Annotated in this window: 47 protein-coding genes, 24 tRNA genes, 2 rRNA genes and 1 riboswitch; of the genes, 15 read left to right on the top strand and 58 right to left on the bottom strand. The window is 39.4% G+C overall.

The genetic code is table 11. From position 1 onward, the window contains the following. Positions 1–472 precede the first annotated feature (472 nt). Positions 473–1309: a sulfurtransferase gene (locus tag ACQ5H4_RS21955; protein WP_430777018.1), complete on the top strand. Its 837-nt coding sequence runs from the start codon at positions 473–475 to the stop codon at positions 1307–1309. Positions 1310–1643: 334 nt separating this feature from the next. Here ACQ5H4_RS21955 and ACQ5H4_RS21950 read toward each other — a convergent pair whose 3' ends face one another. Then, on the bottom strand, positions 1644–1952 hold the full coding sequence (locus ACQ5H4_RS21950) for a spore coat protein (RefSeq protein ID WP_430777017.1): 309 nt from the start codon (positions 1950–1952) through the stop codon (positions 1644–1646). Continuing rightward, complete coding sequence (locus ACQ5H4_RS21945) at positions 1949–2155, bottom strand: hypothetical protein (RefSeq protein ID WP_430777016.1); 207 nt, start codon at positions 2153–2155, stop codon at positions 1949–1951. The genes ACQ5H4_RS21950 and ACQ5H4_RS21945 overlap by 4 nt, the downstream gene beginning before the upstream one ends. A 143-nt stretch (positions 2156–2298) precedes the next feature. Here ACQ5H4_RS21945 and ACQ5H4_RS21940 point away from each other — a divergent pair, with 143 nt between their 5' ends. From ACQ5H4_RS21940 to ACQ5H4_RS21930, 3 genes are read left to right on the top strand one after another with little or no spacing between them, the layout of a single operon-like run. Beyond that, entirely contained in the window at positions 2299–2508 is a 210-nt protein-coding gene (locus ACQ5H4_RS21940; RefSeq protein ID WP_430777015.1) for a spore coat protein, read from the top strand. Positions 2509–2523: 15 nt separating this feature from the next. Continuing rightward, entirely contained in the window at positions 2524–2883 is a 360-nt protein-coding gene (locus tag ACQ5H4_RS21935; protein ID WP_430777014.1) for a spore coat protein, read from the top strand. Between the two features lie 19 nt (positions 2884–2902). Further along, positions 2903–4039 (top strand): zinc-dependent alcohol dehydrogenase, encoded by a 1137-nt coding sequence (locus tag ACQ5H4_RS21930; protein ID WP_430777013.1) that lies wholly within the window; start codon positions 2903–2905, stop codon positions 4037–4039. A gap of 83 nt (positions 4040–4122) precedes the next feature. Here the strand turns inward: ACQ5H4_RS21930 and ACQ5H4_RS21925 are convergent, their stop codons facing one another. The 17 genes from ACQ5H4_RS21925 to ACQ5H4_RS21845 form a co-directional block, all read right to left on the bottom strand. Further along, complete coding sequence (locus ACQ5H4_RS21925) at positions 4123–4947, bottom strand: carbohydrate ABC transporter permease (RefSeq protein WP_430777012.1); 825 nt, start codon at positions 4945–4947, stop codon at positions 4123–4125. A 17-nt stretch (positions 4948–4964) separates the two neighbouring features. Continuing rightward, positions 4965–5864 (bottom strand): carbohydrate ABC transporter permease, encoded by a 900-nt coding sequence (locus tag ACQ5H4_RS21920; protein ID WP_430777011.1) that lies wholly within the window; start codon positions 5862–5864, stop codon positions 4965–4967. 152 nt (positions 5865–6016) lie between these two features. Then, entirely contained in the window at positions 6017–7282 is a 1266-nt protein-coding gene (locus ACQ5H4_RS21915; RefSeq protein ID WP_430777010.1) for an ABC transporter substrate-binding protein, read from the bottom strand. 76 nt (positions 7283–7358) lie between these two features. Beyond that, positions 7359–9458: an amylo-alpha-1,6-glucosidase gene (locus ACQ5H4_RS21910; protein WP_430777009.1), complete on the bottom strand. Its 2100-nt coding sequence runs from the start codon at positions 9456–9458 to the stop codon at positions 7359–7361. Between the two features lie 140 nt (positions 9459–9598). Further along, a complete protein-coding gene (locus ACQ5H4_RS21905) occupies positions 9599–10618 on the bottom strand; it encodes a LacI family DNA-binding transcriptional regulator (RefSeq protein ID WP_430777008.1) in 1020 nt (339 codons plus the stop codon). A gap of 173 nt (positions 10619–10791) precedes the next feature. Next, the gene (locus tag ACQ5H4_RS21900; protein ID WP_430777007.1) at positions 10792–14574 is read right to left on the bottom strand and encodes a GH32 C-terminal domain-containing protein; all 3783 of its coding nucleotides are present in this window, start codon (positions 14572–14574) and stop codon (positions 10792–10794) included. A 13-nt stretch (positions 14575–14587) separates the two neighbouring features. Then, positions 14588–15583 (bottom strand): carbohydrate kinase family protein, encoded by a 996-nt coding sequence (locus ACQ5H4_RS21895; RefSeq protein ID WP_430777006.1) that lies wholly within the window; start codon positions 15581–15583, stop codon positions 14588–14590. Between the two features lie 46 nt (positions 15584–15629). Continuing rightward, positions 15630–17111, bottom strand: coding sequence for a glycoside hydrolase family 32 protein (locus tag ACQ5H4_RS21890; RefSeq protein WP_430777005.1), 1482 nt, complete (start codon positions 17109–17111; stop codon positions 15630–15632). A gap of 272 nt (positions 17112–17383) precedes the next feature. Next, positions 17384–18988 (bottom strand): ABC transporter substrate-binding protein, encoded by a 1605-nt coding sequence (locus ACQ5H4_RS21885; protein ID WP_430777004.1) that lies wholly within the window; start codon positions 18986–18988, stop codon positions 17384–17386. Between the two features lie 62 nt (positions 18989–19050). Beyond that, entirely contained in the window at positions 19051–19932 is an 882-nt protein-coding gene (locus ACQ5H4_RS21880) for a carbohydrate ABC transporter permease (RefSeq protein WP_430777003.1), read from the bottom strand. A 19-nt stretch (positions 19933–19951) separates the two neighbouring features. After that, a complete protein-coding gene (locus ACQ5H4_RS21875; RefSeq protein WP_430777002.1) occupies positions 19952–20932 on the bottom strand; it encodes an ABC transporter permease in 981 nt (326 codons plus the stop codon). A gap of 173 nt (positions 20933–21105) precedes the next feature. After that, positions 21106–22431: an ABC transporter substrate-binding protein gene (locus tag ACQ5H4_RS21870; protein ID WP_430777001.1), complete on the bottom strand. Its 1326-nt coding sequence runs from the start codon at positions 22429–22431 to the stop codon at positions 21106–21108. Between the two features lie 4 nt (positions 22432–22435). Continuing rightward, positions 22436–24037 carry a response regulator transcription factor gene (locus tag ACQ5H4_RS21865; RefSeq protein ID WP_430777000.1) on the bottom strand — a complete coding sequence of 534 codons (1602 nt, stop codon included), beginning with the start codon at positions 24035–24037 and terminating at the stop codon, positions 22436–22438. Then, positions 24031–25809 carry a sensor histidine kinase gene (locus tag ACQ5H4_RS21860; RefSeq protein WP_430776999.1) on the bottom strand — a complete coding sequence of 593 codons (1779 nt, stop codon included), beginning with the start codon at positions 25807–25809 and terminating at the stop codon, positions 24031–24033. The genes ACQ5H4_RS21865 and ACQ5H4_RS21860 overlap by 7 nt, the downstream gene beginning before the upstream one ends. Before the next feature lie 458 nt (positions 25810–26267). Then, positions 26268–26729 (bottom strand): FixH family protein, encoded by a 462-nt coding sequence (locus ACQ5H4_RS21855; RefSeq protein WP_430776998.1) that lies wholly within the window; start codon positions 26727–26729, stop codon positions 26268–26270. 16 nt (positions 26730–26745) lie between these two features. Next, entirely contained in the window at positions 26746–28113 is a 1368-nt protein-coding gene (locus ACQ5H4_RS21850) for a PepSY-associated TM helix domain-containing protein (RefSeq protein ID WP_430776997.1), read from the bottom strand. A 129-nt stretch (positions 28114–28242) separates the two neighbouring features. Continuing rightward, positions 28243–29022 (bottom strand): Cof-type HAD-IIB family hydrolase, encoded by a 780-nt coding sequence (locus tag ACQ5H4_RS21845; RefSeq protein ID WP_430776996.1) that lies wholly within the window; start codon positions 29020–29022, stop codon positions 28243–28245. Positions 29023–29218: 196 nt separating this feature from the next. Between ACQ5H4_RS21845 and ACQ5H4_RS21840 the strand changes: the two genes are divergently transcribed. The 3 genes from ACQ5H4_RS21840 to ACQ5H4_RS21830 are packed head-to-tail and all read left to right on the top strand — an operon-like array spanning position 29219 to position 31982. After that, positions 29219–29989, top strand: coding sequence for a sensor histidine kinase (locus tag ACQ5H4_RS21840; RefSeq protein ID WP_430776995.1), 771 nt, complete (start codon positions 29219–29221; stop codon positions 29987–29989). Beyond that, on the top strand, positions 29986–30681 hold the full coding sequence (locus ACQ5H4_RS21835; protein WP_430776994.1) for a response regulator transcription factor: 696 nt from the start codon (positions 29986–29988) through the stop codon (positions 30679–30681). The genes ACQ5H4_RS21840 and ACQ5H4_RS21835 overlap by 4 nt, the downstream gene beginning before the upstream one ends. Beyond that, positions 30678–31982, top strand: a complete 1305-nt coding sequence (locus ACQ5H4_RS21830; protein ID WP_430776993.1) for an SLC5/6 family protein — start codon at positions 30678–30680, stop codon at positions 31980–31982. The genes ACQ5H4_RS21835 and ACQ5H4_RS21830 overlap by 4 nt, the downstream gene beginning before the upstream one ends. 57 nt (positions 31983–32039) lie before the next feature. Here ACQ5H4_RS21830 and ACQ5H4_RS21825 read toward each other — a convergent pair whose 3' ends face one another. The 3 genes from ACQ5H4_RS21825 to ACQ5H4_RS21815 form a co-directional block, all read right to left on the bottom strand. Next, positions 32040–33287: an amidohydrolase gene (locus ACQ5H4_RS21825; RefSeq protein WP_430776992.1), complete on the bottom strand. Its 1248-nt coding sequence runs from the start codon at positions 33285–33287 to the stop codon at positions 32040–32042. Between the two features lie 21 nt (positions 33288–33308). Next, on the bottom strand, positions 33309–34526 hold the full coding sequence (locus tag ACQ5H4_RS21820; protein ID WP_430776991.1) for an amidohydrolase: 1218 nt from the start codon (positions 34524–34526) through the stop codon (positions 33309–33311). 133 nt (positions 34527–34659) lie between these two features. Beyond that, positions 34660–36207, bottom strand: coding sequence for a glutathione ABC transporter substrate-binding protein (locus ACQ5H4_RS21815; RefSeq protein ID WP_430776990.1), 1548 nt, complete (start codon positions 36205–36207; stop codon positions 34660–34662). 196 nt (positions 36208–36403) lie between these two features. On the opposite strand from ACQ5H4_RS21815, the gene nikC reads away from it, so the two are divergent. The 7 genes from nikC to ACQ5H4_RS21780 all read left to right on the top strand — a co-directional run bounded on the left by nikC (position 36404) and on the right by ACQ5H4_RS21780 (position 43821). Further along, positions 36404–37306, top strand: a complete 903-nt coding sequence (gene nikC, locus ACQ5H4_RS21810; protein WP_430776989.1) for a nickel transporter permease — start codon at positions 36404–36406, stop codon at positions 37304–37306. Between the two features lie 43 nt (positions 37307–37349). Then, positions 37350–38270 (top strand): nickel ABC transporter permease, encoded by a 921-nt coding sequence (gene nikB, locus ACQ5H4_RS21805; RefSeq protein ID WP_430776988.1) that lies wholly within the window; start codon positions 37350–37352, stop codon positions 38268–38270. 31 nt (positions 38271–38301) lie between these two features. Continuing rightward, positions 38302–39315, top strand: a complete 1014-nt coding sequence (locus ACQ5H4_RS21800) for an ABC transporter ATP-binding protein (protein ID WP_430776987.1) — start codon at positions 38302–38304, stop codon at positions 39313–39315. A gap of 1 nt (position 39316) precedes the next feature. Next, on the top strand, positions 39317–40270 hold the full coding sequence (locus ACQ5H4_RS21795) for an ABC transporter ATP-binding protein (RefSeq protein WP_430776986.1): 954 nt from the start codon (positions 39317–39319) through the stop codon (positions 40268–40270). 17 nt (positions 40271–40287) lie between these two features. Further along, positions 40288–41739, top strand: coding sequence for a chlorohydrolase family protein (locus ACQ5H4_RS21790; RefSeq protein ID WP_430776985.1), 1452 nt, complete (start codon positions 40288–40290; stop codon positions 41737–41739). 178 nt (positions 41740–41917) lie between these two features. Further along, positions 41918–43057: a YibE/F family protein gene (locus ACQ5H4_RS21785; protein WP_430776984.1), complete on the top strand. Its 1140-nt coding sequence runs from the start codon at positions 41918–41920 to the stop codon at positions 43055–43057. Beyond that, positions 43054–43821, top strand: a complete 768-nt coding sequence (locus ACQ5H4_RS21780; RefSeq protein ID WP_430776983.1) for a YibE/F family protein — start codon at positions 43054–43056, stop codon at positions 43819–43821. Before ACQ5H4_RS21785 ends, ACQ5H4_RS21780 begins: the two co-directional genes overlap by 4 nt. A 113-nt stretch (positions 43822–43934) precedes the next feature. Here ACQ5H4_RS21780 and ganR read toward each other — a convergent pair whose 3' ends face one another. Further along, positions 43935–44927 carry a galactan degradation operon transcriptional regulator GanR gene (ganR, locus tag ACQ5H4_RS21775; RefSeq protein WP_430776982.1) on the bottom strand — a complete coding sequence of 331 codons (993 nt, stop codon included), beginning with the start codon at positions 44925–44927 and terminating at the stop codon, positions 43935–43937. A gap of 205 nt (positions 44928–45132) precedes the next feature. Between ganR and ACQ5H4_RS21770 the strand changes: the two genes are divergently transcribed. Beyond that, on the top strand, positions 45133–45780 hold the full coding sequence (locus ACQ5H4_RS21770) for a cupin domain-containing protein (protein ID WP_430776981.1): 648 nt from the start codon (positions 45133–45135) through the stop codon (positions 45778–45780). A gap of 98 nt (positions 45781–45878) precedes the next feature. Here ACQ5H4_RS21770 and ACQ5H4_RS21765 read toward each other — a convergent pair whose 3' ends face one another. The 35 genes from ACQ5H4_RS21765 to ACQ5H4_RS21595 form a co-directional block, all read right to left on the bottom strand. Beyond that, complete coding sequence (locus tag ACQ5H4_RS21765) at positions 45879–46880, bottom strand: ABC transporter permease (protein ID WP_430776980.1); 1002 nt, start codon at positions 46878–46880, stop codon at positions 45879–45881. A 1-nt stretch (position 46881) separates the two neighbouring features. Next, positions 46882–48384 (bottom strand): sugar ABC transporter ATP-binding protein, encoded by a 1503-nt coding sequence (locus tag ACQ5H4_RS21760; protein ID WP_430776979.1) that lies wholly within the window; start codon positions 48382–48384, stop codon positions 46882–46884. Between the two features lie 70 nt (positions 48385–48454). After that, the gene (locus tag ACQ5H4_RS21755; RefSeq protein WP_430776978.1) at positions 48455–49567 is read right to left on the bottom strand and encodes a sugar ABC transporter substrate-binding protein; all 1113 of its coding nucleotides are present in this window, start codon (positions 49565–49567) and stop codon (positions 48455–48457) included. Between the two features lie 122 nt (positions 49568–49689). After that, positions 49690–49797: riboswitch (SAM riboswitch) on the bottom strand. A 393-nt stretch (positions 49798–50190) separates the two neighbouring features. Continuing rightward, the gene (locus ACQ5H4_RS21750; protein WP_066052309.1) at positions 50191–50391 is read right to left on the bottom strand and encodes a cold-shock protein; all 201 of its coding nucleotides are present in this window, start codon (positions 50389–50391) and stop codon (positions 50191–50193) included. Positions 50392–50647: 256 nt separating this feature from the next. After that, positions 50648–51355, bottom strand: coding sequence for a DNA alkylation repair protein (locus tag ACQ5H4_RS21745; RefSeq protein WP_430776977.1), 708 nt, complete (start codon positions 51353–51355; stop codon positions 50648–50650). Between the two features lie 84 nt (positions 51356–51439). Then, positions 51440–52093, bottom strand: a complete 654-nt coding sequence (locus tag ACQ5H4_RS21740; protein ID WP_430776976.1) for a YdeI/OmpD-associated family protein — start codon at positions 52091–52093, stop codon at positions 51440–51442. Positions 52094–52122: 29 nt separating this feature from the next. Then, on the bottom strand, positions 52123–52521 hold the full coding sequence (locus tag ACQ5H4_RS21735) for a VOC family protein (protein WP_430776975.1): 399 nt from the start codon (positions 52519–52521) through the stop codon (positions 52123–52125). 108 nt (positions 52522–52629) lie between these two features. Next, the gene (locus tag ACQ5H4_RS21730; RefSeq protein ID WP_430777023.1) at positions 52630–53814 is read right to left on the bottom strand and encodes a SpoIID/LytB domain-containing protein; all 1185 of its coding nucleotides are present in this window, start codon (positions 53812–53814) and stop codon (positions 52630–52632) included. A 136-nt stretch (positions 53815–53950) separates the two neighbouring features. Further along, positions 53951–54340, bottom strand: coding sequence for a VOC family protein (locus ACQ5H4_RS21725; protein WP_430776974.1), 390 nt, complete (start codon positions 54338–54340; stop codon positions 53951–53953). A 198-nt stretch (positions 54341–54538) separates the two neighbouring features. Next, positions 54539–54612, bottom strand: a tRNA-Arg gene (locus ACQ5H4_RS21720). A 10-nt stretch (positions 54613–54622) separates the two neighbouring features. Continuing rightward, positions 54623–54713 (bottom strand) — tRNA-Ser (locus tag ACQ5H4_RS21715). 13 nt (positions 54714–54726) lie between these two features. After that, positions 54727–54801 (bottom strand) — tRNA-Asn (locus ACQ5H4_RS21710). A 34-nt stretch (positions 54802–54835) separates the two neighbouring features. Further along, positions 54836–54912, bottom strand: a tRNA-Ile gene (locus ACQ5H4_RS21705). A 6-nt stretch (positions 54913–54918) separates the two neighbouring features. Then, positions 54919–54992, bottom strand: a tRNA-Gly gene (locus ACQ5H4_RS21700). An 11-nt stretch (positions 54993–55003) separates the two neighbouring features. After that, a tRNA-Cys gene (locus ACQ5H4_RS21695) sits at positions 55004–55077 on the bottom strand. 4 nt (positions 55078–55081) lie between these two features. After that, positions 55082–55153, bottom strand: a tRNA-Gln gene (locus ACQ5H4_RS21690). Between the two features lie 141 nt (positions 55154–55294). Continuing rightward, positions 55295–55370: transfer RNA gene (locus ACQ5H4_RS21685), tRNA-His, on the bottom strand. A gap of 5 nt (positions 55371–55375) precedes the next feature. Then, positions 55376–55459: transfer RNA gene (locus ACQ5H4_RS21680), tRNA-Tyr, on the bottom strand. 30 nt (positions 55460–55489) lie between these two features. Then, positions 55490–55565, bottom strand: a tRNA-Phe gene (locus tag ACQ5H4_RS21675). A gap of 14 nt (positions 55566–55579) precedes the next feature. Then, positions 55580–55655 (bottom strand) — tRNA-Asp (locus ACQ5H4_RS21670). Between the two features lie 33 nt (positions 55656–55688). After that, a tRNA-Met gene (locus tag ACQ5H4_RS21665) sits at positions 55689–55762 on the bottom strand. 20 nt (positions 55763–55782) lie between these two features. Then, positions 55783–55875: transfer RNA gene (locus ACQ5H4_RS21660), tRNA-Ser, on the bottom strand. A gap of 7 nt (positions 55876–55882) precedes the next feature. Next, positions 55883–55959, bottom strand: a tRNA-Met gene (locus ACQ5H4_RS21655). A 51-nt stretch (positions 55960–56010) separates the two neighbouring features. After that, positions 56011–56086, bottom strand: a tRNA-Ala gene (locus ACQ5H4_RS21650). Positions 56087–56100: 14 nt separating this feature from the next. Beyond that, a tRNA-Pro gene (locus tag ACQ5H4_RS21645) sits at positions 56101–56177 on the bottom strand. Positions 56178–56190: 13 nt separating this feature from the next. Further along, a tRNA-Arg gene (locus tag ACQ5H4_RS21640) sits at positions 56191–56267 on the bottom strand. 90 nt (positions 56268–56357) lie between these two features. Then, positions 56358–56446, bottom strand: a tRNA-Leu gene (locus tag ACQ5H4_RS21635). 12 nt (positions 56447–56458) lie between these two features. Then, positions 56459–56533, bottom strand: a tRNA-Gly gene (locus tag ACQ5H4_RS21630). A gap of 34 nt (positions 56534–56567) precedes the next feature. Further along, a tRNA-Leu gene (locus ACQ5H4_RS21625) sits at positions 56568–56652 on the bottom strand. Positions 56653–56682: 30 nt separating this feature from the next. Beyond that, positions 56683–56758 (bottom strand) — tRNA-Lys (locus ACQ5H4_RS21620). 9 nt (positions 56759–56767) lie between these two features. Next, positions 56768–56843, bottom strand: a tRNA-Thr gene (locus ACQ5H4_RS21615). Positions 56844–57034: 191 nt separating this feature from the next. After that, positions 57035–57107 (bottom strand) — tRNA-Val (locus ACQ5H4_RS21610). A gap of 35 nt (positions 57108–57142) precedes the next feature. Next, a tRNA-Glu gene (locus ACQ5H4_RS21605) sits at positions 57143–57217 on the bottom strand. A 43-nt stretch (positions 57218–57260) separates the two neighbouring features. Beyond that, positions 57261–57376: ribosomal RNA gene (gene rrf, locus ACQ5H4_RS21600) — 5S ribosomal RNA — on the bottom strand. 192 nt (positions 57377–57568) lie between these two features. Next, a 23S ribosomal RNA gene (locus ACQ5H4_RS21595) occupies positions 57569–57671 on the bottom strand; the annotation flags it as partial.

Raw genomic sequence — 57671 nt, 5'->3', positions numbered from 1 at the left:
TCGGGTTGGTATACAGGTACAGTACCAGTAAGTTGAATATAGAGATTGTTTAACTGTGTAAGCTGGGCCTTTTTCCTTTCTAATGCATACAAAATATCATTCTGATGCATTTCATTTGGAGCTATATGAACTAACTGTCTATATAGCTCCATGGCTTCTGCTTCTCTTTTTATTCCACTAAGTAGGACATCAATTACTGGTTGAATATTCTCCTCATGATTCCTATTCATATAATTGGACGAATAAGTTGAAGGATTTACCCAGTAAGGATATGAATACGGATTGGAAACATAATACATGTTGGTCATTACCTCCAAAATTTTATAAACCATCATATGCCTCTGGGGGAAAAATGTACTTTTATTTACATAATTAAAATAGGACACATCCACTAATACATTGAAACAAAACAATTTATGTTATATTCAAGATATAGTTTTTTAGAGAAACTGTACATTGAGGAGGATTGTATATGAAATTTATCGTACATAAAGAATGGCTTCTTAGTAATCTGAATCAAAGAGATGTTAGGATTATCGATTGCCGCTTTGCACTTGCTAATCCTGAATTAGGAAAGCAAGAATACGATCACAGTCATATTCCAGGAGCAGTTTATTTTGATTTAGAAAAGGATCTTTCAGGACAAGTGGGTATTCATGGTGGTAGACACCCTATGCCTGACATAAACGAACTAAAAGAGAAACTTGAAACTGCAGGCATTGATCAAGAAACAACCATTGTCGCTTATGATAACGGTGAAGGAGCCTATGCTGCAAGGTTATGGTGGATGCTGTCATATCTAGGACATAAAAAAGTATATGTACTTGATGGAGGATATAAAAATTGGACAAAAGCCAATTACCCAACTAGTGCTGATGTACCTGATTTTGAAAAATCGACTTTCTTTGTTGACCTACAGCCTAATTTATTGGCTGACGTAATAGAGGTCCAAGAAGTTGTATCTGGAAAGCAACCAAACATCGTTTTGATTGACTCTCGTGAGAACAAAAGATACTTAGGAATAGAAGAGCCCATTGATAAGAAGAAAGGCCATATTCCAGGTGCTATTAATAAGCCTTGGATGGAAGGACTTCATGATGGGTACTACCATACTATTGAAGATCAAAAAGAGAGGTTTTCAGATATAGAATCTGAAAAGGAATTGATCGTTTATTGTGGGTCGGGAGTAACGGCTGTTCCCAATTTCCTAGCTTTAAAAGAAGCAGGCTTTGAACATGTGAAACTGTATCTAGGTAGCTTTAGCGACTGGATTTCTTATGAAGAAAATGAGATAAAAAAGATGTCTTAATTGAGGAATTAGCAAAAGAAATAAGCGGAGCTTTTCCGGTTAGATTCAGAATGGAGCTCGTTCTGGGGTAAAATAAGGGGAGGGTTTCCGCTTATTCAAAGCAAACTCTCCCATTTTCGAAGTTTTCGAGCCACTAGTCGGAATCTCTCCGTTTATTTAACCCTTTTTTAACAATAATTTCTAATTAAGCGGAATTTCTCCTTTTATTTATCAACTCGGGTTTGCTATGTCAACGTTAATAGTAGAAACAAATAAAGAAAAGGCGGATGCTAATTAGAAAGCACCCGAAAATGAACCCCTTTACTGCATAAATTTGGCTTTCCTTTATCCTATTTTAATCACTTTTCCGTTGAGCTAATTGAAGGGCTGTGTCTGATGCGGTAAAATCAACCGTTAATTGTTCGCTCAAGTTATGAGGATGATAAAACCCTCTTGAAACCATATAGTTTGTTATATTTTCGTGCGTTTGGATTGCAGCACGCAAATGTTCTCTTAAAACAGACCGTAATTCAGGAGTAGCAGCTTCGGTAATAGCCACCGTATAATTCCTTACCCCCGATTTGGCAGAAATCAAGAAATCTGTCGCTATCACCTGATCCGTTAATCCACCCATACCCACCATATTTTGAATCAAATGGTTCATTGCTGTTCCTCCCTATTGGTCAAAAATTGCTGTAACTCTTTAACCTGTTGCTGACCTGCTATCATATCATTTGTCAGAATTGCTTTTAAATCCTCATCTTGTGCTAACGCACTCATGGTCGTTGACTTCGTTAAACTGATGCTTTTAAAAGTAAGAAGCTCATGAACATCCATCGTCTCATGTAACCCTAAGTATTTAACCATTCTTTTCACTCCATTACATTCATATTTGCACCTTTATATTTTCAAACAGATACGTACTATTCATTCGTAATTTTTATCAGAAGGAGCATAAAAGGAAAAGTAGTATGGAGAAAATAAGGTTGATTCGTAATGGAGGTGTTATTATGAACAACGAAAGATTAGCCATTCATGAAACATTAGAAACTCACGAAATTATTAACTTTAAAACGGTTAGCTTATTAAGATCAAAATTAATGATGGGTATTTGTTTTAATAATGAGTTAAAGCAATTAATGGCCAAGAATGTGGAGCAATCCATTCAGGATATCAATGAATTAATTCCTTTCTATAAACAAAGTGACGTACTTCATTAAACTGGAGGTGAAAAGATGCAAGATTATTTAGACCCAAGAAACGCTGAGGGTATGCCGAATTTAGCCGACTCAACCTTTGCCATGGATTTTTTATTATCGGTTAAAAATGGTATTCGAAATTATGGATTCGCGATTACAGAAACCGCAAGTCCTGAATTAAGAAGGGTATTAACAAAACAACTCGAGGCAGCCATTGACTTACATGGAGAAATTTCTGAATTGATGATCAAAAATAAGTGGCTACATCCTCATGACTTTAACGAGCAATACAAGGTCGATATGAAAGGCGCCGAAACTGCTGTTCAAATTGGACAAATGGAGCTTTTCCCATTAGATACAGACAGAGGCGGCATGTTTGCTACACCTAACCAATAGAAGGAGGGGTTTTTTTAAAATGAAGGCCGTTACTTATCAAGGAATAAAAAATGTGGAAGTTAGAGAAGTAAAAGATCCCACTATTAAAAATTCGGACGATATCATTGTAAAAGTTACCTCCTCTGCTATTTGTGGTTCAGATCTTCATCTAATTCATGGAATGATTCCTAATACACCTACCGATTTTGTCATTGGTCATGAACCGATGGGCGTCGTAGAGGAGACTGGACCAGGTGTAAGAAACTTAAAAAAAGGGGACCGGGTGATCATTCCTTTTAATGTGAGCTGTGGTACTTGTTGGTATTGCAATCATGATCTTACAAGTCAATGCGATAATTCCAATCCACACGGAGATATGGGTGGATTTTTTGGGTACTCCGAAAACACAGGTGGCTACGCAGGTGGACAAGCTGAATATATGAGGGTGCCTTACGGAAATTTTACACCTTTTAAAATTCCAGAGGATTGTGAAGTTGAAGATGAAAAACTTGTTCTATTAGCTGATGCAGCTTCTACTGCCTATTGGTCTGTTGATCACGCTGGTGTAAAAGAAGGTGACACCGTCATTATTCTTGGCTGTGGACCTGTTGGTTTATTAGCTCAGAAATTCGCATGGTATAAAGGGGCTAAAAGAGTCATTGCTGTTGATTATATAGACTACCGTCTACAGCATGCCAAACGTACAAACAAAGTTGAAATCGTCAATTTTGAACAGCATGAAAACACGGGTGAATACTTAAAAGAAATAACAAAAGGTGGAGCCGATGTGGTCATCGATGCTGTAGGAATGGATGGAAAGTGGACACCAATGGAATTTCTTGCAAGCGGTCTTAAACTTCAGGGAGGAGCGATGGGCGCACTTGTAATGGCCACTCAAGCAGTCCGGAAAGCCGGAACGATACAAATAACAGGTGTATATGGCGGTCGTTATAATGGATTCCCACTTGGAGATATCATGAACCGAAATATTGATATCAAAACTGGCCAGGCTCCTGTTATTCCATATATGCCATTCTTATACGACCTTTTTTCAAAAGGAACGGTTGACCCGAGCGATATTGTTACCCATGTGATTCCACTAGACCAAGCAAAGCATGGGTATGAAGTCTTTGATACAAAAACAGAAGATTGTATAAAAGTAATATTAAAGCCATAAAAGCAATTGCCCAGTTCAGTTTATACTGGGTTTTTCCTTTCAATAAAACGGACGTTAACCCCTCTGGATCAACGTCCTCATTGTTATTTTCCACCTGTAAATGAAATGCCTTTAATAAAGTAACGGTTAAAGAAAGTATATAACAATAATACAGGTAGGGTAAATACCATGGATGCAGCCATGATATAGTTCCAATAGCTAACGAATTGTCCTTTAAAGGTATTCAAGCCTAGTGGTAGGGTAAACATTTCAATATCAGTTATCACGATCAGAGGTCTCATAAAATCGTTCCAAAACCCCATAAAAATAAAGATCGATTGTGCAGCTAGTGCTGGCTTTGCCAGTGGCAACACCACTCTAAAAAATGTTCCGAACTTACCTAAGCCATCTATCTCAGCCGCTTCCTCCAGCTCTTTCGGAAAGTTTATAAAGAACTGTCTCATCATAAAAATATAAGTTGCATTAATCATGCCTGGTACAATCATTCCTTGGTAAGAATTTAACCACCCTAATTCTTTTAAAATTAAATAGTTTGGAATCATCGTTACTTGTGCAGGAATCATAAGTACCCCTAAAATAATGATGAACAATGCTTTTTTACCTGGAAATGTTAGACGAGCAAGTGCATATCCAGCCATTGAGTTAAAAATTAAATTTAAGAAAGTCCCTACTCCAGCAATAAACAAGCTATTAAACATCCATCTTGGAAAATGCTCTTGTTCAATAAAAATTTGTTTATAATTTTCAAGAGTAAAATTTTTCGGGATAAATGACATCGATCCAGAAACGATCTCTTGTAGCGTTTTAAAGGATGAAGATAGTGCCCACAAAAACGGGACTAGAGTTGTTATTGCATAAAGGCCTAAAATAATATATAAAATGGTCTTTCCAACCTTATTTTTCTTCATACCCCTGCCTCCCTTTCTTAGTATAGTGATTCCTCTTTTGAAAATTTACGTTGTAGCAAAGTGGCTACTAAAATAACAAATGCCAACAGGAACGCTAGTGCTGCTGCATATCCCATCGTTCCGAGCGTCTTAAAGGCATATTGGTACACAAGAAGTACCACGGTTAAAGTTGAATTGTCTGGTCCACCAGAGCCGGCGGAGAAGATATACGATTGATCGAATAATTGAAACGTTCCGATGATACCCATAATGACTACAAAGGAAGTTACAGGTCTCAAATTTGGAACGGTAATGTTCCAAAACCTATGGAACACATTGGCTCCATCTAGTTTGGCTGCTTCATATAACGATTCAGGAATATCCTGAAGGGCTGCTAAGTATATCACCATAAAAAATGGAGCAGTAGACCATATATTCATGAACATAATTGCATTCAACGCAATAGAAGGATCTCCTAAAAAATTATAGGTAGGAAGACCAACGAAATCCAAGATATTATTGATTAAACCATCTTTGTTATACATCCACATAAAGATTAAAGTAAGTACAGCAGATGATGTAAGGGTAGGTAAAAAGTAGACAATTCGAAAGAAAGTTTGACCTTTTAATCCTGCGTTTAATGTTGCTGCTAATACTAGCGCTAATATTGTCTGGCATGGAACAACAATGACAACGTACTTAAATGTGTTCCAAAGTGCAATTTTTGCCCTGGTATCCTCCAGGATTCTCGTGAAATTTTCAAATGCAACAAAATCAAACGTGGCATTTCCTAATAATTGAACCTTATGAAATGATAGAAAAATAGTATAAAAGATTGGCCCGATGATAAAAAGTCCTAATACAATTAAAGCAGGAAACATAAAGGTATAACCCTGTCCTATTTCGCGGAGAGCTTTTCTGGAAAACTTCTTGGTCATTCCCACTCCACTCCTTTTCTTCTTCTTAAAATGAATGTTCTGGCTGTCAGAACTCGTTCCACCTATGTTTGTGCACATAAACAGAACGAATTCTACAGACTTTTAAATGTAGAGGAAGGAAGACTCTCCTTCCTCTATGAAATCTGGTTTACTTACTTAGCATCAATTTCACTATTTGCTTGTTTTTCTGCTTCTTTCAATGCATCAGCAAGATCAGCCTGACCTAAGAACGCACTTAAGAATTGATTATTGAAGTTGTTCATAATAATTGGCAGATTGGTACCTTTTGACCAAACCGTAGCATAAGAAGCACCAGCAACTAGAGCCGTACGAAGTTCATCCTTATCATAGCCTAGCTCAGCAGCCACAGACTTACGTGTTGGAAGAGCATATCCTTTACTCGTCCAAGTCTTCATCCCTTCCTTACCAGTAAGGTAAGAAATAAGCTTCCATGCAGCCTCTTTTTTCTCAGATTGAGCATTCATAACGTAAGCAACTGAGTATGCCATAGTTGATTTCTCACCATCCACCGCTGGAAGTTCAGCTGTTCCATACTCTACATCAGGGAAAGTATCTGCAAGGAATGGAATGGCCCAGTTCCCTTCAATAACCATAGCTGCTTTTTCTTGTCCGAAGATTTCTCCTCCCCAGTTTACTCCCACTTCTTTTGGCTCCACAGCTGTTTTATCCACGTTATGCATTTCAATAATTGGCTGAAGGGCTTCAACAACATCAGAGGAAGCAAAGTTCGCTTTGTTATCCTTTACCACTTCTCCCCCTTGGGACTCTGCTAACCAATACATACGAGCTAATTCAGGTGCAACGCCGAATCCATATACACCGTCTTTAGTTAACTTCTTAGCAGCTTCACGGAATTCTTCCATCGTTTTAGGAACTTCTACACCTGCATCTGCGAGCATCTTTTTGTTATAAAATAAGGCGAGAGTAGAGTAATCTTTTGGGAAACCATACGTCTTCCCGTCAACAACGAATGCTTCTGCTAATGGTTTCTCAAAATCTTCGACATCAAAATCTTCTGTGATAAACTCATCAAGTGGTTGAATGACACCTGTTTCAATAAGGGCAGGTGCTTCAAAGGCATCTAAATAGAACACATCTGCTGCCTCTCCACCCACTAAACGTGTTTTCATCACATCCATGTACTGCTCTGAAATCACTTCGTACTTCACATCAATATCTGGGTGTTTCTTTTCAAAATCATCAAGAGTCTGCTTTAATAGTTTTTCCTCCGTTGGATTTCCACCCCAACCAGCAAGGCTAACCTCTATTTTTTTTCCATCCTCTGTAGATCCATTTCCTTCCTTACTAGAAGCATCATCGCTACTACATCCAGATAAAACTCCTGCCAATAATAAAGAAGTAACACCAAGTGCTGAAAGCCATTTTTTTGATTTCATTTTAAAATCTCCTTTCAATCTAGGTTTTATTAATAAAAAGGGATCCCTTGAAGGGACAAAAAGTAAAAATTAATTTCTATTTACAGACAGCTAGATACCCTGATGAATTTTCCAATATAGTAATCTCGTATTCTTCATCCTGTTTTCTCATAACCTGTAGAGATAAAGTTCCTCCACCTACACGAATGTTCTTCGCCGTTAGCATATTCATCCCGCTTAATAGTTTAGGAGAAATAGTAATCTCCTTATTAATGCCATCAGGAAACAGACCTAATAGCGTTTGTATAAATACTAGTGGTGCACCTGCTGCCCATGCTTGTGGAGAGCAAGCTACTGGGTATTTCACTGGTTTACCAATTGAATCAGAGTACCCGCAGAAAAGCTCTGGCAAGCGCTCATATTCAAAGAAGTTGGATGCTGAAATTAACCCATCAATCACCTTATTGGCTTGTTCTTGATAACCTGCTTTACTCATACCAAGGAGAATCATGCTGTTATCATGTGGCCACACACTTCCATCATGATAGCTAATTGGGTTATAACCCGCTTCTCCCTCACCCATTGTACGGATTCCATATCCTGAAAACAATTTCGCGGAAACGAGTGTATTTACGACTGCTTTTGTTCTTTCTTCATCAAGCATCCCCGCTTGTAACACATGTCCTGGGTTGGAAGTAATCGTACCAACCTGCTTTTTATTCTCATCTAGAGCAATAGCGTAGAAACCTACATCTTCCATCCAAAACTCTTGATCAAACTTTATTTTTAGCTGTTGCGCCTGTTCCCGAAGAGTGGCAGCAATATCGACTTTACCGGTAGATTCATAAAGATTAGCTATTCCCATCTTTGCTTGGAAAACATAGCCCTGTACTTCAGCAAGAGCAATGGGTGTTTTTGCATACTCTCCGTCCCGGTGGACGATGGAGTCCCCAGAATCCTTCCAACCTTGATTCGCAATCCCCTTACTTGATTCTTGATGATATTCCACGAATAGATCTCCATCTCTGTCTCCATACTCATCAATCCAAGTTAAAGCGTTTTCAATTACTTCCTGCATTTCCTCTACAAACTCAAAATCTCCTGTCCAGTTCACATATTCCGTTAATAAAATGAGGAATAATGGTGTCGCATCAATGGTCCCGTAATAAGGAGTAAATGGAATTTGGTTGGTGTTCGCTAATTCCCCGAAGCGGATTTCATGCATGATTTTCCCTGGCTGCTCATCTCTCCAAGGATCTACTTTTGTACCTTGATAGTCTGCTAGGGTCCGAAGTGTTCCTTTCGCTATCTCGGGGTTAAAAGAGAGCATTTGTAGGGCAGCAATTAAACTATCACGCCCAAACGGAACACCGAACCAAGGAAGGCCTGCTACTGGAAATAAGCCATATCCTAAGTCTGTAAGTAAAACCCGAAGGTCTCCGATGCCACGATCAATTAACTTTTGAAGGGGTACATAATCTGTCTCTACTTTAGTCGTAGCCTCTTCCCACTTATGATAGGAATCTTTTAACTGTCGCAATGCCTCTTCCTTTGTAAGAAGTTGTTCATTAGACGGTGATCCCACTTCTGGACGAATAATTAATTGTATTGTTTCTTCTTGTTCATGCTCTAGGTTAAAGTGGAAGGTTACACGCCCAGCTTGATCAATTTCCTTTGCTGTTTTGTCCCAGGTAACCTTTGTGTGGCGTTCAACGTCATCTGCTCCAATATAAGAAAAAGTCATTGAATGATTTTCCACTTTCTGGCCAATCCTTTTTCCCACCTTACCTGATTGAAAGCCTCTCACAATAAACATATCTTTGAAATCAACATCAAGTTCGACTGATAAATCGAATTCTATGGATTTAGGGAAATAATTTTTCAGGCGAATCGTTTCATAAAGGATTCCTTTAGTAATGAAACGAGTTCTTTCAATTTCTACAGATTCTCTCCACAGGATGAGTGCTCCATCTTTTTCTATATGTGGGTTGGTTAACATGATTTTGGCCAAATAATTTTCCGCTGCCTCTGATGCTAGAAGGATGGGCTCTTCTCCATTGATAAATAACTTTAGCTTACTAAGAAAACGAGTGTCCTTCGTATACAGTCCTAATCCATACATGTGATCGACTGGAATATCACCTTTTTCATCTGTTAGTAAAAATAAATCGTCCTCTTTAATCACTCGGTAATCCATGTTGACCTCCTTATGATGTTCATCATTTTTCCAAAACGTTTCGGATTTTGTATAGAAATATTTTTACCGAAACGTTTCGGAAAAAAACTAAAAAAGTTACTTAAACGTTTCGGGAAATAGGGACCAAAAAACTCCATCCCCTAGAAGCTTTTTGTTGTGGTTGACCCTCTTACAACTAATTTCGTTCCTAGCGTTATGACCTGTGGTTCCGTTTTCCCATCAAGCATATTAGTTAATAGCTGACCTGCTTGGAAGCCTAACTGATAAAAATTTTGTGAAATCGTCGTTAAAGGTGGTGTCGCATAGGAAGCAAGTAAGATATCATCGTATCCTACAATTGAAACATCCTCTGGTACTCGCAATCCCAATTCTTTCGCAGATGTAATAACACCTAATGCCATTAAATCACTTGCACAAAAAATAGCACTAATATCTGGATGTTTTATTAGAAGTTCCTTCGCTACGACTGAAGCTGAATATTCTTCAAACTTACCATCATAAATCCACTCTTGCTTCACTGGTATATTGGACTCCTCTAATGCCGTTTTATAGCCTTCAAAGCGTTTTTTGCTAACAAAAGCTTTACTGTGCCCATTAATCATAGCGATATTTCGATGTCCAAGCTCGATCAGATGCTCAACTGCTTTTTTAGCTCCTGCCACATTATCAGTTGTGACGTAACCAACATTATCGGAGTGAACAGGAATATCAATCAACACACAGGGAATATCACTTTCAACAACTTCCAACAGATACGGATCATCTGTTTTAATTCCTTGAATGATGACTCCATCTACCCTTCGTTCTCTGCAAAGTTGAGTGTACGTCTTTTCACGTTGCTTGGAAGAATTCGTGTTAAAGACCACTAAATCATAGTCACTCTCTGACGCAGACGAGTTGATTCCTGATAGGATAGAAAAAATAATTTGGTCCTTTTCACTTTCCCGGTTCAAACCGGATACTAATAAACCAATTGTTTTGGAGACATTCATTACAAGTCCTCTTGCGAGAGTATTAGGACTGTAATTTAGCTCCTTTGCAAGAGTCATAATCTTTTTCCTTGTTTTCTCACTAACATCTGAATAACCATTTAATGCTCTGGAAACTGTAGTCACAGATACTCCAGCTGCTTTTGCTATATCTTTAATTGTTGTAGCCATACAATCCTCCAAAACGTTTCGGAAATATCTGTACATGTAGAATACTAAATTACGCAACCGTTTTCAATGTTTTTTTATAAATTCTTTTAGACATCAAAACTAAACAAATATGAACCAACAAAAACCGACCTTTTTTACGAAAAGAGGTCGGTTTTCATATACTACTTATTTTATTACTTTATCCCGGTAGAACTGATCCACTGCTGCCCCTCTTCTTCAGGCGTCCAATCATTGAGGATCAAACGTCCGTCTTTCGATATTTCAATTGCCTTTCCGTTATGAACAGAAGTAATTTTCAAGGTTCCGTTATCATTTTTTGAAAGAATCCAACGCTGATTATGATAGCCAAGATAATCGTATAGCTGTATTTTATTTTGGCCTGTATCATAATCAAGTGCTTTGCCACCCTCGGTTCGGATCGAATACGAACCATACTCATCACCAGTCGGAACCAACGTCCAATTTGTTGCATTATTTGAGTCGGATACAGTCACTGGCTCTCCATTTTGTGACGTTGCCGTATAAATTGCTTGACCTGTTGCTTGATTTGTAAAGCTTATTTTCATTAAGGTTGCCTCTGTCATTTGGCTAACTTTCACATTCTGATAAGAGGCTTGACCTCCAAATACATTGACGCCAAAATATCCTTCTGCAAAGGTGCCATCCTTTATATCTATGATTTTTTGTCCATCTACTGTGATCAGAATGTAAGGGCCTTTTGCTTCAATTTTTACCTTATACGTTTTTCCAGTTTGTATAAAAGCGGGTACTCTCCCTATAACCATCCGATCTTCAAAGCGACCATCTATTTTGTAAAACAGACGAAAAGCTTTCATATTCGGATCAAGATTGAAGTAGTATCCGCTTCTTCCGTCTTCACTAGCCCTGAACAAAATGGACCCCGCTCCACCTGATTCACCCAGCATCATATCAGCTTCATACGTAAAGTCTCCAGCCGATTCACTAGCGACATAATTGGCATCACTTGTATATGTTCCACGAATACCGTTTTCTGTGACGGTCCATTTGGAAGCAGAGATATCTGACTTCCATCCTGAAAGATTCGTATAAAACTCCCCTTCAAATACCCTCACAACAACACTTTCAGAAGTTTTTCCATTTGAGGTAAAGGCGGTAATAACCGCTTCTCCTTTCCCACCGGCTTTAAGTACTGCCTTGGAGTTAGTTGAGGAGGCAATCTTTACTATATTCGGGTTGCTAGATTCCCATTTAATTGGATGCGTACCTTTTCCTTTTCCAGTATCCATGGATGCGAATAAAGTAAGTTCATCACCCTTGCTCATCTCTCTTTGTTTCGTATCCATGACAATTTTTGTAGTCTCAGTATTGCCTTCCGTCCAAGTGTTAGCAAGAGAATGGACTTTTAAGGAGCGTACATTCACTTCTCCACCCTTCGTGTAAAAGCTCATGCTACGACTGGATGGATCGGGAAAAATAACATCAGAAAAAACAACTTTTCCATCATTTGCAAATACTTCAATGGATGAATCATCTACAAAAATATTCAGTTTGATGCGCTCATTTTCTGGCTTTAATGGCGCTTCATGTAAAGTAGAAAAAGAGCTAGAGAAATCCGTCTCTCCTGATTCTGCACGATTAACAAATATTTGATTTTCCGCTGTTTTGTAACCTACAACTGTTTTTTCCTCCGCACCTTCGCGAACTTGAAAACCAAATTCAGTTGTAGGGCTATTAGATGGTATTTCAATTTCCGCTTCAATCTCAAATGCTCCTGAAGAAAGTCCTTTTAGCAGGTTCGAAGCATTGGTTTGATGGATAACTTTGTTCTGTGTCTCAAAGATAGTGTTTCGAATGGACTGCAGTTCCTTAATTGGAGCTTGTGCGAGTCTGATTCCTTCCTCCGTTTTCACCAATCTAACTTCCCTCGGTATCGACAACTCACCCTTCCAACCAATCGTTGGAAAAGCAAATGGATAATCCCAGTTTGTCATCCATGCCATCATCACACGACGGTTATCTGGCATATTGGCAAAGGACATGGATGCGTAAAACTCTTTCCCATAATCTGTTTTTAGCACTTTTCCTGCCGCATTGTCATTGACGAATTTTCCATCAGCCGTTAAATGCCCTATAAAATACTCTGCATCAGAGCCTTGCGTCTTCGGATTTGCTCCCGTGCTGATCATGAGAACCCACTTTTTCTCTCCTGTCCCGTCTACCTGAAGCTCAAACAGATCAGGGCATTCCCACACGCCCCCACGAACATAATCTCCATATCCGAAATTATCCGTAAGTGTCCAATCTATTAAATTGGTGGACGTAAAGAAACGAATATGATCTCCTCCTGATACAACCATCACCCACCGATTATTGGCCTCATCCCGTACCACCTTCGGATCACGGAAGTCCCAGCCACCCGGGTCGTCCCCATTCTTACCTGGATTTTCAATCACAATCGGGTGTTCTGTTGAATATTTCCAAGTTCGTCCCTGATCCGTGCTATATGCTAGACCAATTCGTTGGTTGCCATTCCACCCATCCGGATTAAACGAAGTGTAGTATGCAATTAGCCCTTTTCCACCCGTATGAGTGAAGAGACCAGAAGCATTATTCGTATCCGCAATAGCTGAACCGGACCAAACATGACCGTGATCATTCCACGGTAGCGCGATAGGAAGTCGTTTCCAGTTTACCAAATCCGTACTTACAGCATGAGCCCAGGTCCCGCCATCTTGGTGGAATAAATGATATTCACCTTCGTAATAGACAAGCCCGTTCGGGTCACTAACTGAGCCACGAGCTGGAGTATAATGATAATCCGGACGATATTTTTCTTTATAATAGCTTGTAGTTGGAACCATATACACGTCTTGGAAGGCAGCAGACCCAGAGGTTACCGTGAATCCTACCAATCCGGTTGAATAGTTTTTATCCGAAATCTCTACAGCTGCCTCTGAATATCCATCCACATACAGCTCGATTTGATCGCCGTTTGCAATAACCTCTAGATGATGTTTGCTACCTTCTTGGGAAGGATACGCCATTTCAGAGGTTTTCAGAATCGTACCATCCATCCTCTTCATTTGTGCTTTAACCATGTTTCCTGCCTTAATTAGTACAGCCTCATATCCCTCTGTTCCATGTTCATTTGTTCGAAAGGCGAGTGCTGCTTCTGATTGTTGCTCTTCAAAGGATATATTTCCTTCAAGAACAAAGTCACTTTCACTCGTATGAAAAATAGTTTTGGCTTTTATACCATCAACAGCACTTCCTTTTAACCCTTGAATGGAAGGTTCCCAAGTTCCTTCCTTAACTAGAGGCGAACCTAGATTAGTAGAAAGCTCACTCACCTTTACATTTTGAAACAATGCAGAACCATCCCAGACGTTCAGTCCAAGTAAACCCTTCTCATAGGTGATATTGTTTACATCAATAACGGGCTCATATTTATTACCCCAATAGACCTTGATATTGTCTTCTACCACCTTCACCTTCAGATGATAGATTCCCCCCTCTTGAAGCGTGACTGGATATTCTTCTTTTAATCTCGTTTCGTCACGTGCATCCCGGAGTCGAATCATTCCTGCATTCGGCACAATTTGGAGCATATAGGAGTCCCAACCATCTTCATTGGAACGAAACACTAACGTCGCATCTGCGTTCATATCAATAACTTTTATATCTGCTTCATAAATAAAATCTTGAGAAGTAACACTTGAGATAGCCATTACATTCTCATTGGGTTCTGAGGTCAGCAACAATCCCTGCTGTGTGTCTTCTAATGACCCTTTCCCTTTCACTTGCCAGCCTGTTAGATTCGTATTTGCTTGTAATCCACTTTCTAAAATGGTTGCACCCTCCTTCGATTCGGTTGCCCATCCTGCCGTAGGGTGAATAGTAAAAGTTCCTACTGAGGAAGCAAGTAGTACAGCTACAAAAAATACAGAAGCCTTTTTTATGAAAGTTGGTTTCATCCTTTCCCCTCTCTTACAAATAAATGAATTTTTTCCGGTTCTCACCCATCAGACCCTTCACTTCGTCCTCGGTCGGCAAAGCTGATATAGCTCCGACCTTGGTACAGACCAATGCACCAACAATATTGCTAAAAGAAATCACATTTTTAAATTGCTCAAGGTCTTCTAAAACCTGTTTAGGATTCTCTAAACTAGACAACTGACAGAGAGTGGCTCCTACAAAAGCATCTCCCGCTCCTGTTGAATCAATGGAAGTGACTTTTATGCTAGGAACCAACTCACACTTTTGCCCATTGGAGATCAGGGTTCCCTTTGCCCCTAAGGTGACTGCCAAAACTTTAGCTCCCATTTGATGCAAAGCCGTAATTCCTTCCTTTACATCGTCCAGCCCTGAGAGAATTCTTAATTCTTCCTCACTCACTTTTACAAAGTCAGCGATAGACATTCCTAGCTTTGACCACTCCTTAAAATCATCCACTCTTCCTCCCCATAAAGAGGACCTATAGTTTGGATCGAATGATAGAAACTTTCCTCTTTCCTTTGCGTCCCTCATCAGACCTATGTACGTAGATCGAAATGGTTCAGTTAACAGGGCAGTTGCCGAACCGAAGTGAAGAATTTCACTTTTCATGATTCTCTCTTTATCCAATTCGTCCTCTGTTACAAACGCATCTGCTCCTCGGTTGAAAATAAAATCTCTTTCGCCATCTGCCTTTAAGGAAACAAACGCCTGTGTCGTTGGATGAGCTTGATCGAATAATAATAAGGAGGTATCTACATGGCAATTCTCTAACGTTTGCTTTAAAAAATATCCAAACGGATCATTTCCTACCTTGCCAGAAAACTGAGCTTTACCCCCTAACTTCACGATCGCTGCACAAACATTAGCCGGTGCACCACCAGCCTGTTTTTCGAAATGTTTTCCGTCTATTAAGTTCACGTCCACATCTGTACAGAAAAAATCAATCAATAATTCCCCGATACAAAACACCGATGAATTGGTTGTCATTCATCATCAACCTACCTTTTCAACATTCTCTAAGTTTCGATTTCCATCATTTCTCCCAAATAGAGGAAAGCTCAGTAAGTTCTACTGAAGAGAGATTGGTGATTCCATCCTTTGAAAAGATAACCATCTTGTTATATGGTTGGTTCGGATAGACCAGGCTTGTGCAAACAGCCTTTCCATCATTGGCAAATACCTCTACGGAAGATGTGTCTAGCCAAATTTGTAAGTGTAGTTGGTTGTTCTCTGTTTTTACGATTGCCTCCTGTATCGCAGCAAAGGAGTCAGAGAAATGATTGATTCCTGCATTCACCCGGTCAACCGTCAGCTTTTCGACTACCGTATCATACTGAATGATGACTTTTTCCTGAATCGAATTTTCAAAGATGACTCCGAAAGAAGTAGAATCTCTTTTTTCAAAGGAGATATTTATTTCCATTAAGCTACTAAGCAGGTCACAATGAAAGGGACTGTTCGGTTCAAGGGAAACTTCTTGAATGACTTCACTCTCATTTCGTAATATGTGAATTTCTGATACAACCTTCTGCACCACACGAACTCCCGATTCAGTAGCGGTGAGGAAAAGTTCTCTAGGCAATGTCATCGCACTACGCCACCCCTCGGTTGGGAGTAAGTTCGCATACCGCCAATTGCTCATCCAGCCGATATAAATTCTTCTACCATCATCCTCAGGTACATCCGACCAGCTCACCCCAGCGTAGTTATCTCTCCCAAAATCTAGCCAAAGAGTCGTACTATCACTATGTTCATTCACGAATGTCTTTCCATCAAATTGCCCAATGAAATATTGTGTTCGAGATCCTTCTGGAAAGGCTGGATTATCACCGATGCTAACAAGCATGACCCATCGCTTATTGCTTTCGTCACCGTCTACAGGAAGTTCAAATAAATCTGGGCATTCCCACACTCCATCATGTGAACCTGCTTGATGACCAAATTCACTAGCAAACTCCCACTCTATTAAATTACAAGAAGTATAAAGGGTAACTGTTTGACCAGTCGCTAAAATCATCACCCATTTGTTGGACTCTGTATGCCAAAAAACCTTTGGGTCTCGGTAATCAGTAATCTCCTCGTCTGAAAGTACGGGATTTCCTTCATATTTTATCCATGTTCGTCCGTTATCTTTGCTGTATGCCAGGCTTTGGCGTTGTCTTGGTCTCTCAGAATCCGGATACGTATCATGGCTCGTATAAACAGCTACTAATCCTGCTTTTCCATTAAAAAAGCCCGTTGTATCCTTCCAATCGACCACAGCACTTCCAGAAAAAATCGTGCCATGCTCATCCGGATGCAACGCAATAGGAAGCTGCTCCCAATGAACCAAATCTTTACTCACTGCATGCCCCCAGTGCATCGGTCCCCAAGTAGTACCAAACGGGTGATGTTGATAGAACAAATGGTATTCTCCCTCAAAGAACACCATTCCATTTGGGTCATTCATCCACTTCTCTTCCGGGGAATAATGATATTGAGGTCGATGTTTTTCTTTATATCGTGTTTTAATCATGCTTTTTCCGCTCCTTTTTTTATTAGGCTCTTTTCTAAAACATTGTTGCTATATACATACTTTTTAGGAAATTTTTCAACAGCCAATCAGTATATTATCATCCCTTAGAAAAGAGCTAATCTTCAAATAGACCAATATACTCAGCGTTATGCGGGGAAAAATCCGGCTTTTGGGATTTTTCCAAAACAACAAACTTTACGAAAACAGCCTTTTATAAATATAAGTAGAAGAAGGCTGTAAAAGGTTACAGCCTCGCTCCTATTTTCAGCACATTACTGATTTCTGTCATAACCTGCTTGCTTAATTTCTAGCCAATCTTGTAAGCCTAGTCGGTCAAGCTCTTTTAAGTAGCTATCCCATTCTTTTTCCACTTTTCCGTTTTGAATCCACTCTGCCCGTTTTCTCATGACGAAAGCGAACAGATCCGTTTCAATTGCCGTTAGACGATCCAGGTCTTCGATTGAGAAGAACACTCTTGGATAAATATTTTCTGCTTGCATATGTGGAACCATAACGTCCTTTAACAAACCTAATCTCCATGCAGCATCATCTGGCTTTGTTGTTACCGTACCGTAGTACTCGTCAAGGATCGCTAACGGTCCGCCGATATTTGTCTTTTGTCTTAACTCAACTGGAGCCGTCCCTTCTAAAGGTAAATGCTTTAGCATATTCGCTGCTTCGTCGTACTCAAAGATGTTTTGTTGCTTGTCGTCTCCGTATGTTCCCCAGTTATTTTGTACAGACTGAACCGGATCATAAAGCTCATCAATCCACTTCGCTGTTAATTCAAGATTTTTATTGGCACTCGTAATCACCATTCTTCCACGGTCAAAGCCCATACCATTTGTTCTTGCCACATTCACTTGTCCATCTGGACCAGCAAGTGGTTTCATCACATCGTATTTATCGTTCATACCTGTGATATTTGCTTTATCCCATGTGAAGTAAAGACCATAGCGATTGTCTTTTCCTTTGGCGATGTACGTATTCCAATCTTGCTCAAACGCTTCAATATCAATTAACCCTTCTGCGTATAATTCATTTAAGAATTTGATTCCTTCCTTATACCCTTCATCGGAAGCAGTGAAGGTCACTTCTCCATCGTTTGTTACAACCGTGTGATCCCAGTTCTCACCAAGGCCGAAAGATCCAAACAAGAAAGCTAAGTCTTCCCCACCTGGCTTATTAATAAATGACATCGGAATTTCATCTGCTTTTCCATTTCCATTCGGGTCCTGTGTTTTAAAAGCAATTAATACTTCTTTTAACTCTTCTGTTGTGGTTGGCATTTCTAGACCTAATTTATTAAGCCATTCAACATTAATCCATGGGAGGTCATCTACAGAGTGAATGCTTTCTTTTCCAGAACCAAGCTCTTCAATCCAAGGAAAAGAATAAATATGACCATCGGGAGCTGTCATCATTGATTTGTACTCAGGTGCAGCCTCAAGTACCTTTTGTAAATTCGGCATATACTTCTCAATTAAGTCTTCAACCGGTACAATGGCACCATCTTTTGCTAGTTTTAAAAGATCATAGTCTCCATATCCTGCGTCAATGATGGCATCTGGTAAATCTCCACTCGCCATCGCAAGATTTCTTTTTTCGACAAACACATCGGACGTGTAGTTTTTCCACTTGATATTCACACCTGTTTCTTCTTCCAGGCGTTGATAAATTAATTTCTCATTCGGATCCTTTGGAGCAAGCGGTGAGCTTTGCGTCATAAAGCTTAGTGTGACCTTTTCTTCAAGTGGGAAGCTTACATCTTCTAAGTTATACTCTTTTGATGCGGTTTCACTGCCTTTATTACTACAACCAGAAGCGAGTAATAAGGTAGCTAAGGTAGCGGCAGCAATCTTTTTTCCTTTTTTCATAAAATTGACCCTCCTAAAAATATTTGTAAGCATTTTCATTATTCTTTATAGTTAGCGGCTCATTATTTTAATGAACCGACCATAACACCTTTTTCAAAGTACTTTTGGAAGAATGGATACATCACGATAAGAGGTAAACTCGAAATGACAATCGATGAGTATTTAATCATTTCTGACAGCTTTTTCAGCTCAGCCATCGCCAACTGATCGCTAATCATTCCAGGATCTGTTGAGTTTTGAATCAGAATCGAACGTAATACAAGCTGCAATGGATGAAGGTTTGGATCATCCAGATAAATCATTGCATCAAAGTACGAATTCCACTGTCCGACGAATGCATACATGGCTAAAACGAAAATAATCGGTTTAGATAGTGGCAATACAATTTTAAAGAAGATAAGTAAATCCGAAGCCCCATCTACCTTTGCTGCTTCATGCAGCTCGTATGGAATAGCCTTGAAATACGTTCTTGCAAGAATGATATTCCACACATTGATGGCACCTGGAAGAATGATCGCCCAAATCGTATTTAACATCCCTAAGTCTTTTACAAGCAGGTAGGTTGGTATCAATCCACCGCTAAAAAACATCGTGATGACAAACATCGTCATAAAGAAGTTTTTTCCGACAAATCCGTTAACGGAAAGTGGATAGGCTGCAAACAGTGACACCACAACGGTAACAACCGCAAAGCCAACCGAATACAGTACCGAATTGATAAAGCCTTTTAGCATGGCATCATTTCCAAGAATAAGCTTATAACCTTTCAAGCTCCAATCCGAGAGATTAAAAGAGATGCCTTTATTTAATAGAACGGTTGGATCCATAAATGAGGCTAATACCACATACACTAAAGGAACCAATACGACTAACACTGCTAGAAAGAGAAAGATATTGTTTAAAGATAATATCATCCGGTCCATCCGCGTATACTTGATATTCATTGGTCTAACTCCTTTCTGATCAATATAGACCTTCTCCCTCGTTCAACTTCTTCACGATATAGTTCACGACGACTAGAAGGATCACGTTAATAACTGAGTTAAATAGCCCAACTGCTGCTGAGTAAGCATAATCACCTGCTTGTAAACCCACTTTGTAAACATAGGTTGGAAGAATTTCAGAAGTTGGTAGGTTCATCGATGTTTGCATCAAATACGCTTTTTCAAATCCAATCGCCATGATTCCCCCTGCACCTAAGATGAACGTCACAGCCATCAATGGTTTTAAGGTTGGCAAGTCGATATGAATCATTCTTTGTATAATATTGGCTCCATCTAGAGTAGCGGCATTATGCAATTCAGGATCCACATTCGCTAGAGCCGCTACATAAATAATGGATGACCAGCCGGCTGCTTGCCAGATTCCAGATAGGATATAGATACTTCTAAAATAATCTGGGTCAGATAAGAACCCAATCGGCTCCCCTGTCAGCATCGTGACCACCTGATTGATAGGACCCGTTGGTGATAAAAAGATAAAAAGCATCCCCACAATAACAACGACAGAGATAAAATTAGGTGCGTACAGGACAAGCTGAACATTTTTTTTAATAGCTGCCCGTCGTACTTGATTCAACATAAGTGCAAGAATGATAGGTATTGGGAACCCAAGGATTAGGCCGTAAAAGCTGAGTTTCAGTGTGCTCATAAAAATCGTTCCGAAGTTTGGTGAGGACAAAAACTTTGTAAAGTTTTCCAAGCCGACCCATTCGCTCCCAAGTATTCCTTTGATCGTACTAAAATCCTTAAAGGCAATAATTGCACCGTACATAGGAATATATTTAAAAACGATAGTGAGAATAATAGCGGGCGCAATTAACAAATAGAGAAAATAGTTTTCTCGGATATAACGTAATTTTTTGCTTAGGTTCGTCACCCTTTTTTCCGCCTGATTCGGGATCGCAGCATCTTTGCCTGCTTCAGCTTTTATTAATTCCTGCATTTTCGTAACCTCCAATCTAGTTTTCTACTAGCTGTCTTTCTTGGTTTAACTATAACAGGAGGAGGAAAGACGATATTTTGAGTTCTTCGGAATTGTATGTTTAAAATTTTCGGCATATGGAATCGTTTTCAAAAGTAAAAATCCCCTAGCCATTTAGCTAGAGGATCCATCCTTTATGGTTTCTGAATTTCCTGTATTCCTGCATTAATCTTGTCGACAGCCTCTTTGGCCGAGGTATGAACATCCTTCCCTCCGATACCGATGTCTTCAAATAAAACTCGAATGGCATTGCTTACGACAGGATAGGCTGGAGTGACTGGACGGTTTTGCGAGTGCCTAAGCGTTTGCTCGATAAAAATATTTAATGGATACTGATTCAGTTCCGGAATATCTTTTACTACGGAGTACCTGGCCGGCAGATCGCTTGTAATCGTGACATATTTCTTCATTCCCTCATATCCAGTTACGTACTTAATAAATTTCCATGCTTCGTTCGGATATTTGGACTGAGACGAGATTCCTAATGCCCACCCTCCATTAGGAGACACCTGATACACTCCCTTCGGTAATGGAGCTACTCCAAAATCCTCCCCAAGAGTAAAATCTGCATTTCTTTCAAAGTCCTTAAGTGTCCACGATCCTAATACGGTCATCGCGAGCTTTCCATTAATAAAGTCATTGGTGCCCATTTCTACTGAAGCAACCCCTTGCTTGTGATAGAAATCCTGGAATAATTGTAGAGCCTCTATTGCCTTCTCTGAATCCAAATATCCACTTGCTGTTGTTGCATCAGGACTCAACACATCGGCTCCAAACTGCCACAAGAAAGGCATTTTAAAGTAGGCAGGTGCTTCTCCTTCTCCAAATCCTTGGCCAGGATCAATGCCCATGATCCCTTTTTCCGGATTAGTTACCTTTTTGGCAATCTCAATCACTTCGTCCCAAGTTAATGGTTCATTTGGATTAGATGATGGGAAAGGAATCCCTGCCTCTTTCAGAACATGCTTATTATAAAAGAGAGCAATGCTCGACTCTGCAATGGGAGCAAGATAGATTTGGTCATTATAACTTAGCCCTCTTAAAGTGGACGTTGGGAAATCCTCAATACTTCCCTCACTCTTCATGTAGCTATCAATGGATAATAGTGATCCTGCATTAGCATAAAGAGCAAGCGTCGGACTATCAATAGCCATTATATCCGGAGGTGTGCCCGTTGCAATTTCTGTCCGAAGTCTCACTTCATAATCGCTGTAAGGAATGGTTTTCATCTGAATTTTGATATTCGGATTTGCCTTTTCAAATGATGAAACTAACTCTTCATAAGCTTTATTTTCAGCATCATTTCCTCTGTTTCTCCAAAACGTAAGCACGGTTTTTTGCACAGCCTCTGGTTGTGTCTCTGCCTCTTCTTTACTATCTGGTTGAAAAAGGAAAAGAACAATGACCAACAGACAAAGAATTATAAAGAAAGATAGAATTAAAGCCACCCGTTTTTCCATCTGTTCATATCCTTCCTAGTTTTTCGTATGACTGACGAAAATCCACAGGTGTTTGCTGAAAATGCTTTTTAAAAACCGTACTAAAGTAACCAGAGTTCGAATAACCAACCAAATTGGCCACATCAATAATCTTAAGCTGCTTGTCCTTCAAGAATTCCTTTGCTTTTTCCATTCTTACATTCAGAAGATAATCGCTGAAGTTTTGTCCCACTTGATGTTTAAAGGTTTCTGACAAATGGGCGCTATTAATATGAAACATTTCTGATAGAAAGGTAAGAGAGATTTCATTGGCATAATGCTGATCCAAGTACTGACGGACACTCTCAATAATCAATTTCCCATTAGAAAATCGAGCCGTTCTTACTTTTTCAATAATCAGTTGGCCTAACTCTGTCAGCTGGTCAATCACTTTAGAGAAGGAATTCAATTCCCAAATACATTGCTGGCAACTCCACATCATGTTCTGAACGTCCCTTGTTTCCATATCATATTTACGAGCAGCTGATCCTAATAAAAATAGTACCCGGTTGGCGAGGAAGGAAAAAGCCATAATCGACTGAGCTTCGTTTCTTCCTAAAAGAGTCTCTACATTTTCCTTAAACAATCCGACATTGGCCGTTTCGACCGCATTGATCAATTTCCTTTCCATATCTGTTGAAAATTCAAAATCGTCTTCTTGCAAATGGGACGCATCACAAATTTGAGAATGAGAACCTAATTGGCTCTTGCTCCAAGCTAATAAACTAGAAATATAGCCATTTTTCAGGTTAGCTACGCCCCCTACCACACTGCCCAAGCCAATCACTGTCTCTAAATGAAGGAGATTTTGTACATTCTTCTGAATATCTTTGACCAGATTAGCTAACGGATCATGTTCTTTGTCTACCACCTGTATAAAATGAATCATATTCGCATAACTAGGATCATAAAACGTATACAATCCCTTTTCACCATGAGCGAATTCTTTACACATCATTTGAAACGGGAGCCATAATTCTTTTAAACGATGCGCTTGCTCGTTTTTATCCCTGATTTCGACTGTTATAAAACGAAACTCTCTGCTTTCACTTGCCATGTCTTCCAAATGGAGTTGTCGAAGTCTTTCTTTTACCATAGATGACTCCGTCCACTCTTCCTTTACTAAATAAAGCAAATATTGTTCTTGTACTTCTTGGAGGCGGGTCATGGCGAGGTGTCTCAATTGGGCTGCTTCCGCCTGCTTTTTCTTCTCTTCTTCCGTTTCTTTACGAATTTTCCGTAATGTTTCTTCTAGTTCATCTGGAGCAACAGGTTTTAATAAATAATCTTTTACTCCCTTCTGCATGGAACCTCTGACATATTCAAAATCAGAGTAGCCAGACAGTACGATCACTTTCACCTGTGGAAATTCTTCAAAGCAGCGTTGAGCAAATTCAAGACCATCCATAATAGGCATTCTCATATCAGTGATGACAAGGTCTGTCTTCATCGTTCGTAACCATTCTAATGCTTCTTTTCCATTAGATGCCTCTCCAATGATTTCAAAGCCTTCTTCTTCCCAATCAATCTTCATCCGAAGCCCCATACGCACTTGCTTTTCGTCATCCGTGATGAGTACCTTCAACATCTCGGGTCACCTCCACTATACTTAATACACAGCTGGATTTTTGTCCCTTCCCCTTTGGTAGAATCAATATGGTAAGAAAAGTCCTCCCCGTAATAAAGCTTTAAACGCCCGAGTACATTTCTAAGACCAATGCTTGTTCCTTTACTTTGTAGGACATCTGTTGATTCCAGTGCACCTTCCTGATGAAGTAGATCGACTAACATTTCATCCGTCATCCCCACACCTTTATCTTCAACCATTAATAATAATTGGTCATCAAGCATTTTTGTTTGAATGAAGATATCCGCATAACTTTTCTCACTAAAGCTATATTTCACGGCATTTTCTACTAGTGGTTGGAGAATAAATTTAATGATTGGTAGGTGCTTGGCAAGGCTATCTTCTTCAATCGTAATTGAAATGGTGTCCATATATCTCATCTTTAATATATTGGTATAACTGCGAATATAGCTCATTTCTTCCCCTAAAGTGACCACATCATTTTGAGTGTTCAAAGAGTACCTCATCATTCGTCCTAAATAAACGCTAACATTCATCACTTCTCTATTTTTCCCTTGAGCTGCCAAGCCACCAATAATTTCAAGTGTATTATTCATAAAATGAGGATTAATCTGTAGCAACAAGGCTTTGTATTCTGCATCCTTCCTCCGAATATTTGCCTCATATTCGGTCTCAATTCTAGTTTTTAGTTGATCGACTGTATGTCCGAATACATTTACTAGATAACCAACTTCATTATTTTGAGATTTAATCGTTGGCATAAACCGCTTAGCACCGGCAAAATCTCCTCTTTCGATAAAACCCATTGCTTTTGCCAACTTTCCTAATGGACTGACAATATTGGAGGAAAGCATGTACGAGGCCAATATAGTAAGTAAGAATACGACTCCAGAGATCGTAAGCATGCGATGGCGCAAATCATTTGCCTTTGAAAATAAGTCCGACTCCGTTACTTCGCTAAGTAAAATCCAACCACCAACAGATAATTTCTGATAAAACACGAAGTACGTTTCATTGTTCTCCTTTACTTCTATCAATCCATTATTCTCTTTACTTTTATTGATTTTTGATAGGCTAGTCGAAAGTACCTGTTTCGGTGTAGAAATCTCCCCTGTTAAAACATTCTCACCTCGTTTGTTTAACAAATAGGCATGTCCCTTTTGTCCGATCTTATTTTTATTTAAAGCCGTCTCAAGCAAGTCAGTTGGAAAATTCACCTTTATGATGCCATAGGACGCGAGCGTATTCATATCTATCAATGGAGATATATAACTATTAATATTCCCTGGAGTAGGTTGATAGGGATCTATATGGGACGCGACAAATGAGTTTCCACCCCTTATATACTCCTTATACCAATTTTCTTGCTTTAAAAGGGGGTTGTTTCCCCATGCACCAGTGCCATCATTGAGCATGACCCCGATGGACATTCCATTTGAGTTATTAACCGTCATTGAAGCAAGAAGACTCTTCATTTGATTCCTAATTAATAATCTTTGATTTTTTGTCACATCCGATGATACTTTATCTGTCTTCATCCACTGCAATGTCGTTGGATTAACGAGTATTTGTTTTCCTAAATCCTCCGCCTGAGTGGTAATCGATTGGATATACAACGAATATTGATCCATCATCTCCACAGTTAAATCCTGGGTCTGTTCTTCAATCACAGAAGAAAACCAACTTGGAACTAAGAAGGAGAAGACGACAAATGGAATGGTCAACAAACAGGTAAAAACCAAAAATAATCGATTACGTAATGAAAAAAACATTTCCCACCTCCTCATGCAAGAAAACCCTTTCAGAAACTTCTTATACCCAATTTAGCATATCGTCGTATTTTGGAACATAGAAACAGAAAATATAAAAACCTAATTTATATAAAATTATTACCGTCATGCATCCAATGAGGTTTTCTTGGATTTTTGAGTTAAATAGGATGTCTTGTCCTTAATCGAGTAACCAATAAGCGGAGGTTTTCCGGCTAGATGCAGAACGGAGCTCGTTTAGTGGTAAAATAAGGGGAGATTTTCCGCTTATGCAAAGAAAATCTCCCCTTTTTTACGTTTTTTGAGTCAATAGGCGGAATTCCTCCGTCTATTTATGCCATTTTTAGTCGTATTTGCTAATTAAGCGGAATTTTTTCGTCTATTTAACCGCTCGGTTGCGTAACCTGATTCCCCAACAGATAAGATCGAACCCTTGTCATCTTAGATGCGGGAATCTTATATTAATGATGGTGCTCATGGCCTTCCTCTTTTTCTGGAAGATCTTTTTGTAAGAATTCTAACTCACTCTTAGAAAGTTCGCCAACAACCACTTGAACCTGTGGCATGATGATTGCCTCACCCTTACTTGCATGAATTTTTATATAATAAAGCCCGTCACTCTCAAATGTTTTGTTTATTCCATATATTCCCTCTTCTAGTTTACCCGGTTGTTCAACCGTAGCATGGATGGTGTCATCGTGTTTCCACATTTCAAATTCCACAGAATCTACCTCTTCTATTTTTTTCCCATCTTGAGTAAGAATGACCTTGATTGGCACTTGCTCCCCACTTGTTATCGTTTCAGGTAGAATAACTTCTGCGTAAAGGGGTTGTTCTTGCAAGTATAATTCAGCCGCCTCCTCTTTAAGAGAACATCCTCCAAGGAACAAACCGATGATTACAATCAATAACACTTTTTTCATAGCTATATCTCCCTTGTTACACATGTAAAAACCTCTTCAAAAATGGGATTCTTTTAATCAATAGCACATCCATCAGAAAAATGACGATGAGGGACAATCCAACCAAAGGAAACAGAATACCCAAACCTATTAAAACAACTAAAAATAACTTCATATTTTTGATGCTAGTCGATTTTGGTGCGCCCATACTTTTTTTCGGCTTCCGCTTCAACCATAAATAAAATCCACTAACGGCAACAAGGATAATTCCTAAGCAAATAAGAAGACTTGCCAACTGATTGATTAACCCAAATTGGGTTCCTTTATGCAAGGTAATCCCTAGTGCAACAACTTGTCCAATTAAACCATAATGATCAAATCGATAGTCTGTTAAGACAGCACCCGTATATTGATCAATATGCATCGTGATCTCGTCTTCAGCTCTTGGCGGAAAAGCGGATAAAGTGTACACTCCCGTTGGTTCTTTTGGAAGAAAGACCGTATAACTAGGGTGTACCCCTTCACGGTTTGCAATCTGAACCACTTCATCGATCGATACGGGGATGAAACCTTGTACTTCTGAAACCGGTACATCTAATGTTTCAGCTGCCCAAGGAACCTCCGCAATATCTTTCGTAACGGTTGAAACAGGTGCATTTCCTACCCAAACGGAAGGTGGATATCCTGCCCCAGAGTTGGTAGCAATCGTTTGAAACTGAGTTCCCCAAAAACCGGACCAAGGGAGCCCCGTCATAACCAGAAATAGCATCCCTGCGGTTATCCAAAAAGCAGGAACAACATGTAGGTCTCTAGCTAAAGTACTTCTTCCTTTATTCCATCTCATATAAAGGACACCTGACATATTCATCTTCTTCCTAGGAAGCCATAAATAAAGGCCTGTAACCATCAATACGATGGTCCAGCATGCAGCTAATTCTACTATTCTATCTCCAATGGTTCCCATCATTAATTCGCCGTGAAATTCCTCTATTTTATCCATGATGCGATCCTCACTATTTAATTCACCTATGGATTTTCCCGTATACGGATCAACAAAGACGGTTAATGATTGATCATTTACTGTGAGACCTACCTCGCTCGAACGTGTAGCATTTTCTCCCGGCCGATATTTAGATATCACTGCATCAGGATATAGCCTCTTTACTTCTTCTATTTGTTGCGATGCCGGAATTTTTTCACCCTGTTGCGTAACCTCGAATAAATCTTGATATATCACCTGTTCGATCTGTGGCTTAAATAAATAGATAGAACCCGTAACGGCAAGGATGATTAAAAAAGGCGCAACAATAATTCCAGCATAAAAATGCCATCTCCACACAGCTCTATATAGAGATGATTTTTGTTGTGCATCTGATTTAGTTGTAGTGTTGATAACCGTTTCCACTTATAGATCTCCTTTTTGAACAATGTCATATTTAATACCGTGACTAAGTTTACCGTTCAATTGTGATATAAGTATGAAATTTATAAAAAAAAAGAGATAGAATCTACACAGATCCCATCCCTTCTACTTCTATAATAGACCCACCATTTTAAGTCCGTGGAGGATACCATCTTCTTCAACTGACTTGGTAACGAACCTAGCCACTTCTTTTACTTGTTCCTCTCCATTCCCCATAGCTACGCTGTTTTTCACTGTGGAGAGCATTTCCAAATCATTAAGTCCATCACCAAAAGCATATTGGCTTTCAGCTGGAAATCCGAGCGCATCTACGATTTTTTGGATCCCCCTTGCTTTTGATCCACCCTTTGGCACGATATCTAAGGAAACAGGATGCCACCGGACAAAATCAAACGCATCATATTGCTCTGCGTATTGCTTTTCCTCCCCATCGGTACAGAAAAGTAGGGTTTGATACAAGTCACGACCTTTGTAATAGTGAGGATCATGCGTAGGGAAACGGTCGATTTTTAACGTATCGATGCTCTGTTTAATATAGTCATGCTCTGGTACATTGGCTCTCATATCTTCATGGTCCATAAACACAACGGGATGATCATTCACAAGAGCAGCAGCGGTTAATTTTTCAAGTGACTCAATATGTAAAGGATTCGTATGTAAGACGTTTCCATTTAATACAACATACTGACCGTTATAGCTTACGTATGTATGGATATCCAACTCTTGTCTCAAATCTTCAAACATAAAAGGAGCTCTTCCTGTAGCAATCGCTACCTCATGACCCAGCTCTTTTAATGTGAAAATCGCTTCTTTTGTTGAGGAAGGTAACTCTTTGTTATGGGTAAGTAAGGTTCCGTCGATATCAAAAAAAATCACACTTCTGTTCTTCATATTTGTTCCAACTTTCTATAAATAATGTGTTGTAATTCATATTACCAGTAGTGATTAACACAGGGAATCATAACATTCATGAAAGCGTTGTATCAAAATTAATGTAAGGAAACCTCACGTTTTTATACTCTTCTTTCAAAATATGCGCGAAAATATATAGGTACAAGGGCTATTGTTATAGAAGGGATTAAAAAACATGGTTACTTACAATCATTTTATATTATTAATTAGCTTTTTCGTAATTTTGCCCATTATCGGTGCTGTTGCCCTCCTGTTTATTTATTTATTCGAGGAACGGATTGATGCACTCGAACATGCAAATAAAGAAATTAAGCTTGAAAGTGAGCTTCGCCTCGCCCTTTATAATCAGCTCAACCAACAAATTCAGCCACATTTCTTTTTTAATACGTTAAACGTCATCTTAAGTTTGGCGCGATTAAAAAGGACGGAAGAATTAGTAAGAGCAATTGAAGTTTTTTCCCTTTACCTAAAATCTAAATATCAAAACAATGAGTCAATGATTACCATTCAAAAAGAATGGCAGTACACAATGTACTTTATTGAAATTCAAAAGTTGAGATTCCGTGATCGGTTGATACTTAAAACAGAGATTGATCATGAGCTATCGCATTATTATATCCCGCCTTTTGTTTTACAAACACTTGTTGAAAATGCTTTTAAGCATGGACTTGAAAAACAAATGGGAGATGCTTCATTACAAATTACTCTTAACCGAGAGAAGGACCAAATTGTATTGAAAGTGATGGATAATGGCTCAATTGAAGAACGAATTGAGGAACCTGAGGCGGACAATGGACATGGACTTGAAAATACAAGACAACGCATGAAATTTTTCTTTGGAAATGAAACCAAATTAACGATTTCATCTGAAATCGGCAACTTAACAGAAGTGAAAATCGTTTGGCCCATTAAGACAAAGGAAGATTTGGAGGGGTTACTTGCATGAATATTTTATTAGTTGATGATGAACCTTTAATGCTTGAACAGCTTGAGATGATGCTTTTAAGCAAATTTCCTAACTGGAGGATTAACAAAGCAAACGATATGATTCAAGCTTTAACAGTCAGTAAAGAAGAAAAAATACATTTAGCCTTTTTAGATATAAAACTGCCTGGAAAAACAGGACTTGAGCTAGGGGAGGAACTAAAAAAAAATAATGAAAAGATAGACATTGTGATTGTTACAGCTTTTCAATCCTTTGGCTATGCGAAACAGTCTCTTCGCCTTGGTGCGATCGATTATTTAACAAAACCAATTATAGAAAGCGAACTTAGCAATATTCTAGGCAAATATAATTTAGTTTCTGACTATTCCCCACTCATTCATGACGTTCTGCTGTTCATTCATGATCAATTCTCAAGTCGAATCACCTTAACTTCAGTTGCGGAACATGTTCACTGTAATCCAACCTATATTAGCAGGAGGTTTCACGAAGAAGTTGGGGTAAATTTTAATGAATATTTAACCAATTACCGAATTGAGATGTCTAAAGATTATCTTGTTTCCAATCTAAAGTTACCTATATCCCAAATCGCTGAAAAAGTAGGCTTTTCCAGCCAGCATTATTTTAGTACCATGTTCAGAAAAGTAGTAAAAATCACGCCTAAAGAATATCGTGAGCAGGAAATAGCAAGTTGATGCGATTAAAAATTAAAAGAAAAAGCCAGGTTGGCATAGGGTTAGGTATTGTCGTGCTTATTACAAGACTGATAGCTGCCCCAACAATCGTCGCAAGTCCAGAAGCCATGCTATCTTACGGTTTGATCACTGGATTGATCTTTTCAATCACACTTTTTTTGGGGATCTTCCTATTTGGCTATATGGGGAAAAAAATTCGAAATCAGTCTGCAGGCTGCCATACGATTGCCGATTTCTTACAGCAAAATCTTCAAACATTTGACTATACAGTTTTCATTTCCCTGATCTTGCTGTTATCGGTTCAAGGGATCCAGCTGCAAGTGATCGTTATTAAAAGCTTACTTCCTTTCACTATAGATCACTCTTTTCAGGTCTTGTTTATTGTGAGTTACTTTCTATTCATTTTTTTTGTAACTGCTCGTGGGGGCTCGGCAGTCAACCGATTGGCGCAATGGCAAATTTCTTTCTTTTTTGCGGTTGCAATCTTAGTTCCAGTTTATCTATTAATTCAACAAGGAATTCAGCCAGTGTACAAGGGGATTCTTTTGTATCATCCTTATCTCCTTGTGATGATTCGAGATGGATCCTTTTTCTTTATTGCAATCGCAATTCTCATAGGATGCGGCTATATTTTCTTAAATCCCGCATTATGGCAAAGACTATATCAATTCAAGGTAGTCAAAGTGAGGCGGACATTTTTATTAACATCATTTCTATGGTGCGTGATACCAATCTCAATCGTATGTATTTTTTTCTTGATGATCCATCAGGGAAGCTTTAATTCATACTCTGATATCCCTTTAATGACCATTCAATCAGCTACACCTGTTTTACTATTTTTATTGTTCTTAGGGATCGGCTCCTCCTTATCAGCAGCACTAAGCTCAGAGCTTCAAGCAGTATTAACTCTCGTTAAAAAAAATATCTTCGAGGAATATCAATTACCGAAAAGAAAACAATTTCACTTTGGATTGATTGTGGGAGGATCGCTTATTTTCATTACAATTCTTTTGAATTTTTTCTATCAGCCCACCTTTCTTGAACTCTATTACCTAGGTGGAGTGATTCAAGTATCCCTTCTTCCGCAAATATTCATGCTGATATTTCAACATGACCGACCTGCATTATTCATAGCTGTATGTCCGCTTTTAGGGATTGTATTCGGCTATATGATTTACTCAATCACTCAGCCTCTAGCGGGAATCGCTGCGGCATTTATTATTTCATCTGTACTAACATTAGGCTTTATGCTTTTCAAAAAAATAAAGACAAATCCTAATCGTGAGTTCAACATGAATTAACTAGACTTCCATGTAAAACCCTGTCTGAAATGTTCAGACAGGGTTTTACAATGATAGTTACACCAAAATTGAGGACTCAATTGAACTCTTTTGACAGTCTATCATCTTGCCGCGATGCACTGTAAAGGCTACAGGGCATCTTCTCGCTATTAATTCCGCTGAACAAGACGCGTCCACAAGTACCATATTGGCATCATCGCCTGACTTTGGCCACATTTGTTCTCCCTTTTCATTTAATGGAATCAAACCTTGTGTAATGTATGCTAAAGTTTCAGCTAGTGAGCGCTCGTCACTCCAGCGATAATATTCCGCGAGCCTACTCACCCGTTCAAGAATATCGGCATTGCCAAAAGATCCCCATGAATCAAACATACTGTCGCATCCAAGTGCCACACCGACGCCTTTTCTCTTTAAAAGAGGGAATGGGAGCATTCTTTGCATCGCCGCTGTTGATTTCATACTTACCCCTAGTTCAACAAATCGGTCAGCCATCTCCGCCGCTTCACTTTCAGGTATTCCAACAAGTGCAAACCCATGACTGATAGCAACGCAATTTTTCCAGCCAGCCTCTTCGATCAAATTGCATAACTTCTTCATTGTATATATACCAAGATAATCTAAATCATGAAGATGAAGATCGATATCCGCACCTGCTTCAACCGCAATGTCCACCATGGTTTCTAACGAGCGCTCGACATAGCCATCCACACCTCCAGGATCTACGCCTCCTACATGTGTTGCTCCTTCCTTCATTGCTTGTCTCATCATGCTCGCAACATTCGTTCTTAGCAAACCGTGCTGCGGAAACGCTACAATTTCATACGTAAGCTGGTCACTATACTCTTCTAATGCTTCCCGTACACTCTCCAAATGTTTCAGACCGACATATGGATCTATGTTAACATGCGTGCGTATATGCGTAGAACCAGCCTTGGTAATTCTATCAATTAACAGCTTCGCCTTTGATTTTACCATTGGAAGCTGTAACGGTAAGATCTTCGCTTCATCATCTAACCTCTCAATTAAATTTTTCGTCGGATTGATCGCCTTCCAAGGACCGCCAATATAGGATTTATCTAAATGAAAATGGCTTTCGGCAAATGGTGGAAGTGCCAACCGCTTGTTCGCATCTACTTTCGGCAAATCATCTGTGATAGGTTCATTCTCTGACAAGATTTTCGTGATTTTACCATCCTTGATCAACAGATGGTGTAGGTCCGTTTTCGTAGCAACAATTCGCTCCCCTTCATAGATATATCCTGTTTCAAGAATTACATTTATTAGCCAATACGTTTGTTTGTTCATTAAGATCCTCCTCTCCCTTAATTATTGAATGACTATTTCTTTATCACAAGCAACCACTTCGCCGTTAAATATAACTGTTGAGCACTTGGCCATGCGGGCTACCGCTTCAGCTGAACACAATGCCTGTACTATTACAGCGTCTGCCTTGTCACCTACTTGTGGCCAGAGCCTTTCTCCACGTTCACTCAATGGAATAATTCCGTCTGTTATATAGCCCAATGCTTGCGCAATGGAACGTTCATCGACTAATTTAAAGCGCTCACAAGCTTTACGCACCAATGAAAGTGCTTCCCCGGTTCCAAATGGAGACCAGTGATCGGAAAGATTATCGGTACCTAACTCTACTTTTACCCCTCTGTCCTGCAAAAGGGGAATTGGGATGGTTGCCTGCATTGGGACAGATGAAGTAATATCAATGCCTAATGAATAAAGTAAGTCCGCTATTTCCATCGCTTCCGACTCACAAACCTGACCGAGACAATAAGCATGACTTATCGTTACCCTATTTTCAAAGCCAGCTTCTTCTACTAACTTTGCCAAATGCTTGATCGTAAAAATCCCTAGTGATCCTAGTTCATGCAGATGGAGGTCAATCCTTGCATCATTTTCTACGGCAATGTTCATTGTCGTATACAAAGATTTCTCAATATCCTCATCAAAGGTTCCTGGGTCTACTCCACCAACGATTGTTGCCCCTTGCCTCATTGCTTGACGCATAAGCGCTTCACAATTACTCCTTAGTAGTCCATGCTGCGGAAATGCTACAATTTCAGCAGCCAATTTGCCGTTAAACTTTTCCACTGCAGCCCGCGTTATAGCCAAATTCTCCAATTGAATAACTTGGTCGATATTACAATGCGTTCTAACTCTAGTTGAACCATTTTCTAAAAAGTGTTGGAGCATGTTTTCTGCACGCTCTTGTGCGGTGGGAAGTAGCTGCGATAAAAGCCGTTTTTCTTCATCTATCCTAGCAAAGCGATCCCTCACCGGCAGTACCGCTTTCCACGGTCCACTAAAATATGTTTTATCAATATGAACATGCATTTGCCCAAAGGATGGCAGCATTAATTGCCCTTTCGCGTCCATTTGACCCTTGATTTCATGATCCGCTGGAATAATTTCTTTATAAACTCCATCTTGTATGTTGACATGAAAACACTCTGTTTTTGTCGACGAAATTCTACCATCTTCCTTTATATAGCCCGTCTCTAGACGAACATTTTTTATCCAATATGACATTTCCAACTCCACCCTCTACCTATGATAATCATGAAAACCTATTGAAACTCTCAATAGGTTTTCATGATTAATGGCTCTTTTCTTAAACTTTGTTTCTTTTTGGAATCTTTACGAAAACAGCCTTATTAATTCATTATCGAATCGTTACATCCATTAATTTTAAATAACCGGATGGGGTCATGACTACTCCACCAACATCTTTACTTGTTGCTGCCAGGTTTTCAATATTTCGGATTGGAACATATAAGGCGTCTTCTAGTTCAATCGTTTGAAGCTGATGATACACTTCTTTACGCTCAGTAGGATCCATTACAGCACGCCCTTTTTCGATTAGAGCGTCAACCTCCGGATTATTAAAGTAAAAGTAGTTGCCAGTCGGTCCAATGGAGCTGCTGTGAAAAAGGTTGAATTGATTATAATCGCCATCTCCAGTTGCATTTCTCCATGAACCGATGAACATTTCAATTTGACCATTTGCGGCAGCTTCGTAATAGGATGCTGCTTCCATTAAATTAATCTTTACATCAATTCCTATACCTTTTAGCTGGGATTGTAAAACTTCGGCTAAATTTTGTCGTTCTCTTGTTTCTGTTGTTGTTATAGTAATCTCCAAACCATCTTCATACCCTGCTTCCTTCATAAGCCTTTTTGCTTCTTCTAGATCATATTCATAGCTTGGCAGATCATTCGAAAATCCAAAAACCTTTTTTCCTAAGGTAGATGTTGCCAAAGTTCCTACCCCACTGTAAACCCCGTCAATTAATGAGCTGCGCTCGATGGCATGACTGATCGCTTGTCTTACACGCACATCGTCTAGCGGCTTAGCCGATGTATTAAATCCAACCCACTCTGTTCCTAATGCCTCACTTGTATAAAGATTCATGGTTGACGACTCCTTGATTCGTTCCATGTCTGCAGATGGAATCGGTTCAGCGACTTGTGCTTCGCCTGTTTCTAGCATCGCTAGACGCGTTGAGTCCTCAGGAACAATTTTCCAAACAATTTTATCTGTCTTGCCAGGATCTCCCCAGTAATCAGGATTCTTTTCAAATACAATCTCATCTCCCGGAGTCCAGCTGACAAACTTATATGGACCTGTCCCAACTGGCTGCTGTCCTAAGTCTTTTCCTAACTCATCAATTGCCTTTGGACTTTGGATTGCACCTTCATGGCTAGCTAAATTTGATAACAGTGGTGCAAACTGTTCTTTTAAATGAAAGCGTACAGTAAATTCATCGACCACTTCCACTTCTTTTACTGAGCTGAACATAATAGCTCTTGGAGAAGCGACCTCTGGGTCTTGAGAACGGTCAATAGTCTTTTTTACAGCCTCGGCATTAAACGGCGTTCCATCATGAAAAGTAACATCATCTCTTAAATAGAATTCCCATGTAATATCGTCGATTTGTTTCCAGCTCTCTGCAAGCATTGGTTCAATTTCCATGTCCTCATTATGCTGAACGAGGTTTTCATACACGTGATGGTGAACAATACTTACTGTTGAAATGGAAGAAGTAAATTGCGGATCAAGACTTTCCGCATCCGTTTGCCTTGCAACCACTAGAGTTCCTCCAGGATTACCTTCTGTGTTTGCATCTGCTGGTTTAGCTTCTTCTCCTCCATTACATGCTACTAAAACCATCATCATCATCATCATGCAAAAAATTAATCCTTTTTTCATCTTTGCTTCCCCCTCTTATTTTGTGGTCCTGCCTTGCTTAATTTCATTATAAAACTATTAAAAAAAGAATTTTTAAAATATTTTTACTATTGTTTTTAAAATTTTTACGATAAACCCGTATAATATTTACTTACTTTGCAATTTTTATTAGTTTTTTTTAAAGGACTTCTAATTTAATAAAGGGGGGTATTTAATTATGAAACACGAAATTGTTGAGATTCCGTCAGTAGTGGTGAACAAAAAAAAGACGAAGAAAGGCACGAGGGTAAAATCATTCCTTTATAATTTCCGCAAAAATCAGATGGCCGTTGTAGGAGTTGGAATTGTCTTTACTTTCATTCTCATTGCCCTGTTTGCCGAGGTGCTTACACCTTATGATCCTTACGAACTAGATTTAAAAAAAAACCTACAATCTCCTTCTTTTGACCATTGGCTAGGTACGGATGATAAAGGCCGTGATGTACTCAGCAGACTCATTACTGGAACAAGGATTACCCTTATGGTTGGTTTTGCTTCACTTGTTTTTGGTGCATCTATCGGAACAGCCCTTGGATTGATTGCAGGATATGTAGGTCGGTGGGTTGACACATTGATTATGAGATTAACCGATATCCTTCTGGCCTTTCCAGGGATTCTCCTTGCTCTTGCAGTTGTCAGCGCGCTTGGACCTAGTCTTATTAATGTAACAATTGCTGTTGGGATCTTCCAAATTCCCGTGTTCATCTCAATTGTACGAGGTAGTGTCTTATCGGTTAAAAATTCAGAGTACATTGAAGCAATTAAAACGGCGGGGGCTGGACATTTACGAATTATTTTCAAACATATTTTCCCAAATATTCTTTCTCCTATCATTGTTCAAACCACTCTAAATCTAGCAAGTGTTATTCTTTCAACTGCAGGTTTGTCCTTCCTCGGACTGGGTGCTCAACCACCTTCTCCAGAGTGGGGTGCGATGTTAAGCAATGCACGTGCTTACTTTTTCACTGCACCCTATTTGTTTATCTTTCCAGGACTTGCTGTTTCTTTACTTGTCCTCGGCTTTAATTTATTTGGTGATGGACTACGTGATGCCCTTGATCCTCGATTGAAAAGTAGTTGAAAGGTATGGCATTTCAAGAAGTTAAAAATAAGGAGGAAACTTTATGCTTACCTATATTGCTAGACGTATCGTTCAGACAATCCCGATTATTCTCGGAGTCATTTTTATCATTTTTTTCATCATGCATCTGGTTCCAGGTGATCCTGCCACAATGATGGCAGGGGAAAGTGCTTCTCCTGAAGTGGTTGAACGAGTTCGAGAAGACCTAGGTTTAAACGACCCATTCCTTGTTCAGTATTTCCGTTATGTTAGCAATGTGGTGCACGGAGATTTAGGTGAGTCCTATCGTTCAAACCGGTCTGTTACCGAAGAAATCATGGCTCGGCTGCCGACCACGATTGTATTATCCTTAGCTGCAACCTTTGTCACCATTGTATTAGGGATGATTGCAGGTATCATTTCTGCAACGAAACAGAATTCTTGGTCTGATCGGATATTAATGGTGGTTTCTCTGCTTGGGGTTTCTTTTCCAAGTTTTTGGATGGGCATGGTGTTCGTTTATGTTTTCTCTGTAAAACTAGGGATCTTCCCAACTTCTGGATGGGGATCGATCAGTCAAATGGTGCTCCCTTCTATCGCCCTTGGTTTAATGGGTGCAGCTATAGTAGCGAGAATGACGCGCTCCAGTATGCTTGATGTCATTCGGCAAGACTACATCCGCACTGCGAAAGCAAAAGGGCTAAAAAAGGTGATTGTCGTATACAAGCATGCACTTAAAAATGCGCTTATTCCGATTATAACTGTAACAGGACTTCAGTTTGGATCATTGCTAAGTGGTGCTGTCATTATTGAGTCAGTCTTTGCGATTAATGGACTAGGACGTATGGTTGTCGATGCGATTAAAATGCGCGATATTCCCGTCGTCCAAGGAGGTGTCCTTGTTGCTTCCCTTCTTTTTGTGTTCGTTAACTTAGTTGTTGATATTTTATATAGGAAGTTTAATAAGCGGATAGATGCTGTGTAAGGATTTGCATAAAAAAAGGAGTGGTGAACAAATGGATAATGAAAAAATACTTGAAATTCAAAATCTAAAAACCTTCTTTAGGACGGAACGAGGCATTAGTAAATCAGTTGACGGTGTTACCTTTACCGTTCACAAAGGAGAGACAGTCGGTTTAGTTGGTGAATCTGGAAGCGGAAAAAGCGTGACCTCTATGTCTGTTATGCGTCTTTTAGATGATACTCCAGGAATGATGATGGAAGGAGAAATTTGGTTTAAGGGCAAAGATTTAACCAAGCTAAGCGAACAAGAAATGGAACAGATAAGGGGAAATTATATTTCTATGATTTTTCAGGAACCTATGACTTCCTTAAATCCTGTCTATTCCATTGGTGAACAAATTGCTGAGGTTTTCCGCACACATCATAGGATAGGTAGGAAAGAGTCCTGGGAGAAGGCAGTTGAAATGCTAAAAATGGTCGGAATCCCATCTCCAGAAAAACGGGCGAAACAAGAACCTCACGAATTAAGCGGTGGGATGCGCCAACGGGTGATGATCGCAATGTCCCTTGCTTGTCAGCCAGAATTACTAATTGCTGATGAGCCCACAACGGCTCTCGATGTAACCATTCAAGCGCAAATTCTCGATTTAATAAAAAAACTACAAACAGAGATGGAGATGAGCATGCTTTTAATCACCCATGACATCGGTGTCATTGCTAATACATGTGACCGAGTGGCAGTCATGTACGCTGGGAAAATTGTTGAAACCCTTGAGGTGGACGATCTTTTTGAAAATGCTAAGCATCCCTATACTATAGGCCTACTAAAATCAATTCCTCATTTAGAACTGGAGACTGAGGTACTTGAAACGATTGAAGGGAATATCCCCAGTCCATATGATATGCCAGATGGCTGTGCATTTGCTCTTAGATGTAATCATGCTTCAGACATTTGTTATCAAAAAGCACCCAATTTCAAGCATTTTTCGGATGGCCATTCTGTTCGCTGTTGGATGTTTGAGGAGAACTGGACCGACACAGGGTCCATAATAAAGGAGGGCGTGTAAGTTGGAAACATTACTGAATGTAGAAAATTTAAAGCAATACTACCCAATTAAAGGAGGAGTGATGGGCAGAACGGTAAACTATGTAAAGGCGGTTGACGATATTAGCTTCTCCATCATGGAAGGGGAAACGCTAAGCATTGTCGGAGAATCTGGATGTGGCAAATCAACAATTGGGCGCTCGATCCTCCGCTTAGTCGAAGCAAAGAGCGGTAAGATTGAATTTTTAGGAAAGGATCTCTTGAAGATAAACTCTGCGGAATTGCGGAAGATGCGGAAAAATCTCCAGATAATATTCCAGGATCCATTCGCTTCGTTAAATCCTCGACAAAAGATTGGCAAGATCTTAGAGGAAGTTATGATTATTCAAGGAATTAAGGATACAAAGGAAAGAGTCATCAAGCTCCTTGAAAGTGTCGGTCTCAACGAACAAGCAAAGGATCGCTATCCTCATGAATTTAGCGGTGGACAAAGACAGCGCATTGGGATTGCCCGTGCACTAGCGGTTCAACCTCGTTTAATTATTTGCGATGAAGCAGTTTCTGCCCTGGATGTTTCGGTTCAAGCTCAAGTATTAAATCTATTAAAATCTCTTCAAAAAAAGCATAAGCTTACGTATCTATTCATCTCACATGACCTCGGTGTGGTAAAGCACATCTCGGATCGTGTAATGGTCATGTATTTAGGAAAAATCGTTGAAATTGGTGATAAAGAATCTATTTTTAAAAATCCAAAGCACCCATACACGAAAGCCCTTCTATCTGCTGTCCCTTCTCTCTCTTCAAAAAACATGACAGAGAGAGTTGTCCTAGAAGGAGACCTCCCTTCACCCATTGACCCGCCAGACGGATGTCGTTTTCATACGCGCTGCCCTTTTGCAACAGAAAAATGCCAGAGTACAGAACCCGAACTTAAACAAACAACCACATCCCATCAGGTTGCTTGTCACCTTGTATAAAAGGAGAATGATTTTATATGAAAACTAAGGTGAAATCTCATTATGTAATTGGATATGATGGCAAGAAACATCAATTACTTGAAAATGCAGAAGTTGTGTTTGAAAAAGATACGATTCTTTATGTAGGTCCTTTCTATAATGAAGAGGTTGACCAAACTTTAGATATGGGAGAAGCCATTGTGTGTCCTGGATTTATTGACTTGAATGCACTAGGAGATATTGATCATGATTCCATACACCTCGAGCAACGAAAGGACCGGGCTGCAAACATGCTTTGGTCAAAAAAATATTTTGATCGAGGACCAAAGGAATTTTTATCAAAAGAGGAGGAGGCTTTTAAATCGTTATATGCATACACTCAGCTTATTTTAAACGGAATTACAACGGCTATGCCTATTACTTCTGTATTATATAAGCGTTGGGCTGAAACTTATGAAGAGCTTGTGGCCGCGGCAGATCATGCCAAAAGTCTTGGTTTACGTGTATATCTCGGGCCTAGCTACCAAGCAGGAATGCGAGTAGTACATGAGACTGGGGATATTTCGGTCATATACGACGAGGACGCAGGATTGGCTGGTCTTGAGCGTGCTGTCAAGTTTGTTCAGACATTTGATGGAGCTGCGGATGGGCTTATTCGCGGAATGCTGGCTCCCGAACGAATCGAAACGCAAACTCAAGAAGTCCTTCGGCAAACGAAAGCATTTAGCCGCGAGCTAGGCTGTCCAGTACGTTTACACGCTGCTCAAGGGAAGTTTGAGTATAATTATATTACTACTCAGATGGGTAAAACGCCGATTCGTTACTTATATGAGCTTGGATTTTTAGATAAAAATACGGCGATTCCCCATGGGATTTTCACCTCGGAATTTACAGGTGATGTGAATGTGTATGGTTCAGATTTGGCTCTTTTACAAGAGACAAAAACCACGATTATTCACTGTCCGCTGATTATGGGCAGGCATGGAGGTGCTCTTGATTCCTTTGCATCCTATAAAGAACGAGGCATTCCGCTGGCAATCGGTACAGACACCTTTCCGCCAGATATGTTTATAAACATCCGGACCGCATCAATGGTTTCTCGATTGAGATATGGCGAAGTGTATCACTCGAAGTTTAGTGATATTTTCCACGCAGCGACGATTGGCAGCGCTGAATTCCTTGGGCGATCAGATCTTGGTCGCCTTGCTCCCGGAGCGAAGGCTGATCTGATCGCCGTTGACCTTTCCGGCTTTCATTTCGGCCCCATTGATGACCCTTTCATTACCATGTGTATGTCAGCAACTGGGAGAGATATCGTCTTATCTATTATTAATGGGCAAATCGTGATGAAGAATCGCTTGTTGCCGGGGATCGATCTAGACGAACTAAAAATAAAAGGCCAAAGCTATTTTAATAAACTTAAAACCAGTTATGTCGAGAGAGATTATGAAGAACTCGGCGCAGATCAATTGTTTACTAAAGGGTTATAGATGTCTCATTTTTGCACTTTACTCCGCTGGGGTATGGTGCTTTTCCATTTTAATACCTCTAATGTGAATTATTCATACCTTCATCTTAAAACTCTATAAATTATCTATCATCAACATTCTTGTTATTTTTAGCGCATTGTTTTACACTGAGTCCATTCCGATACATGGAGGTTTATTCTTGAATCTAATACTTAACCAGTTGAACAAAATAACTTACAAACAAATCGTGATGTACGTACAAATAGCTCTTTGTTTTGTAGCCTCTGTTATTTTTGTGAATAACAATTACTCATTCTATGAACGCCCGATAGCGAAGGTCATCGAGACCAAACTAGGAGATACCACCAAAGTAAATGACATACATAATAATAAAGATCAACTCTTCACACAACAAGTGGTAGCCGTATTAAAAAATGGAAAGAAAAAGGGAGAGCTGATCCATTTAACCAACCAATATTCCACTTCAGGAGCTTATGACCAAGAATATCAGGTTGGAAATGAACTGTTTGTTTGGATCGATACGAATACCAATGAAGATGGAGTATTAACGGGAAGCATAAAAAATGTAAAACGCGATAAATACGTGCTGATCGTAGCATGGATTTTTATCTTTACTTTGCTTATTGTTGGAAAAAAGCAAGGGTTGTTTTCAATTGTCAGCTTAGCAGTCAATGCCATTATCCTCTCATATGCCTTAGATATGTATGTAAAAACATCAGTCATCAGCTTGTTAGTCGCTTGCTGTATCAGTGCGATTTTATTTACTGCCATCTCTTTATTACTCGTTAATGGTTTTAATGAAAAAACCTATGCAGCAGTAATAGCCACCCTTGTAACAACCTTTGTTTCTCTATTCATAGCTTATCTAGTCCTGTGGCTAACTTCTGAAGAAGGCCTTCGTTACGAAGAAATGCAGTTTCTAACTCGTCCTCCTCAAACGGTATTTATGGCGGGAATATTAGTTGGATCTCTAGGTGCTGTAATGGATGTAGCCATTACTATGTCTTCTTCTATCTTTGGGTTGTACGAAAAAAATAACCATATATCAATAAAAGCGCTTAAAGCTTCTGGAATGGAAATCGGAAAAGATGTGATGGGAACGATGACCAATATATTGTTCTTCGCGTATATAAGTGGATCTATCCCGATGCTCATTTTGTATATGAAAAATGGTTCTCCACTAGGATACACCCTTTCCATGAATCTTTCCCTAGAATTAGCTAGGGCCCTTGCTGGTGGGATTGGAATTGTATTAACGATTCCGATCGGTCTATATATTTCTATCTTTTTTGTAAACCGAAAGAGGGCAAAATCATGAATGCTTTATTCTGTCTAGCAGCGATTTTATTTATTCTAATGGTAGTGATAGGAGGAAAAAAAGGAGCAAAGTCTTTTATTGCTTTATTTTTAAACTTTGCTGTCCTTCTTTTGACCATCCTTATCATGACTGATCCAAGTGCAAACCCAATTATTCTTACCTTAATTGCCTGTACAATCATTAGTTGTATTAATCTCTTTTTTATCAATGATGTAAATAATAAAACCATCACTGCTTTTGTTTCTACCATTATCACCTTGGCTATTTTGCTATTTTTCATTGTGATTGTTACTGAAAAATCAATGATTCAAGGATTTGGAGAAGAAGAAACGGAAGAACTTAGCATGTTCTCTTTGTATTTAGGAGTCGACTTTGTAAAGATTGGGGCGGCCATGATCATTATGAGTACGATAGGAGCCATTATCGATGTGGCCATTTCCATTGCTTCTCCTATGCGTGAGCTCTACAATCATAATCAGCAGGTGAGTAGGATGGATTTATTCTCATTCGGAATCAGCATTGGTAGAGATATACTCGGAACCAATACAAACACATTATTTTTCGCCTTCTTTGGCGGATACTTGGCCATGCTAATTTGGTTTAAAGACCTATCTTACTCACTAGGAGACATTGTCAACTCAAAAATATTCAGTTCTGAAATGATCAACATCCTTTGTGCCGGAATAGGAGTAGCCTTAATTATACCGATTACCTCTTGGATCACTGCTTACTATTTGGATAAAACAAGAGAAAAGTCTCAATAAAAAAGGAGCTTTATGTGTACATAGTGAACACACAAAGCTCCTTTTTCATTACGCTCTTATAACAAGAACGCTTTTACTAGAAAAAATATTCATATTTTACTAATAATCCATTCTTATTCCGTGCTTTTTCTAATCACTAATTCAGAACCAAGGTATAATGTTTTAACAATTTTGCGCTTTTCTACCACTCTTTCAAGCAATAACTGTACGGCATTTTTACATAACTCCATTAAGTCAATATGAAAAGTCGTAAGAGGTGGAGAAACATACTTTGCAATACTAATATTATTTATGCTAATGAGATTGACTCGTCCTGGTATTGCAATTCCATACTCATTTAAGGCCTGTAAACAACCAACCGCTATCGGATCTGCCGCTATGTAAAAAGCAGTAGGTAATTCATCTCCCAATGTATCAATGGCATTCTTCATAAGGTTATACCCGTTATCCACGGAAAAGCCTCTCCGGCAGAATACATAACGATCATTCAAATGACCCTTCTCATCCATATAGGCACGAAATGTTCTTTCTCGAATATCCATTTCTTCAAGCCCTGTATTAGGATTATGATACGTTCCTCCGATGAAGCCGATCCTGCTATGCCCCTTGTCAATAAAGAAATCCACTGCTCTTTTTGTCATTTCAGAAAGGTCAGGTCTAACGGAATCATAGTGAACTGCGTCTGGTGTCGTATCAATGAAAACACCATTTGGGGTAATGCTTCTGAGACGATTTAATTCTTTCTCTGTAAAAGAACCCACTGCTATAAAACCCTTGATAGTATCAGGGATTTTGGCTATTCCATCTGCGATTTTGTACGTGGTAAGCTCCACATTAGTCTTTTTTGCCCACTTTTCTATTTCAAGCCTCATCGTTTTAAAGTAAACATCTTCAAGCTCTTCTTGATCTGTCAGCCAATACAAAAAGGCGATATTATTTACTAACTGCCGAACCGTTTTTCTTCTATAATTAAGCTTCTCAGCTACGTCATATATTTTCTCACGTGTTTCATCTGGTACAGAAAGGCTCTCATCATTATTCAACACACGGGAAACAGTTGAAATCGAAAAACCCGCCTGTTCTGCAATATCTTTAATTGTTGCCATTGTCAATTACCTCCAATTATCCATACCCATATTATACGATTCAACCTCCACCCTAACAAGTAAATTTTTTTACTAGTTAGGAGGAAAAAATTTTATTTGTGATTTTACATTTTGAATTCACCCTACAAAAGTGTACACCTAACAAACTTCTCGTGCATAACATGCCTAGAAGTCTATGTTAAAATAACAGAGGTGAAAAAGATTTATGGTTTCATATATGGATTATACATCACCAACAACTCAGTTTACTTTTGATATCAATAAAAGTCCCTTGTTCATTAAAGATAATAAAAACTATATTAATATATTAAGTATAAAACAGTTGAATACACTTGAAAATGTATCTCTCTTAGATATTTTCCTCAGTACGAATAATGTTGTAGAACCGCACTATCACCAAAATGCAGCCGAACTTGTATACTGTATTTCTGGTTCTGCTACTGTATCAATTCTAAATCCATTTACAAAACAAATACTGAATTACACCATTACACCTGGACAAGTGGCAAATGTTCCACAGGGATGGTGGCATTATGAAATAGCTTTAGTTGACAACACCCATCTTTTGGCTATTTTTAATGCACCGACTCCAGAAGTTATTTTAGGTTCTGATATTTTGAAATTTACCCCTGCAAAAATCATGTCGCATACCTATTGTGTTGACGAAAATCAGTGGAAACAAGCCATTTCAGCAGTTAAACCATCCACATATATAGGTCCATACAAGGATTGTAATAGATCAACGGATCATAGCCATTATCAACATATAAATCAACTTCATGAACAATCCCGATATATTCGGCAATATCCACAGCCACTATACGGTCACCATTATCAGCAATATTCGGGTTAATAGATGTAAATTAATGCAATTCTAGACATGTGAAACCATGATTTTTCATTTTAAAAATAAAAATAGGCCCATTCACATTGAATAGGCCTCTTTAACTATTATTTTTGTTTATAATATGTGATTGCCAATGCAAATGCTAAGACCGTTCCCTTTACAATGTCCATTGCGTAGTAAGGGACAGACATCATCACAAGGCCGTTTGCTAAAATCCCGATCAACACAGCACCTACGAAGGTTCCGAATGCATTTGGCTTACCGGCACCTAAAACGGAAAAACCGATAAAAGCAGCTGCTACAGAATCCATTAAGTAAGGGGCACCTGAGTTGATTTCAGATGTCATAACCCGTGAAGCTAAGACAATTCCTCCAATCGCGGCAAAAAGCGCCGATAGCAGGTAGGCTGCAACTTTGTATTTATTTACCGGTATTCCTGATAGTCTTGCTGCTTCTTTATTTCCCCCGATCACATACATGTATCTTCCGTGTTTCGTGTACGTTAAAAAGATATGAACCACTACAACGACAACGACCATGATCAAAATAATCCACGGTACCTGGCCGATTTTCGAAAAAAACGGACTAATCAGACCTTCTGCCATGGTTCCATCAGGCAACACCATGTTTTGTGAAACAGTCGCTCCCTTTGTATAGGTCAATGCCGTTCCTTGAATAATGAACATGGTTGCAAGCGTCATTAACATATCAGGAATCCGCATTTTTACAATCATAATGGAATTCAATATCCCTACAATTAATGCAGCAGCAATTGCCGAGATAATGGCTACAAAGGTATTTTGTGAAAACCAGACAAACATGGAAATAACGATTGCATTTGATAAGGAGGCCACCGATCCAACGGAAAGATCGAAGCCATCAACCGTTAAACTGATGGTAATTCCGATTGCAATGATGGTTACAATTGAAATGGAACGCAGAATATTTACAATATTATTTCCCTGGATAAAGGCTGGATTGGCCAATGAAAATATGATAATGAGTGCAATGATCGTAATAATCGTTCCATATTTATAAAAAAACTGGAAAAGATCAAATGACGTTTTTACCGGGGTCTGTTTCTTTGCTGTTATGTTTGTCTCCATCTTACCTACCCCCTGTTGAATAGAATAATAGTTCTTCTTCATTTGTTGAGTTTGTTTCTAGTTCCTTCACTGACTTTCCATCATAAAGAACATAAACCCGATTCGTAATTCCCATGATCTCAGAAGCTTCAGATGATGCATAAATAATGGCCTTTCCACGGCTTGCAAGCTCAGCAATTAGGTTAAAAATATCCTTTTTTGCGCCAACGTCTACACCTTTAGTTGGCTCATCAAAAATATAGACATCAGCCTCGGCTACCAGCCACTTTCCAATGGCAACCTTTTGTTGATTACCACCAGAAAGATTTTGAACCTTTGTTTCTTCTGACGGTGTCTTTATTCCCAGACGGTTGATCATTGCTTTTGCAACTAACTTTTCTTTTTTACGATCCAAGAAATTAAATTCCTTTGAAAAACGTCGTAAATTCGCTACAGTTAAATTTGATTCAACCGATTCATATACAAGAATACCTTCTTTTCGGCGCTCTTCAGGGACCAAGGCAAGTCCATTCTTAACCGCTTCATATGGATTTTTAACGCTAACCCTTTTTCCGTTCACCTTGACTTCTCCTGCTATTAATTCGCCTTCAGCCCCGAACAGGGCTTTACAGAACTCGGTCTTACCGGCACCTACAAGCCCGGCGATTCCCACAATCTCTCCTGCTCTGACATTCATGCTGAAATCTTTAATCTTATCTCTAACTGTAAGTCCTTTTACTTCAAGGAATGTGTCTCCAATGGTCATGAATTTATCAGGAAACTGTTCACCGAGTTTTTGACCAAGCATATGCTCCACTACTTTGTTTTGGGTGGTATCCGAAATTCTCTGTCTCTCGACTACTTCCCCATTTCTCATAATCGTAATGTCATCACAAATCTCAAAAATCTCTGGTAGTCGGTGCGATATAAAAATAATTCCAACATCACGTCTCTTTAATTCTTTTACTATACGAAATAATTCATTTGTTTCTGTATGACTAAGAGGTGCTGTCGGCTCATCCAAAATGAGAAATTTACATTCTTTCGACACTGCTCTAGCGATCAAAACCATTTGTTTTTCTGCCAATGTCAATTCACTTACTAGTTTTTTAGTAGGAAGAGTCAAATTCATTTCTACTAGGATGGCGGCCGCTTTCGAATGCAGGCTTTTCCAATTGACCCATTGCTTCTTTCCCATGTTATGGACCGTATCCATTAACATGATATTTTCAGCAACCGTTAAGTTGGGGATCAGAGCTGTATCCACTTCCTGATATACAATTTGAATTCCAGAATCCATGGCACTTTTTGGAGAACGAATGGTCATAGGTTGTCCATTCATTGTGATTTCACCAGTATAGTGGCCATATGCCCCTGCAAGAACCTTCATCAACGTTGATTTCCCAGCACCATTGGCTCCGATTAAGGCATGAGTTCTCCCGCTTTCAACTGAAAAATCCACCTCATTTAATGCTTTAACACCCGGAAATTCAATTGAGACATTCTTCATCTTTAAAGTGGTCATGATGTCACTGTCCTTTCAAAGAAACACTCTCTTTTTCTTTTTAAAAAGAGAGTGTCTATCTACAAGTCCCTTACTTCTTATAATGTTCCTTTAGTGTCTTCATCCAGTCTTCCTCAAATTCTGATGATTGGCCCCATCCTTCAATGATTTCAGTTAGATTGACCATATTAACAGGATCTTTTGATTTTTGAAGGTCTTCTTGAGAGATTAGTGAAGCTTCCAAATCATACGTTTGTGGTGTTTCCTCTCCTGCTAATTTCTTTGCGAGTATTCTCATATTTACTGAACCTATCAACTTAGGATCAACAGCTGCGGTATATCTCCAAGCACTGCCTTCTCTTTGAATTTCCTGCAAATCAGCATTTGAAACATCGATTCCATAGATTTTCACTTCTTCTCTGCCAGCTTCTTTTAACGCACGAGCTGCACCGATAGCAAAAGCATCCCATGTTGCAAAAATCGCATCAAGTTCACCCTTAGGGTATTTATTTAACATTGCGGCAACGGCATTTTGGGTTTGAACACTAGTGTCAGCTGCTGCTACCCCAAAGCGCTCCACTTCTTTTATTCCAGGATTATTTGCTAAAACCTCTTCATAAACCTTATTTCGTCTAACCATAGGTGGGAATCCGTCCACCCATAGGTAAGCAATATTGGCTTCACCTTTTGTTTCTTTTACTAATTGGTCCAATGATAGAGTAGCTAATGCTTCATCATCCTGTGATACTAGAGTGACACCATCAACACTAGTTAAATTTGCATTCGAGTCAAATGCGACTACACTCTTTCCTGCGTCAACAATTTTCTGTATGTCATTCACGGTAGCATCATCGTCACCGTGAGAAATAATAAATCCATCATAATCTTGAGTTAACGCTTGGTTAAGCGCATCATGAAATTTCGCTGTATCTCCATTTGCAGTAAATACATCCACTTGGAATCCTAATGCTTCACCTTCTTGTTTTGCACCAGCTAAGAATTGAGCTGTGTGATCGTCTCCACCAATTTTACGAATAACTTTGATTTTCGGTTGGTCCCCATTTGCAAAGCGGTCAGGTACACCTTCAATCGGTGTGTTCGATCCTGTTGCTTCCTTTGTTTCTCCCCCTGTTGCACAGCCTGTAAGCAAAAGTGTTGCAGCGATCGCTGATACAAATGCACTTCTTAAAAAGTTCTTCTTCATGATTCTTTCTCCCCTTTTTGTTTTTTGTCTTCTTACCAACGTTGCTCTTAGGAGAGTTTTTATAAAATATAAAAAACCTCTCCAGAAAAGAGAGGTTTCATCACAAAATAAGGACTACTCCTCTCTTATCTCTCAAAACAATTTCTTGTTTTGCAGGATTTAGCACCAATTCCATATGGAACGGTTGCTGGGCGTCATCGGGCCAGTCCCTCTGCCACTCTTGATAAGAGAACGTATTTTATTCATTTACTTTAATAAAGTATAAAACTTAATTTAATATTCTATTAACAAAATGTCAATAGTATTTTCTAAATATTATTAATAGGTGTATTTTTCCAAAGATAGCTACAATAGATTCTTCGTATGTATTAAGCCCATCAAAAGGTCCACTTTACTCTAATAAAGATTATCACCGTCTCCGACAAATTGGTGAACTTTAGCGGAATTGAAAGCTATAATTAACACAAACATAATTAGGTGAATTCGTTATGATGTGATACACTTTATCTACCATTTGATTTACTTGCTTACATTGTGCCCCACTCACTCAGTGAGTGGGGATCCTTGTATATAAAAAGAAAAAAACAGACTCTAAAAAGAGCCTGCTTAGTTTGTTTTTATTATTAAGCTTTACGCACGTTAGCTGCTTGAGCTCCACGTTGACCTTGCTCAACGTCAAAAGTAACTGCTTGACCTTCGTCTAAAGATTTAAAACCTTCGCCTTGGATAGCTGAGAAATGAACGAATACGTCTTCTCCGGCTTCACGCTCAATAAATCCGAAACCTTTTTCTGCGTTAAACCATTTTACTTTACCTTGTTCCATTTTGTTTCCTCCTGCTGTGTGCTTTACACACAATGTGTTACTATCCTTGGACTCAGTGATCATCAAGACGAAAAGTTAATCTTATACTATCCTTTACACCGAACAAAAATAATTCTTCTAAAGTTTAACATTTTTTATAAGTATTTGCAAGAACATATCCTCAGTATCCTGCAGGTTACGAGAAAAGCAAACTAAAAAACCTAAATACGTCTAAATAGGAATGTCTATAAAAGGCATTTATACATCAAAACGATTTTTAACATCTTACATACTTGCGTTTGAAACCAAGCTTCCCTCTATCCATTTCTTTTTGAATACTTTCGTATGCGTTTAGTAAACTGCTTTTTTTATTGTCCCGTTTAACTTCTACGATTCCTATTTCCTTTGAGGTCTCAACCGCCTTTTCATGTTGCGGCAAATAGGAAATCCCTACGGTGTATACAAAATTATTCATAGCGGATTTAGTTCGTTCTGGCGAATTATGAATCGTATTTTTTATCATATCAAGCATATTGGAAATCTTACTTTCGGAAAATTCCTTGTCTTTGCGATTTCCTAAAAGCCAGCAGTAGCAACTCCACCCAGCTGACATTCTCAACTCGTCACCACTTGCAATCCATTTATCCGCCACTTCTTGTGCAATATCTGACTCTGATAAAGTGACTGCCACCACGTAATCAGACAGCATATAAAAATACGCTCCGTCCATCCAACGATCAAAATCAGATTCAGTCATAGCTTTCGGGTCTGCAATAATGCCTGCAAAGTACATTGCATCGTAGTTACCTGTGGCATATAGCTCATCAGCTAGTTCTTGATTTATTTTTATTTTCTTTGCAATTGGTTTCATAGCACCTGTAGCCACGCCAAACAGGGGCTCGTGTGCACCATTGGAAATATACATTTTTTTCGTTCGTTCCTTACCAAGAGCTTCAAGTTCCTGCATCACTGTTTCAAAATCCATAGCTATGTACGTCCTTCCTTTATTTTCATCCATTTCATTATAACCATTACCTGCAGCTAAAAATAAACATTAATTAATATGATCTTATCGTATATTTTTGTGCGAGCCGTCACAGGAGGGCATTTTTTGAGATAGTCCACAAGTGCAATCCTTTAAGCCCTTTCCACTGAAAATTTTCTCCATACAATTTTCAATCCTTGACACTCGAGTTTTTGATTGTTTGGGTTGAGAAAAATAAAGAATGTATGCTCTTTGTCGTCCCGGTGTCAATGCCTCAAATGCAGTTTTCAAGTCTGGTGTTTCTTCGAATTTATTTTGAAGTTCTTCAGGAATGATGAATTCTGTATGCTTTTTTAAATCCACTTCCAAACCCGCTTTTTCAACTTCAATAGCTGCATGGATATACGCTTTCAAAACGGGTTCTAGTTCCACTATTTCTTGAAGACTGGTGAACCGAATCTGGCGCGCTGCCTGTACATTCTCGGTTTGTTGGACAAGAATTCCATGGGGATCTTTTAATAAGGAACCTTTGTGAAACAGAAGCGCACAATATTCTTTAAATCCATGAATTAATACGACATTTTTGTTATTAAACGTGTAACAAGGATGCATCCATTTAAATTCTTCGGTCAGATCACAGTCAAGAACAATATGTCTCAACCTCTCAGATTCTTCCTTCCATTTTTTAGTCTTACTTAAATAATCATCAACCTTAGGATTCAGTTTACCAATTGCCATGTTGTTCTCTCCCTATATAAAAATTAGTTTCACAATGGAAGATTTAGTTGCCATGATACCCCAAAGCGATCATTTAGCCAACCAAACCTTTGACTAAAACCATAATCACCAATTGGCATAAGTGCTTGTCCACCCTCGATCAGTTTGTGATAAACGTTGTTTATTTCTTCTTCAGTATCACATGTAACAAAAATTGAGAAGGATGGAGTAAATGTAAACTGATGCTTTAAATTACTATCTATACACATAAATTCTTGCCCTTTTAAAGAAAAAGTAGCCTGCATTACCGTTCCTTCATCTCCAGATTCATTCGCTCCATAGCGAACAATACTTGTAATTTCTGATTCCTCAATAATAGATATGTAATAATTCATAGCTTCTTCTGCTTTGCCATCTTGAAACATTAAGAATGGTGTAACTTTTCCCATTAAGTTCAGCTCCTCAAATTAGAAATATTAATATTTCTCTACAGCCAAGTTTGATTAATTATTATTCTTAAGGCAAAAAAATGATGATACCTGAAAGATATCATCATTTTAATTATCTGGGAAGGTTTTAATGACTTTAACTTGTGTTCCTGGATAATAGTGCCCTAAAATATCTTTGTAGGATTTTCCCTTCTCTGCCATTTCGTTTGCACCCCATTGACTCATACCAACTCCATGACCATGACCTTTGCCACTTACTTTGTAAGAAGTTGGATTCATTTCAAACGAACTTACTAAATAACTTCTAAAATGACCTCCACCTATCATTGGTCGAATTTTTTTTAATTCAACATGATCCAATGAGACTTTTTCAAAAATAATGGTTCCATCAATCAACCTTCTCATAAATTCGATTTGAATCGAGCCTATCATCGACCTTTGTGATTCGTTTTTAACCTTATCGATAGCAAAAAAAGGAATACTTAAAATTTTTATGTCACCTTCATATCCATTTCTATTAAGCCATTTTTTAATAGATACGCTAATTTTTCCATCTTTCTCCTTTAATTCATTCCAACCCTTCGATCTGATTTCATCCAAATCTATTTGTGTTTTATGTAATGTAAACTCCCAAGGTTGAACGGGGTCATATGGATCTTGTTTGACTGGGAAATACGGACTTGCATTGCCACCCCATACATTTTTATTACTTTCCGTTATTCCACCATTACTCGCAGAATAAAAAGCACTTATAGGTTTTTCTTGAAAAGTAATGATTTCTCCTTTCGTATCATTTACAGCTCTTTTTGTTTTATTGAATTGATTATACCCTCCGTAGACTTGATATTGAATGGTGTCGTCTAGTTTGGGAGTCTTATGGGTGATGGTATAAGTACGAGCAGCTAACGTTTGTGCTTTTAAGGCCTCTATATTCCATTCGGGAAACACTTCAAATGGAACAACACCCTGTAAGTAATCCTCTAATAGTATTTGATTAACTGGTCTAATGTTTTTTCCTTCTATATTAAATTCTACCGCACCCATATAAGGCCTGCCATTAATGTAGATTAGATGCTTTTCATCATAAGAATCAGGATATAAAATGAACGGGCTAGCTATTTCCGTTGTTGACTCACCACAAGTGAGAAACATTTCCCCACCCTTAAATGATAGTGTATATTCAACCCCTTCCGTTATCATCAATGCTGGATCTAATGTTGAATAAGCTCCTTTTATGTGAAATGGTAATTTAGAGGTGTCTCCGATATAATTTCTTAATTTCACTGAAATCATCTCTTCGGCTTGCACTTCATTAGGTAACATTAGTAAAAAAACTGTGAAAATCATTAGAATTAAAGTTTTCATACTCATATTATTTATAATGTGTAAACTGATTATTCCTGAAGCTCCATTCTACAAAGGGATGCTTTTATAATTCTTTTTGATTAACATTTAGTTCAACTAAATTACCATCTGGATCAGCACAGAAAATTTGTGCAAAACCACTTTTTCCGTATGGTTTTTCAAGGAGTTCCACTTTATTCTGTTTTAACCACGTAAGTGTGTCATAGTAGTTCTCGACTCTCAGGGCAAAGTGACCTTCTCTGCTGGATAAGCTTTTATCCTGCCGAATCGTCTGTGAAAAAGGATCGACGATCAAGTGGAGTTGCTGTCCCTCTATTTCAAACCATGCACCTGAAAAATCAAAGTCTGGCCGTGGTATTTCTTTTAAACATAAAACTTTCCCATAGAAATCTTTTGCTCTTTCCAAATCTGAAACAGTAAGACTTACATGATGTAGACTTTTATATTTAATCAAAACATTCACCTCTTTCTATTCAACTGAATTATTTTTATCTTACTCAACAAACCCCCTTTATGGAAGTGAGTCCAAACCATCCACCCACCTGCTATTCTTCAAGGTTTGCTGAAAAGTCATAAAGTAAATATTTTATTTAAAGATAAAAAAAACACAAAAAAAAAACGCTCAATAAGCGTTTTTTACTTTGTTATATTACGCGCCTTAGAGGATTCGAACCTCTGACCGTACGCTTAGAAGGCGTATGCTCTATCCAGCTGAGCTAAAGGCGCATATATAGACTGGCGGAGAAGGAGGGATTTGAACCCTCGCGCCGGTTACCCGACCTACACCCTTAGCAGGGGCGCCTCTTCAGCCTCTTGAGTACTTCCCCATAGACATAAAAATGGCTCCGCAGGTAGGACTCGAACCTACGACCGATCGGTTAACAGCCGATTGCTCTACCACTGAGCTACTGCGGAACATTGAAATATTATTCTGCTATCGTAAAAAATCTGGTGGGCCTAAATGGACTCGAACCATCGACCTCACGCTTATCAGGCGTGCGCTCTAACCAGCTGAGCTATAGGCCCCTTATTTGGAGCGGGTGATGAGAATCGAACTCACGACATCAGCTTGGAAGGCTGAGGTTTTACCATTAAACTACACCCGCAAATATTAAATTGGAGGCAACACCCGGATTTGAACCGGGGATAAAGGTTTTGCAGACCTCTGCCTTACCACTTGGCTATGCTGCCATGACTGGGCTAGCTGGATTCGAACCAACGCATGACGGAGTCAAAGTCCGTTGCCTTACCGCTTGGCTATAGCCCATTGATTAAACTTCATGTAATTCTTCCCCGAATTCTCTGCAAGAATCCGCACACCAAGAGGATATTTTGGAAATTTCACTTCAGGAAATTTATGAAATATCGTCGACTACAAGGTATAAAAGAAATACAAATTTTATTAAGATGGGGCGACTGATGGGAATCGAACCCACGAATGTCGGAACCACAATCCGATGCGTTAACCACTTCGCCACAACCGCCATGATGGTGGAGGGGGACGGATTCGAACCGCCGAACCCAAGGGAGCGGATTTACAGTCCGCCGCGTTTAGCCACTTCGCTACCCCTCCAGATTGGAATTAAATGTGCAATAAAATTAATGGTGGCTCAGGACGGAATCGAACCGCCGACACAAGGATTTTCAGTCCTTTGCTCTACCGACTGAGCTACTGAGCCATATTTACTTAAAATGGCGGTCCCGACCGGGATCGAACCGGCGATCTCCTGCGTGACAGGCAGGCATGTTAACCGCTACACCACGGGACCAAAGTCTTTTCAAGTTCCCTTGAAGCAACTTAATTGCGGGGACAGGATTTGAACCTGCGACCTTCGGGTTATGAGCCCGACGAGCTACCAGACTGCTCCACCCCGCGACAATATTATTTTAAAAAAATGGAGGAGGTAGAGGGATTCGAACCCCCGCGCGGTTTGACCCGCCTGTCGGTTTTCAAGACCGATCCCTTCAGCCAGACTTGGGTATACCTCCGTATCTTTGGTAGCGGCGGAGGGGATCGAACCCCCGACCTCACGGGTATGAACCGTACGCTCTAGCCAGCTGAGCTACACCGCCAAAAAAATTATTGAAGATTATTTTCACTACACTACGATCTGTAAAAAATATTGGTGGAGCCTAGCGGGATCGAACCGCTGACCTCCTGCGTGCAAGGCAGGCGCTCTCCCAGCTGAGCTAAGGCCCCATAATAAAGTTAGATGGTCGGGAAGACAGGATTCGAACCTGCGACCCCTTGGTCCCAAACCAAGTGCTCTACCAAGCTGAGCTACTCCCCGATTATAACTAATTTGGCGCGCCCGAAAGGAGTCGAACCCATAACCTTCTGATCCGTAGTCAGACGCTCTATCCAATTGAGCTACGGGCGCATGTATTATAATGTTAATTATATTAGTGTGTTAAGGACAGCTATTTTGCTTTACAATCTATGGAAGGATATTTTACTTCGTAAAAATCCTTGGTGCCGAGGACCGGAATCGAACCGGTACGGTAGTCACCTACCGCAGGATTTTAAGTCCTGTGCGTCTGCCAGTTCCGCCACCCCGGCAAAAGAAGTTCTTGGAGCGGAAGACGGGATTCGAACCCGCGACCCCAACCTTGGCAAGGTTGTATTCTACCACTGAACTACTTCCGCATATGGTAAGTTATTTTGCTAACGCAAAAAACTTTGGTGCGGGTGAAGGGAGTCGAACCCCCACGCCTTGCGGCGCTAGATCCTAAGTCTAGTGCGTCTGCCAATTCCGCCACACCCGCATAATAATAGCCTACATTATTTAAGAAAAATGGTGAGCCATGAAGGACTCGAACCTTCGACCCTCTGATTAAAAGTCAGATGCTCTACCGACTGAGCTAATGGCTCGGTATAAAGTGGTGCCGGTGAGAGGACTTGAACCCCCAACCTACTGATTACAAGTCAGTTGCTCTACCAATTGAGCTACGCCGGCTTATTAAGAGTGTAAATTTACTTAGTTTAGTTCTCCAGAAAGTCATCCCGATCTCAGGAAGCCTGTCCAAGTAGCAGCTCGATCGGTATGCTGATGCATTTCGAAGAAGCTTAATCGTTCGTGCTCTACCAATTGAGCTACGCCGGCTTATTAGGAAGACTATTTTTCAGTTTTGTGAAAAATAGTCTTGATGGAGGATGACGGGATCGAACCGCCGACCCCCTGCTTGTAAGGCAGGTGCTCTCCCAGCTGAGCTAATCCTCCGAAATGAAATGTTTTTTTCACAAAGTGAAAAAACTTGGTGACCCCTACGGGATTCGAACCCGTGTTACCGCCGTGAAAGGGCGGTGTCTTAACCGCTTGACCAAGGGGCCGAACTATATATTTTAGACAAAATAATAGTCCCAATAGGGACAAGCCTGGCGACGTCCTACTCTCACAGAGGGAAACCCTCAACTACCATTGGCGCTGAAAAGCTTAACTTCCGTGTTCGGTATGGGAACGGGTGTGACCTTTTCGCTATCGCCACCAGACTTTTTAATTTTGAAGGTTGTTCCTTCAAAACTAGATAAAGTGTCAAAGTCAAAAGAATGAGTATCTACTTCGCGGAAAACGAGCTCCAACGGCTAGGGACTCGGGGTCATAAGCTAAAGCCCTTCAGAGGTCAGGACCTCTTACGGTCTTCATCTTATGCCTGTCGTCCCTGACCAAGCCGTTTCCGCATCTTGGTTAAGTCCTCGATCGATTAGTATCAGTCAGCTCCACACGTCACCGCGCTTCCACCTCTGACCTATCAACCTGATCATCTTTCAGGGATCTTACTAGCTT

This window comes from Bacillus coreaensis (genome assembly GCF_050586445.1).
Classification (GTDB): Bacteria; Bacillota; Bacilli; order Bacillales; family Cytobacillaceae; genus Robertmurraya_A; species Robertmurraya_A coreaensis.
The sequence above is the reverse complement of the archived record's forward strand: the minus strand, read 5'-3'. Positions and strand labels throughout refer to the sequence as shown.

What these genes read in the sequence shown, in the direction of transcription:
- ACQ5H4_RS21955 (WP_430777018.1), top strand. Translation starts at nt 473, where the DNA reads ATGAAATTTATCGTACATAAAGAATGGCTTCTTAGTAATCTGAATCAA.
- ACQ5H4_RS21950 (WP_430777017.1), bottom strand. Translation starts at nt 1,952, where the DNA reads ATGAACCATTTGATTCAAAATATGGTGGGTATGGGTGGATTAACGGAT.
- ACQ5H4_RS21945 (WP_430777016.1), bottom strand. Translation starts at nt 2,155, where the DNA reads ATGGTTAAATACTTAGGGTTACATGAGACGATGGATGTTCATGAGCTT.
- ACQ5H4_RS21940 (WP_430777015.1), top strand. Translation starts at nt 2,299, where the DNA reads ATGAACAACGAAAGATTAGCCATTCATGAAACATTAGAAACTCACGAA.
- ACQ5H4_RS21935 (WP_430777014.1), top strand. Translation starts at nt 2,524, where the DNA reads ATGCAAGATTATTTAGACCCAAGAAACGCTGAGGGTATGCCGAATTTA.
- ACQ5H4_RS21930 (WP_430777013.1), top strand. Translation starts at nt 2,903, where the DNA reads ATGAAGGCCGTTACTTATCAAGGAATAAAAAATGTGGAAGTTAGAGAA.
- ACQ5H4_RS21925 (WP_430777012.1), bottom strand. Translation starts at nt 4,947, where the DNA reads ATGAAGAAAAATAAGGTTGGAAAGACCATTTTATATATTATTTTAGGC.
- ACQ5H4_RS21920 (WP_430777011.1), bottom strand. Translation starts at nt 5,864, where the DNA reads ATGACCAAGAAGTTTTCCAGAAAAGCTCTCCGCGAAATAGGACAGGGT.
- ACQ5H4_RS21915 (WP_430777010.1), bottom strand. Translation starts at nt 7,282, where the DNA reads ATGAAATCAAAAAAATGGCTTTCAGCACTTGGTGTTACTTCTTTATTA.
- ACQ5H4_RS21910 (WP_430777009.1), bottom strand. Translation starts at nt 9,458, where the DNA reads ATGGATTACCGAGTGATTAAAGAGGACGATTTATTTTTACTAACAGAT.
- ACQ5H4_RS21905 (WP_430777008.1), bottom strand. Translation starts at nt 10,618, where the DNA reads ATGGCTACAACAATTAAAGATATAGCAAAAGCAGCTGGAGTATCTGTG.
- ACQ5H4_RS21900 (WP_430777007.1), bottom strand. Translation starts at nt 14,574, where the DNA reads ATGAAACCAACTTTCATAAAAAAGGCTTCTGTATTTTTTGTAGCTGTA.
- ACQ5H4_RS21895 (WP_430777006.1), bottom strand. Translation starts at nt 15,583, where the DNA reads ATGACAACCAATTCATCGGTGTTTTGTATCGGGGAATTATTGATTGAT.
- ACQ5H4_RS21890 (WP_430777005.1), bottom strand. Translation starts at nt 17,111, where the DNA reads ATGATTAAAACACGATATAAAGAAAAACATCGACCTCAATATCATTAT.
- ACQ5H4_RS21885 (WP_430777004.1), bottom strand. Translation starts at nt 18,988, where the DNA reads ATGAAAAAAGGAAAAAAGATTGCTGCCGCTACCTTAGCTACCTTATTA.
- ACQ5H4_RS21880 (WP_430777003.1), bottom strand. Translation starts at nt 19,932, where the DNA reads ATGAATATCAAGTATACGCGGATGGACCGGATGATATTATCTTTAAAC.
- ACQ5H4_RS21875 (WP_430777002.1), bottom strand. Translation starts at nt 20,932, where the DNA reads ATGCAGGAATTAATAAAAGCTGAAGCAGGCAAAGATGCTGCGATCCCG.
- ACQ5H4_RS21870 (WP_430777001.1), bottom strand. Translation starts at nt 22,431, where the DNA reads ATGGAAAAACGGGTGGCTTTAATTCTATCTTTCTTTATAATTCTTTGT.
- ACQ5H4_RS21865 (WP_430777000.1), bottom strand. Translation starts at nt 24,037, where the DNA reads ATGTTGAAGGTACTCATCACGGATGACGAAAAGCAAGTGCGTATGGGG.
- ACQ5H4_RS21860 (WP_430776999.1), bottom strand. Translation starts at nt 25,809, where the DNA reads ATGTTTTTTTCATTACGTAATCGATTATTTTTGGTTTTTACCTGTTTG.
- ACQ5H4_RS21855 (WP_430776998.1), bottom strand. Translation starts at nt 26,729, where the DNA reads ATGAAAAAAGTGTTATTGATTGTAATCATCGGTTTGTTCCTTGGAGGA.
- ACQ5H4_RS21845 (WP_430776996.1), bottom strand. Translation starts at nt 29,022, where the DNA reads ATGAAGAACAGAAGTGTGATTTTTTTTGATATCGACGGAACCTTACTT.
- ACQ5H4_RS21840 (WP_430776995.1), top strand. Translation starts at nt 29,219, where the DNA reads ATGGTTACTTACAATCATTTTATATTATTAATTAGCTTTTTCGTAATT.
- ACQ5H4_RS21835 (WP_430776994.1), top strand. Translation starts at nt 29,986, where the DNA reads ATGAATATTTTATTAGTTGATGATGAACCTTTAATGCTTGAACAGCTT.
- ACQ5H4_RS21825 (WP_430776992.1), bottom strand. Translation starts at nt 33,287, where the DNA reads ATGAACAAACAAACGTATTGGCTAATAAATGTAATTCTTGAAACAGGA.
- ACQ5H4_RS21820 (WP_430776991.1), bottom strand. Translation starts at nt 34,526, where the DNA reads ATGTCATATTGGATAAAAAATGTTCGTCTAGAGACGGGCTATATAAAG.
- ACQ5H4_RS21815 (WP_430776990.1), bottom strand. Translation starts at nt 36,207, where the DNA reads ATGAAAAAAGGATTAATTTTTTGCATGATGATGATGATGATGGTTTTA.
- nikC (WP_430776989.1), top strand. Translation starts at nt 36,404, where the DNA reads ATGAAACACGAAATTGTTGAGATTCCGTCAGTAGTGGTGAACAAAAAA.
- nikB (WP_430776988.1), top strand. Translation starts at nt 37,350, where the DNA reads ATGCTTACCTATATTGCTAGACGTATCGTTCAGACAATCCCGATTATT.
- ACQ5H4_RS21800 (WP_430776987.1), top strand. Translation starts at nt 38,302, where the DNA reads ATGGATAATGAAAAAATACTTGAAATTCAAAATCTAAAAACCTTCTTT.
- ACQ5H4_RS21790 (WP_430776985.1), top strand. Translation starts at nt 40,288, where the DNA reads ATGAAAACTAAGGTGAAATCTCATTATGTAATTGGATATGATGGCAAG.
- ACQ5H4_RS21780 (WP_430776983.1), top strand. Translation starts at nt 43,054, where the DNA reads ATGAATGCTTTATTCTGTCTAGCAGCGATTTTATTTATTCTAATGGTA.
- ganR (WP_430776982.1), bottom strand. Translation starts at nt 44,927, where the DNA reads ATGGCAACAATTAAAGATATTGCAGAACAGGCGGGTTTTTCGATTTCA.
- ACQ5H4_RS21770 (WP_430776981.1), top strand. Translation starts at nt 45,133, where the DNA reads ATGGTTTCATATATGGATTATACATCACCAACAACTCAGTTTACTTTT.
- ACQ5H4_RS21765 (WP_430776980.1), bottom strand. Translation starts at nt 46,880, where the DNA reads ATGGAGACAAACATAACAGCAAAGAAACAGACCCCGGTAAAAACGTCA.
- ACQ5H4_RS21760 (WP_430776979.1), bottom strand. Translation starts at nt 48,384, where the DNA reads ATGACCACTTTAAAGATGAAGAATGTCTCAATTGAATTTCCGGGTGTT.
- ACQ5H4_RS21755 (WP_430776978.1), bottom strand. Translation starts at nt 49,567, where the DNA reads ATGAAGAAGAACTTTTTAAGAAGTGCATTTGTATCAGCGATCGCTGCA.
- ACQ5H4_RS21750 (WP_066052309.1), bottom strand. Translation starts at nt 50,391, where the DNA reads ATGGAACAAGGTAAAGTAAAATGGTTTAACGCAGAAAAAGGTTTCGGA.
- ACQ5H4_RS21745 (WP_430776977.1), bottom strand. Translation starts at nt 51,355, where the DNA reads ATGGATTTTGAAACAGTGATGCAGGAACTTGAAGCTCTTGGTAAGGAA.
- ACQ5H4_RS21740 (WP_430776976.1), bottom strand. Translation starts at nt 52,093, where the DNA reads ATGGCAATTGGTAAACTGAATCCTAAGGTTGATGATTATTTAAGTAAG.
- ACQ5H4_RS21735 (WP_430776975.1), bottom strand. Translation starts at nt 52,521, where the DNA reads ATGGGAAAAGTTACACCATTCTTAATGTTTCAAGATGGCAAAGCAGAA.
- ACQ5H4_RS21730 (WP_430777023.1), bottom strand. Translation starts at nt 53,814, where the DNA reads ATGATTTCAGTGAAATTAAGAAATTATATCGGAGACACCTCTAAATTA.